Annotated in this window: 54 protein-coding genes (2 of these 54 only partly in view); 39 read left to right on the top strand and 15 right to left on the bottom strand. The window is 63.6% G+C overall.

Annotated elements, in window-relative coordinates; all coding sequences use genetic code 11:
* A protein-coding gene (locus tag GEV02_RS25345; RefSeq protein ID WP_152840707.1) for a DUF885 domain-containing protein crosses the window boundary here: on the bottom strand, positions 1-1,254 show its 5' portion. 573 nt of this gene lie to the left of the window's left edge; only the first 1,254 of its 1,827 coding nucleotides appear in the window; its start codon is at positions 1,252-1,254; its stop codon lies off the left edge, out of view.
* A 144-nt stretch (positions 1,255-1,398) separates the two neighbouring features.
* Here GEV02_RS25345 and GEV02_RS25340 point away from each other — a divergent pair, with 144 nt between their 5' ends.
* The gene (locus tag GEV02_RS25340) at positions 1,399-2,727 is read left to right on the top strand and encodes an MFS transporter (RefSeq protein WP_152840706.1); all 1,329 of its coding nucleotides are present in this window, start codon (positions 1,399-1,401) and stop codon (positions 2,725-2,727) included.
* Position 2,728: 1 nt separating this feature from the next.
* On the opposite strand, the gene GEV02_RS25335 is transcribed toward GEV02_RS25340, so the two are convergent.
* The 5 genes from GEV02_RS25335 to GEV02_RS25315 form a co-directional block, all read right to left on the bottom strand.
* On the bottom strand, positions 2,729-3,889 hold the full coding sequence (locus GEV02_RS25335) for an acyltransferase family protein (protein ID WP_152840705.1): 1,161 nt from the start codon (positions 3,887-3,889) through the stop codon (positions 2,729-2,731).
* 2 nt (positions 3,890-3,891) lie between these two features.
* On the bottom strand, positions 3,892-4,929 hold the full coding sequence (locus GEV02_RS25330; protein WP_152840704.1) for a hypothetical protein: 1,038 nt from the start codon (positions 4,927-4,929) through the stop codon (positions 3,892-3,894).
* Positions 4,908-5,159 carry a hypothetical protein gene (locus tag GEV02_RS25325; protein WP_152840703.1) on the bottom strand — a complete coding sequence of 84 codons (252 nt, stop codon included), beginning with the start codon at positions 5,157-5,159 and terminating at the stop codon, positions 4,908-4,910. The genes GEV02_RS25330 and GEV02_RS25325 overlap by 22 nt, the downstream gene beginning before the upstream one ends.
* Before the next feature lie 65 nt (positions 5,160-5,224).
* A complete protein-coding gene (locus tag GEV02_RS25320; RefSeq protein WP_152840702.1) occupies positions 5,225-5,992 on the bottom strand; it encodes a LytR/AlgR family response regulator transcription factor in 768 nt (255 codons plus the stop codon).
* Positions 5,989-7,119 carry a sensor histidine kinase gene (locus tag GEV02_RS25315; RefSeq protein ID WP_152840701.1) on the bottom strand — a complete coding sequence of 377 codons (1,131 nt, stop codon included), beginning with the start codon at positions 7,117-7,119 and terminating at the stop codon, positions 5,989-5,991. Before GEV02_RS25315 ends, GEV02_RS25320 begins: the two co-directional genes overlap by 4 nt.
* Positions 7,120-7,347: 228 nt before the next feature.
* Between GEV02_RS25315 and ychF the strand changes: the two genes are divergently transcribed.
* From ychF to GEV02_RS25260, 11 genes are all read left to right on the top strand, one after another.
* Positions 7,348-8,439 carry a redox-regulated ATPase YchF gene (gene ychF / locus GEV02_RS25310; protein ID WP_008444460.1) on the top strand — a complete coding sequence of 364 codons (1,092 nt, stop codon included), beginning with the start codon at positions 7,348-7,350 and terminating at the stop codon, positions 8,437-8,439.
* A gap of 846 nt (positions 8,440-9,285) precedes the next feature.
* Complete coding sequence (locus GEV02_RS25305; RefSeq protein ID WP_152840700.1) at positions 9,286-9,828, top strand: hypothetical protein; 543 nt, start codon at positions 9,286-9,288, stop codon at positions 9,826-9,828.
* Positions 9,829-9,962: 134 nt separating this feature from the next.
* Positions 9,963-11,210 carry a M20/M25/M40 family metallo-hydrolase gene (locus tag GEV02_RS25300; RefSeq protein ID WP_174999334.1) on the top strand — a complete coding sequence of 416 codons (1,248 nt, stop codon included), beginning with the start codon at positions 9,963-9,965 and terminating at the stop codon, positions 11,208-11,210.
* Positions 11,211-11,297: 87 nt separating this feature from the next.
* Positions 11,298-11,954, top strand: coding sequence for a PEP-CTERM sorting domain-containing protein (locus GEV02_RS25295; RefSeq protein WP_152840698.1), 657 nt, complete (start codon positions 11,298-11,300; stop codon positions 11,952-11,954).
* Positions 11,955-12,083: 129 nt separating this feature from the next.
* Positions 12,084-12,812 carry a Crp/Fnr family transcriptional regulator gene (locus GEV02_RS25290; protein WP_152840697.1) on the top strand — a complete coding sequence of 243 codons (729 nt, stop codon included), beginning with the start codon at positions 12,084-12,086 and terminating at the stop codon, positions 12,810-12,812.
* Positions 12,809-14,524 carry a hybrid sensor histidine kinase/response regulator gene (locus GEV02_RS25285; protein ID WP_152840696.1) on the top strand — a complete coding sequence of 572 codons (1,716 nt, stop codon included), beginning with the start codon at positions 12,809-12,811 and terminating at the stop codon, positions 14,522-14,524. Before GEV02_RS25290 ends, GEV02_RS25285 begins: the two co-directional genes overlap by 4 nt.
* Entirely contained in the window at positions 14,521-15,333 is an 813-nt protein-coding gene (locus GEV02_RS25280) for a response regulator (RefSeq protein ID WP_152840695.1), read from the top strand. Before GEV02_RS25285 ends, GEV02_RS25280 begins: the two co-directional genes overlap by 4 nt.
* A gap of 65 nt (positions 15,334-15,398) precedes the next feature.
* Entirely contained in the window at positions 15,399-16,202 is an 804-nt protein-coding gene (locus tag GEV02_RS25275; protein ID WP_174999332.1) for a type 2 periplasmic-binding domain-containing protein, read from the top strand.
* Positions 16,203-16,318: 116 nt separating this feature from the next.
* On the top strand, positions 16,319-17,938 hold the full coding sequence (locus GEV02_RS25270; RefSeq protein ID WP_152840693.1) for an NYN domain-containing protein: 1,620 nt from the start codon (positions 16,319-16,321) through the stop codon (positions 17,936-17,938).
* Between the two features lie 111 nt (positions 17,939-18,049).
* The gene (locus GEV02_RS25265) at positions 18,050-18,901 is read left to right on the top strand and encodes an MOSC domain-containing protein (protein ID WP_152840692.1); all 852 of its coding nucleotides are present in this window, start codon (positions 18,050-18,052) and stop codon (positions 18,899-18,901) included.
* An 80-nt stretch (positions 18,902-18,981) separates the two neighbouring features.
* A complete protein-coding gene (locus tag GEV02_RS25260) occupies positions 18,982-20,160 on the top strand; it encodes a GGDEF domain-containing protein (protein WP_152840691.1) in 1,179 nt (392 codons plus the stop codon).
* A gap of 87 nt (positions 20,161-20,247) precedes the next feature.
* On the opposite strand, the gene GEV02_RS25255 is transcribed toward GEV02_RS25260, so the two are convergent.
* On the bottom strand, positions 20,248-22,230 hold the full coding sequence (locus GEV02_RS25255; RefSeq protein ID WP_152840690.1) for a monovalent cation:proton antiporter family protein: 1,983 nt from the start codon (positions 22,228-22,230) through the stop codon (positions 20,248-20,250).
* Between the two features lie 127 nt (positions 22,231-22,357).
* Here GEV02_RS25255 and GEV02_RS25250 point away from each other — a divergent pair, with 127 nt between their 5' ends.
* From GEV02_RS25250 to GEV02_RS25210, 9 genes are all read left to right on the top strand, one after another.
* Positions 22,358-23,356, top strand: a complete 999-nt coding sequence (locus tag GEV02_RS25250) for a KpsF/GutQ family sugar-phosphate isomerase (RefSeq protein WP_152840689.1) — start codon at positions 22,358-22,360, stop codon at positions 23,354-23,356.
* Positions 23,356-23,886 (top strand): KdsC family phosphatase, encoded by a 531-nt coding sequence (locus GEV02_RS25245; protein WP_152840688.1) that lies wholly within the window; start codon positions 23,356-23,358, stop codon positions 23,884-23,886. The genes GEV02_RS25250 and GEV02_RS25245 overlap by 1 nt, the downstream gene beginning before the upstream one ends.
* Before the next feature lie 11 nt (positions 23,887-23,897).
* Entirely contained in the window at positions 23,898-24,491 is a 594-nt protein-coding gene (gene lptC / locus GEV02_RS25240; RefSeq protein ID WP_152840687.1) for an LPS export ABC transporter periplasmic protein LptC, read from the top strand.
* A 28-nt stretch (positions 24,492-24,519) separates the two neighbouring features.
* On the top strand, positions 24,520-25,095 hold the full coding sequence (lptA, locus tag GEV02_RS25235) for a lipopolysaccharide transport periplasmic protein LptA (RefSeq protein ID WP_152840686.1): 576 nt from the start codon (positions 24,520-24,522) through the stop codon (positions 25,093-25,095).
* A gap of 2 nt (positions 25,096-25,097) precedes the next feature.
* On the top strand, positions 25,098-25,850 hold the full coding sequence (gene lptB, locus GEV02_RS25230; protein ID WP_008444484.1) for an LPS export ABC transporter ATP-binding protein: 753 nt from the start codon (positions 25,098-25,100) through the stop codon (positions 25,848-25,850).
* Positions 25,851-25,855: 5 nt separating this feature from the next.
* Positions 25,856-27,334 carry an RNA polymerase factor sigma-54 gene (locus GEV02_RS25225; protein ID WP_152809524.1) on the top strand — a complete coding sequence of 493 codons (1,479 nt, stop codon included), beginning with the start codon at positions 25,856-25,858 and terminating at the stop codon, positions 27,332-27,334.
* A 78-nt stretch (positions 27,335-27,412) separates the two neighbouring features.
* The gene (gene hpf / locus GEV02_RS25220) at positions 27,413-27,772 is read left to right on the top strand and encodes a ribosome hibernation-promoting factor, HPF/YfiA family (RefSeq protein ID WP_070271983.1); all 360 of its coding nucleotides are present in this window, start codon (positions 27,413-27,415) and stop codon (positions 27,770-27,772) included.
* A 109-nt stretch (positions 27,773-27,881) separates the two neighbouring features.
* Positions 27,882-28,817, top strand: coding sequence for an alginate lyase family protein (locus GEV02_RS25215; RefSeq protein WP_152840685.1), 936 nt, complete (start codon positions 27,882-27,884; stop codon positions 28,815-28,817).
* A gap of 32 nt (positions 28,818-28,849) precedes the next feature.
* On the top strand, positions 28,850-29,935 hold the full coding sequence (locus tag GEV02_RS25210) for an enoyl-CoA hydratase/isomerase family protein (RefSeq protein ID WP_152840684.1): 1,086 nt from the start codon (positions 28,850-28,852) through the stop codon (positions 29,933-29,935).
* Between the two features lie 43 nt (positions 29,936-29,978).
* On the opposite strand, the gene rapZ is transcribed toward GEV02_RS25210, so the two are convergent.
* Positions 29,979-30,842 (bottom strand): RNase adapter RapZ, encoded by an 864-nt coding sequence (gene rapZ, locus GEV02_RS25205; RefSeq protein ID WP_152840683.1) that lies wholly within the window; start codon positions 30,840-30,842, stop codon positions 29,979-29,981.
* A 152-nt stretch (positions 30,843-30,994) separates the two neighbouring features.
* Here rapZ and GEV02_RS25200 point away from each other — a divergent pair, with 152 nt between their 5' ends.
* The 4 genes from GEV02_RS25200 to GEV02_RS25185 are packed head-to-tail and all read left to right on the top strand — an operon-like array spanning position 30,995 to position 35,092.
* Complete coding sequence (locus GEV02_RS25200; RefSeq protein ID WP_174999330.1) at positions 30,995-32,947, top strand: TonB-dependent receptor domain-containing protein; 1,953 nt, start codon at positions 30,995-30,997, stop codon at positions 32,945-32,947.
* Positions 32,948-32,950: 3 nt separating this feature from the next.
* Positions 32,951-33,214, top strand: coding sequence for a hypothetical protein (locus GEV02_RS25195; RefSeq protein WP_152840681.1), 264 nt, complete (start codon positions 32,951-32,953; stop codon positions 33,212-33,214).
* Complete coding sequence (locus GEV02_RS25190; protein WP_152840680.1) at positions 33,207-33,491, top strand: hypothetical protein; 285 nt, start codon at positions 33,207-33,209, stop codon at positions 33,489-33,491. Before GEV02_RS25195 ends, GEV02_RS25190 begins: the two co-directional genes overlap by 8 nt.
* A complete protein-coding gene (locus tag GEV02_RS25185) occupies positions 33,488-35,092 on the top strand; it encodes a PepSY-associated TM helix domain-containing protein (RefSeq protein ID WP_152840679.1) in 1,605 nt (534 codons plus the stop codon). Before GEV02_RS25190 ends, GEV02_RS25185 begins: the two co-directional genes overlap by 4 nt.
* A 95-nt stretch (positions 35,093-35,187) precedes the next feature.
* Here GEV02_RS25185 and hprK read toward each other — a convergent pair whose 3' ends face one another.
* The 4 genes from hprK to ilvA all read right to left on the bottom strand — a co-directional run bounded on the left by hprK (position 35,188) and on the right by ilvA (position 39,449).
* Positions 35,188-36,123, bottom strand: a complete 936-nt coding sequence (gene hprK / locus GEV02_RS25180; RefSeq protein ID WP_008444515.1) for an HPr(Ser) kinase/phosphatase — start codon at positions 36,121-36,123, stop codon at positions 35,188-35,190.
* Positions 36,124-36,189: 66 nt separating this feature from the next.
* On the bottom strand, positions 36,190-36,672 hold the full coding sequence (locus GEV02_RS25175; protein WP_070271991.1) for a PTS sugar transporter subunit IIA: 483 nt from the start codon (positions 36,670-36,672) through the stop codon (positions 36,190-36,192).
* A gap of 339 nt (positions 36,673-37,011) precedes the next feature.
* Entirely contained in the window at positions 37,012-37,851 is an 840-nt protein-coding gene (queF, locus tag GEV02_RS25170) for an NADPH-dependent 7-cyano-7-deazaguanine reductase QueF (protein WP_152840678.1), read from the bottom strand.
* Between the two features lie 62 nt (positions 37,852-37,913).
* The gene (ilvA, locus tag GEV02_RS25165; RefSeq protein ID WP_152840677.1) at positions 37,914-39,449 is read right to left on the bottom strand and encodes a threonine ammonia-lyase, biosynthetic; all 1,536 of its coding nucleotides are present in this window, start codon (positions 39,447-39,449) and stop codon (positions 37,914-37,916) included.
* Positions 39,450-39,721: 272 nt separating this feature from the next.
* Between ilvA and GEV02_RS25160 the strand changes: the two genes are divergently transcribed.
* From GEV02_RS25160 to GEV02_RS25145, 4 genes are all read left to right on the top strand, one after another.
* The gene (locus tag GEV02_RS25160; RefSeq protein WP_152840676.1) at positions 39,722-40,213 is read left to right on the top strand and encodes a YqaA family protein; all 492 of its coding nucleotides are present in this window, start codon (positions 39,722-39,724) and stop codon (positions 40,211-40,213) included.
* A 222-nt stretch (positions 40,214-40,435) separates the two neighbouring features.
* Positions 40,436-44,443, top strand: a complete 4,008-nt coding sequence (locus GEV02_RS25155) for a DUF3683 domain-containing protein (RefSeq protein WP_152840675.1) — start codon at positions 40,436-40,438, stop codon at positions 44,441-44,443.
* Entirely contained in the window at positions 44,443-44,871 is a 429-nt protein-coding gene (locus tag GEV02_RS25150) for an HIT family protein (RefSeq protein ID WP_152840674.1), read from the top strand. The genes GEV02_RS25155 and GEV02_RS25150 overlap by 1 nt, the downstream gene beginning before the upstream one ends.
* Positions 44,872-44,874: 3 nt before the next feature.
* Positions 44,875-45,300 (top strand): gamma-butyrobetaine hydroxylase-like domain-containing protein, encoded by a 426-nt coding sequence (locus tag GEV02_RS25145; protein WP_070360626.1) that lies wholly within the window; start codon positions 44,875-44,877, stop codon positions 45,298-45,300.
* A 3-nt stretch (positions 45,301-45,303) separates the two neighbouring features.
* Here GEV02_RS25145 and GEV02_RS25140 read toward each other — a convergent pair whose 3' ends face one another.
* Together GEV02_RS25140 and GEV02_RS25135 are read right to left on the bottom strand one after the other, a co-directional pair.
* Positions 45,304-45,591: a hypothetical protein gene (locus GEV02_RS25140; RefSeq protein ID WP_152840673.1), complete on the bottom strand. Its 288-nt coding sequence runs from the start codon at positions 45,589-45,591 to the stop codon at positions 45,304-45,306.
* Positions 45,578-46,066 carry a PIN domain-containing protein gene (locus GEV02_RS25135; RefSeq protein ID WP_152840672.1) on the bottom strand — a complete coding sequence of 163 codons (489 nt, stop codon included), beginning with the start codon at positions 46,064-46,066 and terminating at the stop codon, positions 45,578-45,580. The genes GEV02_RS25140 and GEV02_RS25135 overlap by 14 nt, the downstream gene beginning before the upstream one ends.
* A gap of 131 nt (positions 46,067-46,197) precedes the next feature.
* On the opposite strand from GEV02_RS25135, the gene GEV02_RS25130 reads away from it, so the two are divergent.
* The 6 genes from GEV02_RS25130 (at position 46,198) to GEV02_RS25105 (ending at position 52,082) form a co-directional block, all read left to right on the top strand.
* On the top strand, positions 46,198-47,496 hold the full coding sequence (locus GEV02_RS25130; RefSeq protein WP_152840671.1) for an alpha/beta hydrolase family protein: 1,299 nt from the start codon (positions 46,198-46,200) through the stop codon (positions 47,494-47,496).
* Between the two features lie 40 nt (positions 47,497-47,536).
* On the top strand, positions 47,537-48,271 hold the full coding sequence (gene ubiE, locus GEV02_RS25125; protein WP_008444534.1) for a bifunctional demethylmenaquinone methyltransferase/2-methoxy-6-polyprenyl-1,4-benzoquinol methylase UbiE: 735 nt from the start codon (positions 47,537-47,539) through the stop codon (positions 48,269-48,271).
* Between the two features lie 23 nt (positions 48,272-48,294).
* Positions 48,295-49,212 (top strand): Tim44 domain-containing protein, encoded by a 918-nt coding sequence (locus GEV02_RS25120; protein WP_152840670.1) that lies wholly within the window; start codon positions 48,295-48,297, stop codon positions 49,210-49,212.
* A gap of 91 nt (positions 49,213-49,303) precedes the next feature.
* On the top strand, positions 49,304-49,918 hold the full coding sequence (locus tag GEV02_RS25115) for a ubiquinone biosynthesis accessory factor UbiJ (RefSeq protein WP_152840669.1): 615 nt from the start codon (positions 49,304-49,306) through the stop codon (positions 49,916-49,918).
* A complete protein-coding gene (gene ubiB / locus GEV02_RS25110) occupies positions 49,915-51,483 on the top strand; it encodes a ubiquinone biosynthesis regulatory protein kinase UbiB (RefSeq protein WP_152840668.1) in 1,569 nt (522 codons plus the stop codon). Before GEV02_RS25115 ends, ubiB begins: the two co-directional genes overlap by 4 nt.
* A 2-nt stretch (positions 51,484-51,485) precedes the next feature.
* Positions 51,486-52,082, top strand: coding sequence for a methyltransferase domain-containing protein (locus GEV02_RS25105; RefSeq protein WP_152840667.1), 597 nt, complete (start codon positions 51,486-51,488; stop codon positions 52,080-52,082).
* A 13-nt stretch (positions 52,083-52,095) separates the two neighbouring features.
* On the opposite strand, the gene GEV02_RS25100 is transcribed toward GEV02_RS25105, so the two are convergent.
* Positions 52,096-52,308 (bottom strand): hypothetical protein, encoded by a 213-nt coding sequence (locus GEV02_RS25100; RefSeq protein ID WP_152840666.1) that lies wholly within the window; start codon positions 52,306-52,308, stop codon positions 52,096-52,098.
* Between the two features lie 251 nt (positions 52,309-52,559).
* On the opposite strand from GEV02_RS25100, the gene GEV02_RS25095 reads away from it, so the two are divergent.
* The 4 genes from GEV02_RS25095 to nudB form a co-directional block, all read left to right on the top strand.
* Positions 52,560-52,853: an FmdB family zinc ribbon protein gene (locus tag GEV02_RS25095; protein WP_152840665.1), complete on the top strand. Its 294-nt coding sequence runs from the start codon at positions 52,560-52,562 to the stop codon at positions 52,851-52,853.
* Between the two features lie 47 nt (positions 52,854-52,900).
* Positions 52,901-53,521 (top strand): DUF502 domain-containing protein, encoded by a 621-nt coding sequence (locus GEV02_RS25090; protein WP_152840664.1) that lies wholly within the window; start codon positions 52,901-52,903, stop codon positions 53,519-53,521.
* Between the two features lie 63 nt (positions 53,522-53,584).
* Complete coding sequence (aspS, locus tag GEV02_RS25085; protein WP_174999338.1) at positions 53,585-55,384, top strand: aspartate--tRNA ligase; 1,800 nt, start codon at positions 53,585-53,587, stop codon at positions 55,382-55,384.
* A gap of 45 nt (positions 55,385-55,429) precedes the next feature.
* A protein-coding gene (gene nudB, locus GEV02_RS25080; RefSeq protein ID WP_152840663.1) for a dihydroneopterin triphosphate diphosphatase crosses the window boundary here: on the top strand, positions 55,430-55,632 show its beginning. 256 nt of this gene lie beyond the right edge of the window; 203 of the gene's 459 nt are visible here — the first part of the coding sequence; the start codon lies at positions 55,430-55,432; the stop codon falls past the right edge of the window.

The raw sequence follows: 55,632 nt of genomic DNA, 5'->3' as shown, positions 1-55,632 counted from the left end.
GTTGACCACCGGCCAGAACACGCCCGGATGCGAACCATCGGCCGCCGACGGCGTGTAGTGGTCGGACGCGGTGGCGCGCGTCAGCTCCGGCTCCAGATGCAGCTCCAGCTTGGCTTTCGGGACCAGGCTGAAGTAGGTCGGCAACTTGGTTTGCACGGTCGCGTAGATGTCGCGGTAAGCGTCCAGCACCTGCTCGTCGGTGCTGAAGATTTTGAACTTGTCCTGCGCCGCCACCCACTGCGGCAATTGCTTCTCAGGACCGTCGTAGCCCAGCTTGGGACCGAGCGCGGCCAGCTGCTGCTGGATGCGCGCCACTTCCTTCAAACCCAGCGCGTGCACCGCGTCCGGCGTCAGCGGCAGGTTGGTGCTGTCTTTGATGCGCGCGGCGTACCAGGCGGCGCCGTTCGGCAGCGCGCTCCAGCCGGTGCTGGCGCGGCTGGCCGGCAGGTATTCATTTTCCAGGAAGCTCACCAGACGGTTCAGCGCCGGCGCGATTTTCGTATCGACCGTCTTCAGGTAGGCGGCGGTCAGCTTCTGCTTGTCGGCGGCGGAGAAGCCGGCCGGGAAACGCGTCACCGGCGAGTAGTAGATGCTCGCTTCCGGCGTAGCGCTGCGCAGGTTCTGGAACTGCGGCAGCATCGCCACCGTGATCGCCTTCGGCTGCACGATGCCGCTGCGCATGCCCAGCTTCATGTTGGCGATGGCCTGGTCTATCCATGCCGGCAGCTGGTTCAGACGGCTAAGGTAAGCCTGGTATTGCTTGACCGTGCCCAGCGGCTGCGAACCGTTGCCGTCAGCGTAGTTGGCCAGCGTGCTGGGCACGTTGTCGAGCTGGTTCAGCGGCAGCAGGTGTTCCGGGAAGGACTCCAGCTGCATTGCGTTGTTCAGTTCGTAGGACAGCAGATCGTAGGTCAGCTGGTCCTGCTGGCCGAGCTGGTCGCGGTGCACCGTCATCAGCTGCTTCTGCATCTGGCGGTACAGCGTGAACTGCTGCGCGCGCACCTTGGGCGAAATGCTCAGGCCGAGCTGGTCATCGTAGCGGCCGTCGCCGTTGGCGGTGGCGAACAGCAACGGGTCGAACTTGCAGCGCGCCGTGTGGAAGGCGGCGGCCAGCTTCGCCAGCTGCTTCTGTGCCTGTCCGGCCTGCTGCGTGTGGGCCGGTTTTGCGGCGGCCTGCGCCGGTGGTGCTCCGATCAGCAAAGCGGCAATCAGGGCGGAAGTGGTCAGCGCGGCGAGCGGGCGGGCAGTTGGCATGGGTGTCCTCGAAGTTGAGATGATTTGCGCCCAGCAGTCTAGCATTTGTCGATCAGGTTTACTCATCGCGGGAAAAATTGCGTATTCTATGGTTGCCGCGAACCGGCACACCCATAAAAACGAGACAAAAAGCGAGACGAATATATGCACATAGAAGATAGCGCAACCGCAGTGGCCCCGAACGCCAGGAAGGAAGCCCACGCCGCACCGGCGCGCGCGCTCACCCGGCAGGATTACAAGACCCTGTCATTGTCGGCCCTGGGCGGCGCCCTGGAGTTCTACGACTTCGTTATTTTTGTGTTCTTCACCGCCGTGCTCGGCAAGCTGTTCTTCCCGCCATCGATGCCGGACTGGCTGCGGGTCTTGCAGACCTTCGGTATCTTCGCCGCCGGCTATGTGGTGCGTCCGCTGGGCGGCATCGTCATGGCCCACTTCGGCGATCTGCTGGGGCGGAAAAAAATGTTCACCATGTCCATCCTGCTGATGGCCGTGCCGACCTTGCTGATGGGGATGCTGCCTACCTACGCCAGCATCGGCCTGGCCGCGCCTGTGCTGCTGTTGCTGCTGCGCGTGATGCAGGGCGCGGCGGTGGGCGGCGAAGTGCCGGGCGCGTGGGTGTTCGTATCGGAACACGTGCCGGCCCGCCACATCGGCTATGCCTGCGGCACGCTGACCGCCGGCCTGACCGCCGGCATCTTGCTGGGCTCGGTGGTCGCCACCGGCATCAACACCGCCTTCACGCCCGACCAGGTGGCCGACGGCGCCTGGCGCCTGCCGTTCCTGCTGGGCGGTATCTTCGGCCTGGGCGCGATGTATCTGCGCCGCTGGCTGCATGAAACGCCGGTGTTCGCCGAGCTGCAACAGCGCAAGGCGCTGGCCGCCGAAATGCCGCTCAAGGCCGTGCTGCGCAATCATCGCGGCCCGGTCGTGATCTCGATGCTGCTGACGTGGATGCTGTCGGCCGCCATCGTCGTGGTCATCCTGATGACGCCGACGCTGCTGCAAAAAATCTACGGCTTCGATCCGCATACCTCGCTGGTGGCCAACACCGTGGCGACGCTGTGCCTGTCGATCGGCTGCCTGGTGGCCGGCGTGCTGGCCGACCGCATCGGCGCGCGCAGCACCTTGTTCGGCGGCGCCTTGCTGCTGGCGGTCTGCACCTACATCTTCTACACCACCATCAAGGTCCGTCCCGATTTGCTGCTGCCTTTGTACGCGCTGGTCGGCTTCAGCGTCGGCGTGGTCGGCGCCGTGCCTTGCGTGCTGGTCAAGGCCTTCCCGGCGCAGGTGCGGTTCTCGGGGCTGTCCTTCTCGTACAACCTGTCGTACGCGATCTTCGGCGGCCTGACGCCGGTGGTGGTGGCGTTGATGCTGAAGAATAATCCGCTGGCGCCAGCCTACTATGTCATCGCCATCAGCGTGGTCGGCATGATTACGGCGCTGTTCGTCAAAGACCAGACCGACACCGTCTGAGTCAGATAGCGACCGGCTGTTCGTTAGCGCGCTGCCGGTCGCGCAGCAGCAGGAAGGGCCGTTCCAACGCCACGTGCAACAGCCACGCGGCGGCCCAGGACACGACGCCGTAGATCGCCAGGAACAGCAGGCTGGCCATTGCCGGCGCAGTCTGCTGCAAGCTGGCCGACAGCGCCCGGCACAGCTGCATGGCCGGTTCGATCAGCGGGTAGTGCACCAGATACAGCGCATACGACAGCCTGGCGATGTAACGCAACGGCCGCGCCGCGCCGAACGCCGCATGTTGGCGATTGACGGCCAGGCCGCAGCGCACCAGCAGCGCAAACAGGCAGGACGACAGCGCGATGATCCTGCAGACCGCCTGCCAGTCCCCATGCCCCTGCCAATCGCGCCACATGAGCAGCACCAGCGGCAGCGCGGCCAGCGCCAGGAACAGCGGACGCGGCGCCTTGCGCGTGCTGGATGCGCTGTGCTGCACGGCGACCAGCACGCCGGCCAGGATGCCCAGCGCGGCATGGTGGAAGGGCGCGCGCACCGACCAGAAGAAGGTCGCGTAATCGCCCGGCGCAACGCCCGCCGCATCGGCCTGCATCGACCAGCACAGCAGCACCATGGCCGCCGCCAGCAGCACGCAGGCGATGCCGGTACGCAGCCGCAGCAGCAGGAACAGCAGCAACGGCGCGGTCAGATAAAACTTCTCCTCCACCGCCAGCGACCACAGCGTGACGATCACGTCCGAGCCGAGATAATCCTGCATGAACAGCAGATGGGTGATGAAGGACAGGCTGGTGAACGCGGCGCCCGGCTGCCACGGCGCGCTCAGCCAGCACAGCAGGATGACGCCCCAGTACAGCGGCAGCGTGCGGAACGCGCGCCGCCGGTAGAAGTCCAGCACGGCGGCGCGGCTGAACGGCGGCGCCTGCGGACCGGCGAAATGCGTGCCGATCAAAAATCCGCTCAGCACAAAGAACAGGTCCACACCCAGCCAGCCATTGAGCGACAGCACCGCCAGCGGGCCGCCGGGCACGATGCCGAAAGCGCTCTGCGACGCCACCGCCCAATGCCGCGCCAGCACCAGCAGGATCGCCACCGCGCGCAGCGCATCGAGCACCGGATAGCGCCCGGGATTGCCGGCCAGTCCCTTGCGCTCGGAGACGGGCATGGTCAGCCTATCTTCAATGCGCTCTGCACATCGCGCTTGCGCAGCTTCCAGATGATCGAGTCGACGATGTAGTGATGGAAGTTGATGCCCTGGTAGGCGATGACGACCAGCGGCACCACGGTGTAGTTGGCCAGGTAGGCGTTGGTGGCGTCGATGGAACGGTACACCACGCTGGCCAGCGCCACGCAGGCCATCAGGTAGAGCGGCCATCGGCCTTCCTGGCTGAGCCAGGACAGCGCCAGTTGCTGCCGGTTGACGCCGCCCTTGAACTGGTTGGAATTGAACAGCCAGACAAAGGCGATGTACTGCGCGTTGTGCCACACGTTGATGACCAGCCAGCCGTTCGTGATGTCGCGGATCGCCACGTACGACACCAGATAAATCAGGTAATGCGAACACAGATAGGCAAAATGCAGCAGCCCCAGCGTGCCCGCGCGCAGCGCCCGCAGTTGCGCCGCCAGCCACCACGCCAGACAGGCGCCGGCCGTCGCCAGCGTGGCCTGGGCCAGCCACTGTGGCACCGGCAGCTTCCACACCTCGATGCCCAGGAAGGTCGATTCCGGGCGCGCACTCATCATCAGGAAGGCCGCCACCGGCACCAGGTAAAAGGTGAGGCGGTTGAACAGCGCATTGCCGGCCTGGACGCTGCGCGTCTTCATGCCGTAGGCCTTGTTGATGCCCTCGCTCTGGCGCGTGTAGTGATACCACTGCCAATGCATGTACAGCGTGGCGACCGCCGCCACCCCGCCCCAGCGTATCAGCAGGTAGACGCAGGCGAACACCACCACCGGCAAGGGCAGCAGCAGGGCCCAGTGCTGGCGGGCCGACTTCATGTCGAACAGCAGCCGGGTGTAGGTGGAAATGACATGGTGATAGCCTAGCAGGGCCAGGTCCAGCGTGAGCATCAGCACCAGGTATTGCGGATGGCCCAGCGCCAGCGCGCCCATGGTCAGGGCCAGCAAAGGTATGCCCAGCACGAACAGGCGATCGAATCGCCTGCTGCGCATGTAGATCGGGGCTATCTCGGCGATTGCGGACATGGCGTGGACTCCGGCGGGTGGCACTGACTGTATGATAGTGCTACGCGGCAATAAGTCCACCATTCCTTTTCGGAGTGTTGCGCCGGCTTACTTTGCGCGGCGGCTGCGTTCGGCCGCCTGTGCTTGCGCCAGGCCGGCGGGATCGTCGAAGGCAGCAGCAGGGGATCGGTGGCCGCGAACAGCGGGCAGTTCAGCATCAGCATCGACAACAGCGTAACGGTTTTTTTCATGGCGAGGTCCTGTGGGATCGGTAGGCACGCAACGATCCCACCGCCCCTGTGCCGGCGGCAGCGGCCTACATCGCCCGGAACAAATGGACGTAGGCGCGGCTGACCCGCAACTCGCGGGCGTGGCCCTTGATGCGCAGGAACAGGCGGCTGCTTTCGTCGCGCCGGGTGCCGGCCAGGTAATCCAGGTTGACCAGCGTGGAACGGTGCACCTGCCAGAATTGTTCGGGGTCGAGCTGTTCGGACAGTTCGGAGATCGTGGTGCGGATCAGGTGCTCGCCGCCGGTGGACTGCACCACCGTGTACTTGTCGTCGGCATGGAAGAACAGCACGTCGCTGACGGCGATCTGGTGCACATACTCGCCCTGGCCGGCGCGCACGAAGCGCAGCCGCGACGGCGCCGCCGGCCCGCGCGTCAACTGCTGCAGGGCTTGCGACAGGCGCGCATCGGGCTGGGCGTCGCGGCCGGCCGCCTGCAGGGCCAGCGCGGCCCTCACGCGCTCTATCGTCAACGCCAGACGATCGGTCTTCAAGGGCTTGAGCAGGTAGTCGAGCGCGCAATGGTCGAAGGCTTGCACCGCATAGGTGTCGAAGGCGGTGACGAACACCACGCGGGTGTTGCCCTCGATGCCTTGCGCCACCTCCAGGCCGCTCAGGCCCGGCATCTGGATGTCGAGGAAGGCCAGGTCCGGCTCCAGCGCTTCGATGAGCGCGGCCGCCTCCACGCCGTTGCGGGCGAGGTGCACGATCTCCAGTTCCGGCCACAGCAGTTCCAGCTGCTCCTTAAGATAGAGCGCCAGGTGTGGCTCGTCGTCGGCGATCAGGGCGCGCGTCATGCGGGCGTCCGGTAGGGGAGGGACAGCGCGGCCTGCGTGCCCACCGTCTGCGGCGTCAGCGTCAGCGTGGCCTTGCCGCCGTAGCGGGTGCGCAGCCGCTCGCGGATATTGGGCAGGGCCATGCCATTGCCGCGCTGGCGCGGACGGCGCGGGCTGTCGAGGCCGAGGCCGTCGTCGTCGACGCAGATGTCTAGCTGACCGTCGACCACGCGCGCGCGGATGCGGACGCGGCCGCCTTCGATCTTCGGTTCCAGTCCATGTTCGATGGCGTTTTCCACCAGCGGTTGCAGCAGCAGGGTGGGCAGGGTCGCCGCCAGCGCATCGTCGCTGGCGTCGATCTCGAAGCGCAGCCGGTCTTCCATGCGGATCTGCAGCAGGGTCAGATAGCTGCGCACCATCGCCAGCTCGGCCGCCAGCGTGCTGTCGGTGTGGCGCAGCTGGCCCAGGCTGGCGCGCAGATAGTCGGTGAAGTTTTCCAGCATCAGCCGGGCGCGCGGCGTGTCGCGGTCGAGCAGGCTTTGAACATTGGCCAGCGTATTGAACAGGAAGTGCGGCTCGATCTGGGCCTGGAGCAGGCGCAGCTGGGCTTCCATCGCCTGATGCAGCAGCCGGTCCTGCTTGACCCGCAAGCGCCACCAGAACCAGTTGGCCGCCGCGACCACCAGCAGGAAGGCGAGGAATTCGGTCTTGGCCACGCTGTGGCCCATGAAGCTGGTCCAGCCATTCCAGTCGGTGAGCCAGGTGTACATGCTCAGGCTGAGCGCGGCGCCCAGCATGACGCCGCCGATCGCGATGGCGTTGATGACCAGCGCGGAGCGCCAGTCGGCCGCTTCGGACATGCGTTCGATGCTGGCGGCGGGCAGCAGCTTCTCGACGGCGCGGGTGATCGCCAGCATGCTGTAGGCGACGCACAGGCAGCTGAACAGGTTGAACAGCAGCGAGGCGCGCCACCAGCCGTGATCGCTCACGCGGCCGGTGAGCAGGCCGTTAATCAGCATCATGCCTAGGCCGATCGGCAGCGCCAGGGCGGCGCCGACCGCCAGTTGCGCCCAGAGCGGCTCCTGGCGGTGCTTTTTAAGCTGCCAGAACGAGCGCCAGGCCAGGTGGAAAGGGGAGCTGGTATTCATGGCGGCCATTGTATCCGGGAAGAATTGCCGGGCAGGGCGGAATGCGATGGATCGACAGGAATGCCGACGGAATGCAAGTTCATCAAGTCTGTTTTTTTGAAGAGTCGCTGCGAGGGAGGTACAATTGACCCTTGAACGCTTTAAAAAGCACGAATTTCCAGAAAACGCCCCTCGGCGGCCGTTTTTCACCAGCCGCTTGCCGGCGAAATTGATAATTAAAGGTTTTTCATGAGTCTCCAATGCGGCATCGTCGGCCTGCCTAACGTCGGCAAGTCCACCCTCTTCAACGCCCTGACCAAGGCTGGCATCCCGGCCGAGAACTATCCGTTCTGCACCATCGAACCTAACGTCGGCGTGGTCGAAGTGCCGGACCCGCGCATGGGCGCGCTGGCCGACATCGTCAAACCGGAACGCATGGTCAACGCCATCGTCGAGTTCGTCGACATCGCCGGCCTGGTGGCGGGCGCGTCGCAGGGCGAGGGCCTGGGCAACCAGTTCCTGTCGCACATCCGCGAAACCGACGCCATCGTCAACGTCGTGCGCTGCTTCGAAGATGACAACGTCATCCACGTGGCCGGCAAGGTCAGCCCGCTGGACGACATCGAAGTGATCCAGACCGAGCTGGCGCTGGCCGACCTGGGTACCGTGGAAAAAGCCATCCACCGCGAAAACAAGAAAGCCCGTTCCGGCGACAAGGACGCCGCCAAGCTGCTGGCCATCATGGAGCGCATCGTGCCGCACCTGAACGAAGCCAAGCCGGTGCGCGCCATGGGCCTGGACGCCGACGAAATGGCCTTGATCAAGCCGCTGTGCCTGATCACCGCCAAGCCGGCCATGTACGTGGCCAACGTGTCCGACACCGGCTTCAAGAACAACCCGCTGCTGGACCAGCTGACCGCCTACGCCGCCACCCAGAACGCGCCTATCGTCGCGATCTGCGCGTCGATCGAAGCGGAAATCGCCGACTTGGACGACGCCGACAAGACCGCCTTCCTGAGCGACATGGGCATGGAAGAGCCGGGCCTGGACCGTCTGATCCGCGCCGCCTACAAGCTGCTGGGTCTGCAGACCTACTTCACCGCCGGCGTCAAAGAAGTGCGCGCCTGGACCATCCACATCGGCGACACCGCACCGCAAGCTGCCGGCGTGATCCACACCGACTTCGAACGCGGCTTCATCCGCGCGCAAACCATCGCCTATGACGACTACATCCAGTACAAGGGTGAGGGCGGCGCCAAGGAAGCGGGCAAGATGCGCGCCGAGGGCAAGGAATACGTGGTCAAGGATGGCGACGTGTTGAATTTCCTGTTCAACGTCTAAGCTGAAATCACCGAAGAAGCCCCGCAATTGCGGGGCTTTTTTGTTTTTTGTCGTGTCAAGTTGTATCCTTACAGCCCCTCATGAAATACGTTTGAGGCAACAGAGGCAACGGAATCGGCTGAATCAAAGTGAATCACGTACGAGTACTCGGTGTTATAAACAAACATGAATCTACCAACGACAGAACGTCCATAGACCGCACGAGTCTTGTCCGAATATTGGTGCTTTATGCCAAAGCGATTTAGCTCCGATTCCACGGCCAATCTGGTCTTCCCAATAGTTGCTGCCGAACGAACGGTACTCTCAAGTTCCCGGACCTTGGTCCGCGACTCATATCTCGCGTAATACTCGCAGCTAGCAAGAGACGTTACCGTAACAGCTATAACAACAAAAAAATTCTTAAGGGACATGATTCACCTCGGCCCCGAACCTGCCGCCTGAATGACAGCAGTTCCATTGTTGATGACGAATGGGCATGGCCAATGTCCGGTCAGGCACTTAATTGCAGCGGATGCATATGCGTTGCTATTTACTCCAACAATATCTGTCATGTTTTTCCGTGTAAATCGTTTATATCGTTAAACAGGCTCCGATACTACTTTCCTCGATCAGTTACTGTCCCCCGCTCAGCACCTTTTACCAAAACAAACATGGCGTCTATACCGCCGCTATGATAGCAGCGCTCCCACTGTCCGCCTACGGTCGATCTTGTTCGGAAGCGTACACTTGCACGCGGCCTGGCAACAGTGAAACCCCCGCAGTATCAACGACTTAGCAAGTGGCACAGCGCTTGCTGCGAGAGTGGCGATCCTCGTTCGATCATCCACACTCACAGGAGCCTGAACCATGACCATGTATCGCCTCTTCACCCGCATGTGCACCATCCTCGCCGTCAGCTGCGGCATGCTGTCCTCTGCCCTGGCCGCCGATAGCCGCGGCCCGGCGACGCCGGAAGAAATCGCGCGCGTCGTCCAGATCGCCGCCGCGTCGGACAAAGACCCCCTCGCCACGATGGCGTCGGCCGATGGCCGCTGGTTCCAGAAATGGTCGGACGATGTGCCCGACTACAGTTTCGGCCCCGACCAGGGCGCGTTCTGGCTGATGAACGGCGCCGCCAAGGGCGACGTGAAACGCGCCGCCATCTTCCAGCACATGGTGAGCACGGCGGCTTACCAGGTCCAGCACCAGATCCACGATCCGCAAAAGAACAAGGACGATTTCGAAGCCAAGACCGTCGCCGGCCTGGAAGGCGTGCTGCGCGCTTATGAAAGCCTGCTTGCCGCCCGGCCTGAAAATCGCTCCGAGCAATTGGACGAAGCCATCGCCGCCCGCGATAAAGGCACGCTGCTCGCCTTCGTCCGCGCCCTGCCGCCGATGCCCAAGCGCTGAGGCCGGCCATGCCCTTGCGACGACATATCCTGACAGCGGCGCTGCTGCTGGGCGCAGGCCTTGCGCACGCTCAGTCTCCATCCGCTTCCGCAGAAAACCGGCTGATCGATGAGATCGGCCAACGGTCCCGCTTGATGTCCAATCTGGAAGAGATTTGCGACGACGTCGGCCCGCGCCTGACCGGCTCGGCCCAGTTGCGCGCCGCCCAACAATGGGCCGTGCAGCGGCTGGCCAGCTATGGCGCTGCGAACGCGCATCTGGAGGGCTATGACATGGGCCGCCCCTGGCTGCGCGGCATCGCTCGTGCGCGTCTGCTCAACGCCAGCGGCATGCAGCTTGATGTCGTGCAGAAGGCCTGGACCTCCGGCACCGCAGGCGTGGTCAAGGGCGATGTCGCGGTGTTGGACGTGAAGACCTGGGACGACTTCAAGACCGCATCGGCCGCGCTGAAAGGCAAGATCGTGCTGCTGGAATCGGTGCCCAAGGCCACGCCGGAACAGCGCAAGAACCTGCCGCGCTATCTGGCCGAATCCAGAAAGACCATCGACGATGCGCGCTTCGCCGGCGTGCTGTTCGTCTCGACCAAGAGCAACAGCCTGCAGGAAATGTGGGGCGGTCCGAACTCACTGTTCGACCGCAACGCCGGCATCATCTCCAGCGAGCATGCGAATGTGCTCAAGCGTCTGCTGGCGCGCGGCCGTGCCCCGCGCGTGGCGATGGAACTGGGCGGCCGTTTCGGCGCCAAGCCCATCACCGCCTACAACGTGGTGGCGGACTTCCCGGGGACGGATCCATCCGGCGAAATGGTCGTGCTCGGCGCGCATCTCGACTCGTGGGACCTGGGCTCCGGCGCCACCGATAACGGCGCCGGCGTCGTCACGATGATGGAGATCGTGCGCGCGCTACGCGCCCAGAACCTGCAGCCGAAACGCACACTGCGCGTGGTGCTGTTCTCGGGCGAGGAGCAGGGTCTGTTGGGCAGCAAGGCCTACGTCGCCGCGCATGCGGACGAGCTGTCGAAAATCCAGGCGGTGCTGGTGCAGGACAGCGGCGCCGGCCGCATCACCGGCTTCCTCGACATGAAGCAGGAGGCCTGGTACGCAAGCTTGCAAGGCGCGCTCGCGCCGACCAAGCCGCTGGGCGCCATCGATATCGTCTACGGCCTGGCCGGCGGTTCGGATTTCGAACCGTTCGCCGCCAAGGGCATTCCCACCTTCCCGCCGATACAGGATCTGCGCGACTACCGCACCCACACCCAGCACAGCCAGGCCGACTCGATCGATCACATCGTTGAAGCCGACCTGAAGCAGGCGACGCAGGTGATGGCGGTGCTGGCATGGGGGCTGCTCAATAGCGAGCGCTTGCCGCGCGCGGCGCCTTAGCAGCACGTCAGGCGCTGAGATGTTGAAATGATAATTCATGATATAGTGCCCACGTTTCCTTTTTGACACCAATCCAAGACAGCCAACATGAAAAAATCATTCCTCGTCCTGAGCGCTGTGCTGGCGCTGGGCGGCACCGCGCACGCGGCCGATTACACGCTGGATTTTGACTACAAGCTGAACTGCACCGCCAATGGCAGCGGTTACGGCCCCCGTCAGGACTGCTCCAATGGCAATGGCAGCATCGCGCAATCCTATGGCGATGTCGCCGGCGTCGTTGACGTGCAATACGCCGCACCCTACACCGGCCACGGCACGCTCAACTGGTGGGATGCCGGCTACAACACCCTGCATGGCGTACTGTACGCCGGCGCCAGCGATGCCCATTCGGCCGCGCGCATCGATTTCGTTCCGCAAGCAGGCCAGGTGGTGAGCCTGTCGCGCTTCGACCTCGGCACCTATGGCGGCGTGGCGCACACCACGTCCGTGACGGTGTCGGCGATCGGCGGCCCGGTGCTGTTCAGCTTTGACGGCATCATCCCGACCGGCAATTCGGCGACGACGCTGTTCGCCAACGTGTCCTCGGCCAGCGGCCTGAGCATCCTGTGGCATGACAGCGCCTACAACGTCGGCATCGACAATATCCATTTCTCGGTGAGCTCCGTGCCGGAACCGTCGTCGTACGCGATGCTGGCCGGTGGCTTGCTGCTGCTCGGCGCGATCGCGCGCCGTCGCCGCGCCTGACCCTGCGCGGGCGGCGTGCCGATCCGGTACGCCGCCTTGCAATCTGGAGAAGTGTGTTACTGTGTCTGACGGCCATCGTTTGCCGTCTTCGCCGCCCGCCTAGTTGACGACTGGAACAAGGAATGTTTCATGCGTCTCAACAACCCCAATCAAAACCATTTGCTGGCCGCGCTGCTGGACGCCGAGTTCGACCGTCTGTCGCCGTATCTGGAGCCGATCATGATGCGGCTGGGCGATGTGCTCTACGAATCGGGCGGCAAGCTTAATCACGTCTATTTCCCGACCTCGGCCATCGTCTCGCTGCACTATGTGCTGGAGAACGGCAGCTCGTCCGAGATCGCCGGCGTCGGCAATGAGGGCATCCTCGGCATCTCGCTTTTCATGGGCGGCAACACCACGCCGAGCCGCGCCGTGGTGCAGACCGCCGGCCATGGCTACCGCCTCAAGTCGCAAATCCTGCTCGACGAGTTCAACCGCGCCGGGCCGGTGATGCGCCTGCTGCTGCGCTACACGCAGGCGCTGATCACGCAGATGTCGCAGACGGCGATCTGCAACCGCCATCACACGCTGGAACAGCAGCTGTGCCGCTGGCTGCTGCTGACGCTGGACCGCCTGCCCACCAGCGAACTGACCATGACCCAGGAACTGATCGCCACCATGCTGGGCGTGCGGCGCGAAGGGGTGACGGTGGCGGCCGGCCGCTTGCAGGCCAAGGGCTACATCAGCAACCGGCGCGGCCATATCTCGGTGCTGGACCGGGTCGGGCTGGAGGGCGATGTCTGTGAATGCTATGAAGTCGTCAAAAAAGAATTCGCGCGCCTGATGTCAGACGTACGCCAACGTCAGGAATCGCAATGAAAACCCATCCACTCCCCGACAGCCCCTTGCTCAAGGCCGATGCGCTGCAACTGGCGATCCACAACAGCGCCAACTTCTCCAGCATCGCCACCGACGCGCAGGGCGTGATCCAGATCTTCAACGTCGGCGCCGAGCGCATGCTGGGCTACAGCGCGGCCGAGGTGGTGAACCGCATCACGCCGGCCGGCATTTCCGATGCACAGGAAGTCGTCGCCCGCGCCGCCGCGCTCAGCGAAGAGCTGGGAACGACCATCCGGCCCGGCTTTGACGCGCTGGTGTTCAAGGCTTCACGCGGCATCGAAGACATCTACGAGCTGACCTATATCCGCAAGGATGGCAGCCGCTTTCCGGCCATCGTCTCGGTCAGCGCGCTGCGCGATGCCGAGGAAAAAATCATCGGCTATCTGCTGATGGGCACGGACAATACGGCGCGCAAGCAGGTGGAGCGCGAGCAGGCGGTGCTGGACAAGCGCCTGCGCGAGCAGCAGCTGGCGCTGCAGGAAACCAATGTGGAGCTGGAAGCGGCGCGCGCGGTGGCCGAAAAAGCCAATCGCGCCAAGTCGGATTTCCTGTCGGGCATGAGCCACGAACTGCGCACGCCGCTCAATGCGGTGCTGGGTTTTGCGCAGCTGCTGGCGTCGGACAAGCCGCCGCCGAGCGCGGCGCAGCAGCGCTCGCTGGATCAGATCCTCAAGGGCGGCTGGTATCTGCTGCAACTGATTAACGAGATCCTCGACCTGGCCATGATTGAATCGGGCAAGGTGACGATGTCGCAGGAGTCGATGGGCCTGTCCGAGGTCTTGCGCGATTGCCAGGCCTTGATCGGGCCGCAGGCGGAAAAGCGCGGCATCCGCCTGTTCTTCGCCTCGCTGAGCGAACCGTTCTTCGTGCATGCCGACCGCACGCGCGTCAAGCAGGTGATGATTAACCTGCTGTCCAACGCCATCAAGTACAACCGCCACGGCGGCAAGGTGACGGTCGAGTGCGCGGCGGGCCGGGCCGGCATGGTGCGCATCAGCGTGACCGATACCGGCACCGGCCTGAGCAGCGAACAGATGGAGCAATTGTTCCAGCCGTTCAACCGCCTGGGCCAGGAAGACGGCGCGGAAGAGGGCACCGGCATCGGCCTGGTGGTGACCAAGCAGCTGACCGAATTGATGGGCGGCGCCATCGGCGTCGAGAGCGAAGTCGGGGTCGGCACGACGTTCTGGATCGAGCTGACCGCCAGCAGCGAGCCGGTGCTGGAAGCCGCAGCCTTCGATGCGCCGTTGGCGCTGGGCGCCGGCAACGGCGCGGCGCTGAAGACGCTGCTGTACATCGAGGACAACCCCGCCAATCTGAGCCTGGTGGAGCAGTTGATACAGCGCCGCAGCGATCTCAAGCTGCTGACCGCCATCGACGGCCATACCGGCATGCAGCTGGCGCGCGCCTACCAGCCCGATGTGATTTTGATGGACATAAACTTGCCGGGCGTGAGCGGCTTCGGCTGCCTCAAGATCTTGCAGGACGACGCCACCACCGCGCACATCCCGGTGATGGCGCTGTCGGCCAACGCCATGCCGCGCGACATAGAAAAAGGTGTGGAAGCAGGATTCCTGCGCTATCTCACCAAGCCGATCAACGTGGTTGAATTCATGAGCGCCCTGGATTTTGCACTTGAGTTCGCTGCCGAAGGCCGCAGCCCCAGCCAATCACCGGAGATCGCATCATGATCGAGCCCTCAGAAATACTGCACGCCGAGATCCTGATTGTCGACGACCAGGAAGCCAACGTCATGCTGCTGGAGCAGATGCTGGCCAACGCCGGCTACACCCGCGTCAGCAGCACGATGGACCCGTTTGCCGTCTGCGGCCTGCACCAGCAGCATCACTACGACCTGATCCTGCTGGACCTGCAAATGCCCGGCATGGATGGCTTCGCGGTGCTGGAAGCGCTCAAGGATATCGAGCCGGACGGCTATGTGCCGGTGCTGGTGGTCACGGCGCAGCCCAACCACAAGCTGCGCGCGCTGCAGGCCGGCGCCAAGGATTTCGTCGGCAAGCCGTTCGAGCTGGTCGAAGTGGAAACGCGCATCCGCAACCTGCTGGAAGTGCGGCTATTGCACCGCAAGCTGCAGCGCTACAACCAGCAGCTGGAGTACAAGGTGTTCGAACGCACGGCGCAATTGCGCGCCAGCGAGGCGCGCTTCCAGCGCTTCGCCGAACTGTCGACCGACTGGTACTGGGAGCAGGATGCCGACGGCAAGCTCACCAACTGGTCCGGCCCGGTGGCCGACATGGTGGGCATAGGCGGCAGCGACACCGGCGGCTGGGACGTGGCGGAGCACGCGCTGCTGGAATCGAATATCGCCGAACGCAAGGCCTTCCTGGACTTCGTCTATAGCCGGACCATCAACGGCGTGGTGCAATACCTGCAAGTGAGCGGCGAGCCGATGTTCGACGACACCGGCCGCTTCGCCGGCTATCGCGGCGTCGGCCGCGATGTGACCGAGATGGCCGCCATGTTCTCCAAGGCCGGCTAGACCGGACGCGCAGCCGTTGTCGCCAGGGCTGGCCCCGGCCGCAGCATGCTGCTAGTATGGTCGGCATGATAAAAATACGGACATGGGGACAGCTCGCCGGCCTGGCGCTGATGCTGCTTGGGCGCCTGGCGCCGGCGGCTGAGAGCGTGCCGTTGTACGTCTACTACTCCGACCCCACCTTCGCCGCCGGCTCGTCCGACAGCCTGACCGACAAGATGGCGGCCTGGCTGACGCAGCGCTCCAACGGCCGCTACCACTTCGTCGCCACCCAACTGCCGCGCCGCCGGCTGGAGTTGATGATGGAGCAGCCGGCCTGGCCGGGCGTGGTGGCCTGGGCCAATCCGCGCTGGTTCACCGCCTCGGCTGCGCGCCAGAGCTGGAGCCGCTACTACATGGTCGACGCCAACCTGGTGGCCTCGCTGCGCAGCGCGCCGCTGGACTACGTCGACGACAGCTCGTTGTACGGCCAGAACATCGGCACGGTGCAGGGCTACACCTACAAGAACCTGGAACCGCTGGTCAAGGAAGGCAAGCTGGCCCGCGACGACGCCGACACCGAAGCCCGCAACCTGCTCAAACTGCAGCAGCGCAGGGTGTCGGTGGCGTTCTTGCAAGCCAGTTCGCTGCCGCGCTTTCACCGGCGCTTCGCCGACCTCGACCAATGGCTGTACCTGTCGCCCAAGCCGCGCACGGTGTTCGAACGGGCCTTTTTTACTGCGCCGAACCAGCCGGAACTGCTGGATTTCCTCAACCGCCAAGTCGACGTGCTGATTGCCGACCGGCCGTGGCAGGAGACGTTCGGCACCTGCAAGCTGGTGCTGCCGCGCCAGTCCGGCGCCACCGACGCCCAACGCAAGCTGTGCCGCTAGTTGTCGCGTTCGTCGCGCACGGCCCGTTGTTGGGTATAATCGTCGGATTGCCGGATCGAACGACCGCCGCGTCTACCTTCCTCACCCGCCTCACTCCTCATTAGAAAATACTCTTCATGGCTTCTTCCAACGATAACGTCAGCATGGCGCTGTTCTGCGATTTTGAAAACGTGGCGCTCGGTGTGCGCGACGCCAATTACGACAAGTTCGACATCAAGCCGGTGCTGGAACGTCTGCTGCTCAAGGGCAGCATCGTGGTCAAGAAAGCGTATTGCGACTGGGATCGCTACAAGGGCTTCAAGGCGCCGATGCATGAGGCGAACTTCGAACTGATCGAAATCCCGCACGTGCGCCAGTCCGGCAAGAACTCGGCCGACATCCGCATGGTCGTCGATGCGCTGGACTTGTGCTACACCAAGTCGCACGTCGACACCTTCGTCATCATTTCCGGCGATTCCGATTTTTCGCCGCTGGTGTCCAAGCTGCGCGAGAACGCCAAGAAGGTGATCGGCGTCGGCGTCAAGCAGTCGACCTCGGACCTGCTGGTGGCCAACTGCGATGAATTCATTTTCTACGACGACCTGGTGCGCGAGAGCCGCCGCGCCAAGCGCGAAGCCAGCAACGAGACCAAGCCGGTCGTCAAGCGCTCGCCGGAAGAGGAACGCGCCCGCCGCGAAGAGATGGACAAGCGCCGCAACCAGGCGGTGGAAATCGCCGCCAATACCTTCGAGGCGCTGGTGTCCGAGCGCGGCGACAGCGGCAAGATCTGGGCGTCCGTGCTGAAAGAGGCGATCAAGCGCCGCAAGCCGGACTTCAGCGAGTCCTACTACGGCTTCCGCACCTTCGGCAATCTGATCGAGGAATGCAAGGCGCGCGGCCTGCTGGAATTCGGCCGTGACGAGAAATCCGGCGCCTATGTGTACCGTGGCACCGGCGTGCCGACGCCGGGCTTGCAGGTCGGCGAATCGTCGTCGGCCGACGGCGCGCAGGGCGATAGCCAGGACGGCGGCAAGCAGGAATCGCGCCGCAGCCGCGGCCGCGGCCGCACCGCCGCCGAGCGTTTCGCGGAACGCCAGGCCGAGCGTCTGGCCCAGCAGGCCCGCGCCGCGCACGCGAATGGCGAGGCGGACGATGCCGAGCCGGTAGTGCATCCCTATGTGGAGCCGGAACAGTTGGCCGGCCAGCCTGACGCGCCTGAAGCCGTCGCGCCGGATGCGGCGCCAGCCGCCGAGTCCGATCGTGGCCGAGGCCGTGGTCGCGGCAATCGCGGTGGCCGCAAGCAGGGCGAACGCCAGGGCCAGCAGGATGTTGCTGCCGAGGCGGTTGTCGTTGAAGTGCCGGTCGTCGTCAGCGAGCCGGTCGTGGCCGAGGAAGTTCCTGCCAAGAAGAAAAGCGGCCAGAAACCGCCTGCACGCAAGCTGAAGGAAGCGGCCAAGCCTAAGACGGAAGAAGTTGCAGCCAAGGGCGGCAAGGGCGCGAAAAATGCACGCGGCGGCAAGAGCGCTGCGGTGAAGGGTGAGCAGTCGCCGGCGGCGGCCGCACCGGCGCCGGCGCCTGCGCCGGTTGCGGCAGCAGTCGAAGCGGCTCCGGCCGTGCCGGCTCCAGTCGCATCGGCGGACGCGGCGCCAGCCGCCAAGCCTGCCAAGGCCAAGCCGGCAGCCAAGCCGGCCCGCAAGCCTGCGGCGGCGCGCGCTCCGCGTCCGGCCAAGGCGGCTGCGGCCAAGGCCGAGGAGTAATTCGGCTCGGAGGGAAGGGCGCCGTCGCCGGACGGCCCACGGCAAGCGGCTTTGCGCCGCTTGATCGTATAATGGCAATGTTTTTATCTGCCTAACGACCGGTGCCCAAGCATGCCCATCCTCTCCGATATCACGCTGTATCCGATCAAATCCTGCGGCGGCATGTCGCTGCAGGAAGCCACGCTGACCACCACCGGTCTGATGACCGAGCAGATCTACGACCGCGAATGGATGGTGGTCGACAGCGCAGGCGTCTGCCTGACCCAGCGCGAACATCCGCACATGGCGCTGATTATCCCCAGCATCAAGGGCAGCCGGCTGGAGCTGCGCGCGCCCGGCATGCTGTGCCTGGAAATCCCGCTCGACCTGCCCGATCCCTACCTCGCCCCCACGCTGACCACCCAGGTCTGGGACGACACCGTGCTGGCCTACGACTGCGATGAGCTGACCGCTGAATGGTTCAGCAAGGCCATCGGCGTGCCGTGCCGCCTGGCGCGCTTCCACGCCAAGGCCGAGCGCGCCGTCAGCCAGAAGTGGACCAATGGCGTGGCCGCCACCACCATGTTCTCCGACGGCTATCCGGTGCTGGTGGCCGGCGCCGCCTCGCTGGACGACCTGAACGACAAGCTGCGCCGCGCCGGCCGCGACGCCATCCCGATGAACCGCTTCCGTCCCAACCTCGTCATCGAAGGCATCGAAGCCTTCGAAGAGGACTACGCCGACACCTTCCAGTTCGGCGACGCCTTGCTCAAACCGGTCAAGCCGTGCCCGCGCTGCCCCATGCCGTCGGTCAACCAGGCCACCGGCGAATTCGGTCCCGACCCGCTGGACATCATGCAAAGCTACCGCGCCAAGCCGGAAGTGGACGGCGCCCTGTGTTTCGGTATGAACAGCATTTTGATCGCCGGCGAAGGCCAGCGCGTGCGCGTGGGGCAGGAAATCGTCGTCACATTGGCGTTTTAACGCAGTCAGGCATTCCCAAGTGCTAAAACTTGGCGTAATGTGGCATCTGGCATGAAACTAGCTGATGAGTAAGGGCATATATGACGCAAACTGCAACAGGCAAGTTCACGCCGCAGACCGATCACGCCGCGCGCGCGATCGATCTGGCGGCCGAAAACCAGGCCCTGCGTGCGCGCATGGCTTACCTGCTTGAGCAGGCCGAGCGCAACCATTCCATCATGACCCGCCACCAGGCGTTCGACCTGGACATCGTCAGCGCCGCCAATTTCCCCGAACTGATAGGCACCATCTTCCGCGTGCTGCCGGTGATCTCCGAGCTCGACAGCGTGACGCTGACGCTGATCGATGAAGACGCCGACATCCGCACCGTCATGGCCAAGCTGGACGTGGTGTTCGAGGATTTCCCCGAGCTGATCTTTGTCGAGACGATCGACGGCCTGGGCTTCGACCTGGGCCAGCGCAACGCCTACACGCCGACGCCCAAGCCGATGCTGGGCATGTACGACGCCCATCGCCACGCGACGCCGTTCCCGCAGCCGCCGGCCGGCCTGCAGAGCGTGGCGCTGGTGCCGCTGCTGCGCAACAAGCGCATCATCGGCAGCCTGAACCTGGGCAGCTGCGACCCGACCCGCTTCACGCCCAGCCTGGGGACCGACTTCATCGAGCACATGGCGTCGATCATCGCCATCTGCCTGGAAAACGTCATCAGTAACGAGATGCTGAAGTACATCGGCCTGACTGATTCGCTGACCGGCGTGTACAACCGCCGCTATATCGACCGCCGCCTGCTGGAAGAGATAGCGCGGGCGCGGCGCCAGCAGTATCCGATTTCGTTCATGTACATCGATATCGACCACTTCAAGCGCGTCAACGACACTGTCGGCCACGGCGGCGGCGACGATGTGCTGCGCGAGGTGGCGAGCCGCATCAAGAACGAGCTGCGCACGTCGGATGCGCTGGCGCGTTTCGGCGGCGAAGAGTTTGTCGTGCTGCTGATCGACGCCAATCTGGAAAGCGCCGCCTTTGTGGCCGAGCGCATCCGCGCCAGCGTGGCGGGCAGCATGATTGCGCTGTCGCAGGAATTGCAGTTGTCGGTGACGGTGTCGATTGGCGTGGCGTGTTTGAATCCGGGCGAGGCCGAAGGCGATCCGGCGGCCGTCGCGCGCGCCTGGGTGGCGCACGCCGATACGCTGCTCTACGTGGCCAAGGAAACCGGCCGCAACCGCGTGGTCAGCCGCGATCCGGTAGAGCAGGCGTAAGAATGCGTCATTCCCGCGAAAGCGGGAATCCATACGACGCGTGCTATAAATGATCAGCATGGATTCCCGCCTGCGCGGGAATGACGGCTAACGCAGCAGCCGCTGCTCGGCGCGGTTGACGGCGTCGGCGGCGCCGCGCAGCACCACCACGTCGCCCGCTTCCAGCACCACGTCCGCCGCCACGTCCAGCCGCCCCTTGCCGCGCCGGATGCTGGTCACTTCCGCACCCGCGCCCGCCACATCGATCTCGCCCAAAGCCTTGCCCACGCCGGCCGCGCTGGCGCTCAGCGTGACCGAATGCAGCCGCTCCAGATCCGCCTCCTCGCCGGCGTCGCTGACGCCGTGGAAGTAGCCGCGCAGCGATGCATACCGTTCCTCGCGCGCGGTCTGCACGCGATGCACCACGCGCCGCAGCGGCACGCCCAGCATCACCAGCGCATGCGAGGCCAGCATCAGGCTGCCCTCCATCAGCTCCGGCACCACCTCCGCCGCGCCGGCCGATTTCAACAGGTCGAGGTCGGTGTCGTCGTAGGAACGGACGATCACCGGCAGCGTCGGCGCCAGCTCGTGCACCAGGTGCAGCACCTTCAGCGCCGACGGCGTGCTGGCGTAGGTGATGACCACCGCGCTGGCGCGGTAGATGCCGGCCGCGATCAGGCTTTCGCGCCGCGCGGCGTCGCCGTAGGATACGTGGCGGCCGGCGGTCTGCGCCTCCTGCACCCGCTCCGGATCCAGGTCCAGCGCGTGGTAGTCGATGTTTTCTTCGCCCAGCAAGGTCGCCAGGCTCTGGCCGCTGCGGCCGAAGCCGCACACGATCACGTGCTTGTTGGTCGACATGGTGCGGCTGGCGATCTTGGTCAGCGCCAGCGACTGCATCATCCACTCGTTGCTGGAGACCTTCATCACGATCTGGTCCGACTTGGAAATGATGAACGGCGCCACCAGCATCGACAGCACCATCGACGCCAGCACCACCTGGATGATGAACGGATCCATCAGATGGCTGCCGCCCGCCAGGTTCAGCAGCACGAAGCCGAACTCGCCCGCCTGCGCCAGCGCCAGGCCGGTGCGCATGGAGATGCCGTCCGAGGCGCCGAACAGCTTGGCCAGGCCGGCGATCAGCGCGAACTTCAGCAGCACCGGTCCCGCCAGCAGCACCAGCACCAGCCACCAGTGCGCCAGCACCAGCTGCACGTTGAGCAGCATGCCGATGGTGATGAAGAACAGCCCCAGCAGCACGTCGCGGAAGGGCTTGATGTCTTCCTCCACCTGGTGCTTGTATTCGGTTTCGGAAATCAGCATGCCGGCCACGAAGGCGCCCAGCGCGAGCGACAGGCCGGCGCGCTCGGTGATCCAGGCCGCGCCCAGCGTGATCAACAGCAGGTTCAGCATGAACAGTTCCTGCGAGCGCCGCTTGACCACGATGGTGAACCAGCCGCGCACCAGCTTCTGGCCGAAGAACAGCAGCAGGGCCAGCACGATCACCGCCTTGACGCCGGCCCAGGCCAGCGTCTCGACCAGCGCGTCCGGGCGCTGGCCCAGCGACGGGATCAGGATCAGCAGCGGCACCACGGCCAGATCCTGGAACAGCAGGATGCCGATGATCTTGCGGCCGTGTTCGCTCTCCAGCTCCAGCCGCTCCGTCAGCATTTTTGACACGATGGCGGTCGACGACATCGCCAGCGCGCCGCCCAGCGCGAACGAGGCTTGCCAGCTGATGTGGATCGAAGGGGGCAATTGGGTGGCGATGGTCCAGCCGAACAGCATGGTGGCGGCGATGGTCAGCACCACCTGCGCCATGCCCAGCCCGAACACGATGCTGCGCATGGCCATCAATTTGGGTAGCGAGAACTCCAGCCCGATGGAGAACATCAGGAACACCACGCCGAATTCGGCCAGCGAGTGGAACGCTTCGCTCGACTCGGCCAGCCCCAGCGCGTGGGGCCCGATCAGGATGCCGACCGCCAGATAGCCCAGCATGGGCGGCAGGTGCATCATGCGGAAAGCGACGACGCCCAGCACCGCGCTCCCCAATAACAACAATGTTAATTCCAAAGGTGAAAACGTCATATCAACATAGCCAGTAAATAATATTTCGTTGTTTGTCGACCGATGCGGGCGTTATGTTGTGACTGGCAAGTTTTTTGCTTTCTCAATTCGGCTATACTTGGGCATGAGTGTAACCCATGAAAAAACAATGCTGAAAGCTTTTGACGCAAATATGGCCGCGCATGCGTTGCGGCTGGCCCGCGACACCCTGCAGAACGAAGCAGAGGCGATCGCCTCCCTCAATGCCCGCCTGGACGCCGACGACAGCGTCGTGCAGGCCATCGCCCTGCTGCTGAACTGCAAGGGCCGCGTGGTCGTGTCCGGCATCGGCAAGTCCGGCCATATCGGCCGCAAGATCGCCGCCACGCTGGCCTCGACCGGCACGCCGGCGCTGTTCGTGCATCCGGCCGAAGCCGCCCACGGCGACCTCGGCATGGTGACGGCCGACGACGCCTTCATCGCCATCTCGTATTCCGGCGAAAGCGCCGAGCTGATGACCATCCTGCCGGTGGTCAAGCGCATGGGCAGCAAAGTCATCGCCATGACCGGCAAGCCGGGCTCCAGCCTGGCCGAGATCGCCGACGTGCACCTGAACGTGGCCGTGGCCAAGGAAGCCTGCCCGATGAACCTGGCGCCGACCACCTCGACCACCGTCACGCTGGCGCTGGGCGACGCCATCGCCGTCGCGCTGCTGGACTTGCGCGGCTTCAAGGAAGAAGATTTCGCCCGCTCGCATCCGGGCGGCGCGCTGGGCCGCCGTCTGCTGACCCACGTGCGCGACGTCATGCGCAGCGGCGACGCCGTGCCGCAAGTGACCGCCGACGTCAAGCTGACCGACGCGCTGCTGGAAATCACGCAAAAGGGCATGGGCATGACCGCCGTGGTCGACGCCGACGGCAAGCCGATCGGCGTGTTCACCGACGGCGACCTGCGCCGCATGATCGAGAAGGTCCAGGACTTCACCAAGGTCGTGATCCGCGACGTCATGCACGCCAATCCGCGCACCATCTCGCCGGAAAAGCTGGCGGTCGACGCCGTCGCCGTGATGGAGCAGTTCCGCATCAACCAGATGCTGGTGACGGACGCCGCCGGCAAGCTGGTCGGCGCGCTGCACATCCATGACCTGACCCGCGCCAAGGTGATCTGATGACCGATTTAACGTATGTGGAACGCGCCGCGCGCGTCAAGCTGATGATCTTCGACGTCGACGGCGTGCTGACCGACGGCAGCCTGCACTACGGCGCCGACGGCGAAGCGCTGAAGACCTTCAATGTGCACGACGGCCTGGGCATCAAGCTGCTGCAGGAGTCCGGCGTGCAGACCGCCATCATCAGCGCGCGCACCTCGCCGCAGGTGATTAAACGCGCTGCCGACCTCGGCATCGTCCACCTGCACCAGGGCGGCCACGATAAGCTGACGCCGTTCAACGCGCTGCTGGAAAAGACCGGCCTCACCGCCGAGCAGGTCGGCTTCATCGGCGACGACGTGGTCGACCTGCCGATCCTGACGCGCGTCGGTTTCGCCGTCGCCGTGCCGAACGGCCGCGCCGAAGTGCTGGAGCGCGCCCACCACACCACCGTCGCCCACGGCGGCCGCGGCGCGGTGCGCGAAGTGTGCGAGCTGCTGCTGCACGCGCAAAACACCTACCAGCGCGTCATGGCGCAATTCCTGGTGTGACGGAGAGCGGCATGCGTAAAAGAACAGCCCACCGCTGGCAGCTGACCATCATCATGGTGGTCGGCGTGTTTGTCGCCGTCGGCAGCTTCTGGCTGGTGCAGGTGGTCAACCAGGCCGGCCAGGAAGCGCAGGAAGACCAGCACCGCAACGAGCCGGACTACATCATCGACCGCTTCAGTCTGGTACGCATGAACAAGGCCGGCCAGCCGGCCTACATCATCTCCGGCGACAAGCTGACCCACCGCCCGATCGACGATTCGTCCGATATCGACAAGCCGTATGTGCACAGCCTGTCCGGCGACCAGCCGCCGATGAATATGCACGCCGATACCGCCCATGTCGACCAGGGCAATACGCGCGTCAAGCTCAGTGGTAATGTGGACGTGGTGCGCCCGGCCACGCCGCAGGCGCAGGCGCTGCACATGACCACGCCGACGCTGACCGTCTATCCGGACGAAGAACGCATGGAAACCGCCAGCCCGGTGGCGCTGGAGGTCGGCAAGGCCACCGCCACCGGCATCGGCATGAAGGCCAACAACGCCACCCGCCAGGTGCAACTGGGCGGACGCGGGCAGCTGGTGATGCCGCCGCGCGATGCCCGCTGAAGAACCAACGATGATGAATGGAATGACGATGAAGAAATTGATACTCTCGGCCACGATGCTGCTGCTGGCGGTGACCGCCGCGCAGGCTGAAAAAGCCGATGCCAACAAACCGACCACGATCAACTACGACGAGCTGCAGATCGACGACGTCAAGCAGATCAAGACGCTGATCGGCAATGTGGTGCTGACGCGCGGCACCTTGCTGATGAAGTCGCCGAAAGCGGTGATGACCACCGACCCGGAAGGCTATGACTTCGTCGTGCTGACCAGCACGGCCGGCACGCCCGCCACCTTCCGCCAGAAGCGCGACGGCGCCGGCGACCAGTGGGTCGAAGGCGAAGCCGAACGCATCGAGTACAGCAACAAGACCGACCTGGTCAAACTGTTCTCGAAGGCCAAGATCCGTCGCCTCGAAGGCGGCCGCCTCAGCGATGAAGTCGACGGCGAATTCATTTCCTACGACAGCCGCAAGGAACAGTTCGCGGTGAAGAACAGCGTCACCGGCGAGAGCAAGCCGGGCGCCGGCCGCGGCACCATGGTGATCCAGCCGACCATCCGTCCGGCCGCGCCTGCGGCCCCGACGCCACCGGCCACGGAGAAGTAAGCATGGAAGCATCCTGCGGTAGCACCCTGATCGTGCGCGGCCTGCAAAAGACTTACGGCAAGCGCCAGGTCGTGCATGACGTGTCCCTGCAAGTGGAATGCGGCGAAGTGGTGGGCCTGCTCGGCCCCAACGGCGCCGGCAAGACCACCTCGTTCTACATGATCGTCGGCCTGGTGCCGTCGGACGCCGGCAGCATCGATATCAGCGGCACCGATATCTCCTCGCTGCCCATCCACCGCCGCGCCTCGCTCGGCTTGTCCTACCTGCCGCAGGAAGCGTCGGTGTTCCGCAAGCTGACGGTGGAAGAAAATATCCGCGCCGTCCTCGAAATTCAGAAAGTGGACGGCAAGCCTTTATCCAAGGCTGCCATTGATGAACGGCTCAATACCCTGCTGGCCGATTTGCAGATCGAAAAGCTGCGCGAAAACCAGGCGCTGTCGCTGTCGGGCGGCGAACGCCGCCGCGTGGAAATCGCGCGCGCGCTGGCGACCAACCCGCGCTTCGTGCTGCTCGACGAACCATTCGCCGGGGTCGACCCGATTGCCGTGATTGAGATCCAGCGCATCGTGCGCTTCCTCAAGGAACGCGGCATCGGCGTCCTCATTACCGATCACAATGTGCGCGAGACGCTGGGCATCTGCGACCGTGCATATATCATCAACCAGGGCACGGTATTGGCTTCAGGCCGGCCAGACGACATCATCGCCAACGAATCGGTGCGTCGCGTGTATCTGGGTGAACACTTCCGCATGTAAAACCCATGAAACAGTCTTTGCAACTGCGCACGTCGCAGCACCTCGCGCTGACACCGCAATTGCAGCAGTCGATACGGCTGCTGCAACTGTCGACGCTGGAGCTGCACCAGGAACTGGAACAGCTGCTGACCGATAATCCGCTGCTGGAGCGCCTCGACGACCCGCTGGACCGCTCGCTGCGGCTGCTGTCGGACGGCGCCATCAGCCAGCAAGCCCCGGTCGGCGACGCACCGCCGGAAGGCCCGCCCAACGCGCAAGAGGCACCGGCAGCCGACGCCGACAACTACGACGGCCCGGCCGCCGATACCGAGAGCACCAGCAGCGACGCCGATGTCGACTGGAGCGACGCCGGCCGCAGCAAGGCGCCCGACGACGAGGACTCGCGTCCGCAACTGGAAGCCAGCCACTGCACGCTGCGCGAGCACCTGATGGAGCAGATGCGCGTGACGGTGCTGGAGATGCGCGACCGCGCGCTGGTCGAACTGATCATCGATGCGCTGGACGAAAACGGCTACCTCGAAGAACCGCTGGAAGAAATCCTGGCGCGCTTGCCGGAAGAGCTGGAGCTCGACCTGGACGAGCTGCGCACCGCGCTGTCGCTGCTGCAAAGCTTCGATCCGATGGGCGTGGGCGCGCGCAATGCGTCCGAGTGCCTGGCGTTGCAGATCAAGCGCCTGCCGGGCATCCCGATGGTCACGCGGCGCATGGCGCTGGCCATCGTGGAAAACCATCTGACCTGGTTTGCGCAACGCGATTTCAACAAACTGAAAAAGGCGCTGCTGTGCGACGACGAGGATTTGCGCGAGGCGCAAACCGTCATCCGCCAGTGCAATCCGCATCCCGGTTCGGCCTTCGCTTCGGACGTGTCCGACTACGTGGTGCCGGACGTGATCGTCAAGAAATCGCGCACCGGCTGGCAGGTCAGCCTGAACAACGACGTCATGCCGCGCCTGCGTGTCAACGCCATGTACGCCAACCTGCTCAAGCAGGGAAAAGGCGAGGGCGCGATGGGTGCGCAGCTGCAGGAAGCCAAGTGGCTGATCAAAAATATGCGCCAGCGTTTCGACACGATCCTGCGCGTCGCCCAGGCGATAGTAGAAAGACAAAAGAACTTTTTCTCGCACGGCGCGGTCGCCATGCGCCCCCTTGTGCTTCGCGAAATTGCTGATACACTGGGACTACACGAGAGCACTATTTCTCGTGTAACAACTCAAAAATATATGCTGACCCCGCATGGCATGTTTGAGTTGAAATATTTCTTTGGTAGCCATGTCGCCACCGAAGCGGGGGGGGAAGCAAGTTCGACGGCGATACGTGCACTCATCGTGCAATTGACAGGAGCAGAAGACCCGAAAAATCCTTTATCCGACAGTAAGATTGCGGACATGCTGGGAGAACAAGGCATGGTGATTGCGCGACGAACTGTTGCCAAATATCGCGAAGCGTTGAAAATCCCGCCAGTCAGTCTCCGCAAGTCTTTGTAGTTATTTTGGTTCCTGCGCGCCCGGCAGTAATGGGCTACGCACTAACCGTAAGAAGCGACATTATCTCTAGGAGTGTGTATGAATCTCACCATCAGTGGACATCATCTCGAAGTGACCTCGGCCATCCGTGAATATGTGCAGAACAAGCTTGAGCGCGTCACCCGCCACTTTGATCAAGTGATTGATATTGCTGTCATCCTGACTGTAGATAACCTTAAAGAGAAAGAGAAACGCCAGAAGGCTGAAATCAACCTGCGTCTGTCGGGCAAAACCGTCTACGTGGAAAGCCTGTCGCAAGACCTGTACGCCGCCATCGATACCTTGATCGACAAGCTGGATCGGCAGGTCATGAAGTACAAAGCCAAGGTCCAAGAGCACGGCCACGATGCGATCAAGCATCTCCCGGATAGCTACGAACCCGCTGCCGCCGCCCTATAACAACGGCCCCGGCACCACCAACTAAGGGCGCAGAGGCGCCCTTTTTTGCGCCCATCTGGTTTAAAGTAAACGTTTTACCTGGTTTAAATTATTCTCGGACGGGAGCGGCATGAAACGAACTAAACTGTTTACCGGATTACTGCTGGCGCTGGCCGTGCCGGCCGCCATGGCGTGCAGCGCGCCGCCGCCGGCGATGATGGACATCGACGCCAACGGCTACTACACGGATGCCCATCATTCCGTCATCGACCCGGTGCTGCGGGCGCGCAATATCGCCAACACCAAGCCCATCGACGATTTCCTGGCCCAGGTCGCCAAGAGCGCCAGCCAGGGCGACGCCGTTTGCGCGCTGGAGTGGCTGGGCAGCTGGGCCGGGCGGCGTGCGCTGACCGGCAAGCTCTCCAGCGAGCAAGCCTGGTATGTGCGCAAGTGGACGCTGGGCGGCATGGCGCTGAGCTACGCGCGCGTCAAGCCGGCCGCCAGCGCGGCGCAGCAGCAAGCCATCGAAGCCTGGTTCAAGACGCTGGCCGACGCCACCATGGCGCATTCCGACGCGCACAAGGGCACGCGCAACAACCACTACTACTGGGAGGGACTGGCGGTGACGGCGGTGGGCGGCGTGACCGGCGACGAGCGTTATCTGGACTGGGGCCGCAAGGTGTTCGAGCATGCGATGGGGCAGGTGGCGGCCGACGGTTCGCTGCCACCGGAAATGGAGCGCGGGGCCAAGGCGCTGCACTACCACGTGTTCGCCGCCGTGCCGCTGGTGATGAGCGCATCCATCCTGGACATCCGTTCGCCCAAGCTGGAGCAGCTGATGCGCTTCACCATCGCCGCCGCGCAAGATCCGTCGGCGATGGAGAAGGCCACCGGCTTCGCGCAGGAGCGGGCCAACGCCAGCGAAATGTCGTTCGCCATTATTTATGCCCGGCACGAGGGCAGGGCGGAGCTGATGCCGGCCAAGGCCAACTTCCAGCCGCGGCTGGGCGGCGACCTGAATCTGCCCAATCCGCTTGAGCATCTGGCGCCGCGCAAGTCGCAGTAGAATAGGGTTTTTTCCACGACCCCAAGCACCTCATGAGCGAATACGTCCACACCAGCGTCAGCAACGGAACCGGCTTCATCACACTGGACCGGCCCAAGGCCTTGAACTCCCTGTCGCTGGCGATGGTGCGCGATATCACGGCGGCGCTGATGGCGTGGCGCGACGACAGCGGCGTGGCCGCCGTCGTCATCCGCAGCAGCAGCGAGAAGGCCTTCTGCGCCGGCGGTGACATCCGCTTCTTCTACGACAACGGCCGCGCCACGCCGCAGGGCGGCAGCGCGCTGGTCGAGGATTTCTTCACCGAGGAATATGCGCTCAACCATCTGATCCATTTTTATCCGAAGCCGTATATCGCGCTGATGGACGGCGTGGTCATGGGCGGCGGCATGGGCGTGGCGCAGGGCGGCCCTGACTGCCGCGTACGCATCGTCACCGAGCGGACCAAGATGGCCATGCCGGAAGTGAATATCGGCCTGTTCCCGGATGTGGGCGGCAGCTATTTCCTGTCGCGCGCGCCGGGGCGCTTGGGCAGTTATCTGGGCGTTACCGGCGTCACCATCGGCGCGGCCGATGCGCTGTACGCCGGCCTGGCCGACCATTACGTGCCGGCCGCCGAGATGGCGGCCTTGTCGGCGCTGCTGGAATCGACGCCAGGCGCGGCGTTGAAGGACGCCATCGCGGCCTTCGCGGCGCCGTTCCGCGCTGCCGTGGGCGAGAGCCGGCTGGCGGCCGAGCGCAGCGCCATCGACCGCCACTTCGGCGCCGCCTCGGTGGCCGCCATTGTTGATACGCTGAAAACGGACGACAGCGCCTTCGCGCAAAAGACGCTGCAAGTGATGGCGACCCGTTCGCCGCTGATGATGTGCGTCACGCACGAGCTGGTCCGGCGCGGCGCCGCGCTGGATGTGGCGGCGTGCCTGCGCCTGGAACGTACGCTGGTGCGCCACAATTTCGAGGATGGCGAAGTGATCGAAGGCGTGCGCGCGCTGGTCATCGACAAGGACAATGCGCCGCAATGGAAACCGTCATCGCTGGACGCGGTCGACGAGGCGATGGTGCAGCGCTTCTTCCAGCCGGTGTGGCCGGACTACGCCCACCCGCTGCGCCACCTGGACTGAGTGCACGCGCATCCTGCTGCGCGATCGGCGCGGGTAAGCTTGCTTAGGCCTGCTCGCGGTGGCGCAGGATGACGCGTTCGGATTTCTGGAAGTAGGCCGCCAGTTGTTCGGCCATGTAGACCGAGCGGTGCTGGCCGCCGGTGCAGCCGACCGCCACCGTCAGGTAGCTGCGGTTGTCGGTCTTGAAGGACGGCAGCCATTTTTCGATGAAGACGCGGATGTCGTTCATCAGGTCCAGCGCGCTCGGCTGGGCGTTGAGGAAATCGATCACCGGGCCGTCGCGGCCGGTCAGCGGGCGCAAGGTCAGATCGTAGTAGGGATTCGGCAGCGCCCGCACGTCGAACACGAAGTCCGCGTCCAGCGGCACGCCCAGCTTGAAGGCGAACGATTCGAAGAACAGGATCAGCGGCGCGCGCTCGATCGCCACCAGATCCTTGACCCACGCGCGCAGCTTGTTGGCGCTCAGCTCCGAGGTGTCGATCACGTGGCCCAGCTGCTCGATCGGCGACAGCCGCTCGCGCTCTTCCGAGATGCATTCGATCAGGGTGCGCCGCGCCGCCGGGTTCTGCCCCGGCCGCAATTCGTGCGACAGCGGATGGCTGCGCCGCGTTTCCGAAAAACGCGCCACCAGCGAATGCGTGTTCGAGGTCAAGAACATCACTTTGACATCGTGACCCTGCTTGCGCAGGCGCTCGACATCGGCCGGCAGCGTCGCCAGCGATGCGGCGCTGCGCGCATCGACCGCCACGGCCAGCGCTTCCAGCCCTTCCGCCACCAGGGTGTCCACCAGGCTGGCGAGCAGCGCGGGCGGCAGATTGTCGACGCAATAGTGCCCCGTGTCCTCCAGGACGTTCAGGGCGACGGATTTGCCGGAGCCGGAAATACCGGTAATGAGTACGATGCGCATAAGTCCCGATGATACCGCAGCCCGGCCAACCTTGCCGATAATGACCATCTTTTGTTTCGGCAATAATGCGAAAAAGATACCGAACACCTTGCCAATCTAAATAGAAATAATTATCATTTGCGTTCATTTTTTTTCAGAACGCAGGGATGGGAATGTCTTTTACAAAAAAAACGATGGTCGCCGCGATCGCCGGCGCATGTGGTTTTGGTCCGGCAATGGCCGCCGCCGCTGTGGATGCGCAGGATGCGGGGACGGTGGTGGTCAGCGCCACCCTGCGCGAACATAATCTGGCGTCGGCCCCGGCCTTTACCACCGTGCTGACGGCGGAAGATATCGCCAAGTCGCCGGTCAACAGCCTGGCCGACCTGCTGCGCGAAACCGTCGGCGTGAACAACCAGAGCGACGGCACCGGCCGCGACGAAATCCAGATCCGCGGCCTGCCCGGCAAATACACGCTGATGCTGGTCAACGGCCGCCGCCTGTCCTCCACCGGCGCGCTGTGGCGCGGCGGCGATTTCGACTTCAGCTCGATTCCGCTCAACAGCATCAAGCGCGTGGAAATCGTGCGCGGCCCGATGGCGGCGCTGTATGGCTCGGACGCCATCGGCGGCGTCATCAACATCATCACCAAGACCCCGACCAGGGACTGGAGCGGCGCCGTCACCGGCGAATACCGCACCATCGCCAGCGGCGACCAGGGCGACCAGTACCGCCTCGGCGCGTCGGTGGCGGGCGCCTTCAACGACGCCGTCAGCCTGTCGATTTCCGGCGAAGACTACGACCGCAAGCCCTGGTACAGCACCAGCGCTTCCGACCCGACCCGTCCGCCGCGCCTGGAAGAGAAGCGCGCGCAAAACCTGGTGTCCACGCTGACCTGGAAGCTGTCGGAAACCCAGAGCCTGGACTTCGACTTCGGCTACAACAAGGATGAGCGTCCGCTGGGCATGTTCTACTACAGCTACAACCCGCAATGGAACTACACCGCCAAGGACTTCCGCGCGCAGACCATCAAGCGCAGCACCTTCGGCGTGACGCACAAGGCGCTGTGGGGCTGGGGCAGCACCACCGCCTTCCTGAGCCAGGAAGAGACCCGCATCGACGACTTCAACAGCCGCTACAACAAGCCGCAGCAGCGCGTGCTGCGGGAGAAGAACACTTCGGCCAAGGTCTACGGCAGCACCGAGTTCGGCAATCACTCGCTGACCGCCGGCGTCGATCTGCGCCGCCAGGTCGTCAAGGATCCGCTGTCCTACCTGACCACCGGCCAGTCGACCACCGACCGTTCGGCGGTCTTCGTGGAAGATGAGATCGCGCTGACCAAGCAGCTGAGCCTGACCCTGGCCGGCCGCGAAGACCACACCGACTTCGGCAACCACTTCACGCCGAAGTCCTACCTGGTCTACCAGGCGACGCCGGAGTGGACCGTCAAGGGCGGCGTCAACAAGGCCTTCAAGGCGCCGGAGGCCTATCAGCTGGTCAAGGACTACAGCATCGTCAGCTGCGGCGGCGGTTGCTACCTGAACGGCAATCCCGACCTGAAGCCTGAAACCAGCATCAACTACGAGTTCGGCGTCGAGTTCCACCGCAAGGGTTTGAACGCCAGCGCGGCGGCCTTCAAGAACGATGTGAAGGAAATGATCGACTCGATCTACAGCAACAATCCGCCGTCGCGCAAGTGGCTCAACGTCGCCAAGGCCAAGACCAGCGGCATCGAGTTGCAGGCCGACGCCGTCATCACCCCGGCGCTGTCGATCAGCGGCAACTACACCCACCTGAACGCGAACTACACCGATCAATCCGGCAAGGAAGCCAAGCTGGATAACCGTCCGCGTCAGATGGCCAGCGTCAGCCTGAATTGGACCGCGACCGCGTGGCTGCAAGGCGCGCTGGCGGCGCACTACACCGGCGAGCAATCCTATGACGACGCCATGCTGCCGGCCTACACCCGCGTCGACGTGTCGGCATCGGCCAAGGCCAGCCGCAATATCACGCTGCGTTTCGGCGTGAAGAACCTGACCGACGTGAATCTGGAGAAGAAGAGCCAAAGCTTCCAGACGTTCGAGCTGGGCCGCAACTACTACGTCAGCGCAGCCTATGCGTTCTAAGCGATGCTGATCCCCCTGGTGGCGTTGTTGTTGACGCTGGCGGCGTGCGTGCTGCTGTACCTGAGCCACCGCCACCAGGGCTGGCTGCGCGCGCCCCTGCCGGCCTGGCCGGCGAGGGCGTCCGGCGCCGGCTTGCTGATGCTGGCGCTGGCCTGCGGCTTGCGCTACTACAGCCCGCTGACCGCCGTGTGCGCGTGGCTGATGGTGCAGATGCTGGCCTTCAGCACGCTGCCTTTCCTTTCTCTGTTGAAGCGCCGCGATGCATAACAAGATCGCCCCCGATTGGTGGAGCAAGACCTTTGCCGGCGCCGTGCTCGGCTTCTCGCTGGCGTTCGCGCTGGCCGGCCTGCTGGCGTGGTACGGCCCCGGCGGCATCGCCGCGCCGAACAAGACGCAGGCCGTGATGTGGAGCATCGCCGTGTTCTGGATGCCGGTGTTTGCCTTCGTCTATTTGTTCCGCACCGGCTTGCGCGCGGTGCTGTGGTTGTCGGCCGCCAACGTGGCGGCGTATGCCGCGCTGTTTCATGCGCGAGGCTTGATATGAAAATCCGTAGCGACATCTTGCGCGTCTACCAGTCGCTGCACACCTGGGTCGGCATCTGCGCGGGCATGCTGTTGTTCATCGGTTTCTTCGGCGGTGCGCTGACCATGTTCAAGCAGCCGCTGGACCGATGGATCAGCGCGCCGGCGCACGCGCTGCCGGCCATGCCTGCGGCGCAGACCGATGAACTGGTGCGCGAGCTGCTGTCGCAAAAGCCGGCGGCGCGGCAAGAGTTCACGCTGCATTTGCAGCGGCATGAAAACATCGCCGCGCCGGTCAGCTGGAGCGAAGGCGAGGGCGAGCGCAGCATCGATGTCTCGGCCACCCGCTGGCATGCGGCGCTGGACTCGTCCGGCAAACTGCTGGTGCAGGAGGACGTGCCGTCGCTGCTGGCGGAGATGATCGACATGCTGCACAGGACCGGCGGCATACCGGGACGGCTGGGCGACGAGTACATCGGCGCTTATCTGATGGGCGTCGCCGGCATCATGTATTTCCTGGCGCTGGTCTCGGGCGTGATCCTGCTGCTGCCGACGCTGGTGAAGGATTTCTTCGCGCTGCGGCCGGGCAAGAACCGCAAGCGCTTCTGGCTGGATGCGCACAACATCGTCGGCATCGCCAGCCTGCCGTACCACATCGTCATCAGCGTGACGGTGATCGTGTTCGCCTTTCACGACCAGCTTTACGGCGGTCTTTCCAAGGTCATCTACGGCGAGCAGCCGATGTTCGCGCCGCGCGCGGCCGACGCCGCGCCGCATCACATCGGCGATTTGCAGCCGGCCAGCGTGCTGGTGGCCGCCGTGCAGCGCGAGGCGCCCGGCTTCGAGGTGACGGAGCTGATGTACATGGGCCTGGAAACGCCGCGCCCGATGATACGGGCGGCGGTGGCCAGCCCGCGCTATCTGGTGCAGGGCGCCGAGACCGGCTATGTGATGATCCATCCCTACACCGCCAAGGTGGTCGACACCAGCATGTTGCCGAGCAAGGGCGATACGTGGAGCGATGTGGTGGCGCCGATGTTCGCGCTGCACTTCGGCAGCTACGGCGGCAGCTTGATGCGCTGGGTGTATTTCCTGTTCGGCGCCAGCGGCGCCTTCCTGTTCTACTCGGGCAATCTGCTGTGGGTGGAGAAGCGGCGCAAGAACCAGTTGCGCAACGGTCCCGTGCCGCGGCAGTTGGTCACCACGCGGGTAATGGCGGCGGCGACCGTGGGCGTGTGTCTGGGATCGATGGCCGGTGTCAGCTTCGCCATCGTCGCCGGCAAATGGTTGTTCGCGTCGGCGGAGAATATCAACTCGGCTTATCTGACGGTGTATTACTGCGTGTTCCTGGCGGCGCTGGCGTGGGCGTTCTGGCGCGGCGCATCGCGCGCGGCGGTGCACCTGTTGGCCTTGTGCGCGCTGGGCGCGTTGGCGATTCCGTTGACCTCGTTGATGGCGTTACTGCTGCCGTCGCTGGGATGGTGGGCGCATGGCAGCATGGCCGCCATCGGCGTCGATGTGACGGCGCTGGTGTTTGCGCTGCTGTTTGCGTATGCGGCGCGCTTAACTGCGCGCCGCGCCCGGCACGGGCCGGCGGACAGCGTGTGGGCCAAGCCAGCCTAGAAACCGTCGTTCCCGCGCAAGCGGGAACCCATGCTGAGCGTAATGGCTTATTCAGCATGGGCTCCCGCCTGCGCGGGAGCGACGACGGGGGCGGCTCAGTCGCCGCTCATCGCCTGTCGCTGGCGTTCCATAAACTCTTGCAGCGTATCGATGCCGCGCAGTTGCAGGATGGTGTTGCGTACGGCGGCCTCCAGCAGCACCGCGATGTTGCGGCCGGCCGCCACCGGGATCACCACCTTGCGGATCGGCAGGCCCAGCACATCCTCGGTCGGGAACTGGAACGGCAAGCGTTCCACTTCCTCGTCGGCGGCGCCGCGCCGCACCAGGTGCACGATCAGTTTCAAGCGCATCTTGCGGCGCACGGCGGTCTCGCCGAAGATGGCCTTGATGTCCAGCAGGCCCAGCCCGCGCACTTCCAGCAGATTCTGCAGCAGCGCCGGGCAGCGGCCTTCGATCATATTCGGCGCGATGCGCGAGAACTCCACCGCATCATCGGCCACCAGGCCGTGCGAACGCGAAATCAGTTCCAGGCCCAGCTCGCTCTTGCCCAGGCCGGAATCGCCGGTAATCAGCACACCCACGCCCAGCACGTCCATGAACACGCCGTGCATGATGATGCGCTGCGCCAGCTTCTTCGACAGGTAGACGCGCAAGAAGTCGATCACCTGCGCGGCCGGCAGCGGCGTGGAGAACAGCGGAATGTTTTTCTCGTCGCAGATGGCGAGGATGTCGGGCGGCGTTTCCAGGCCCTGCGCGATGATCAGCGCCGGCGGGCCGCCAGCGATCAGCTCGCCGATGACATGGGCGCGCGTCAGCGATTTCAAGCGCTGGTAGTAGTTGATTTCCTGGTGACCGAAGACCTGGATGCGGCCCGGGTGGATGGTGTTCAGGTGGCCGACCTGGTCGGCGGCCGAGGCGACGTCGCCGGAGATCAGGCGCTCGCCGCCGGGGAAGCCGGCGAACCAGCCTAGCTGCAAACTTTCGCGATTGTCGTCGTAGAGCCTTTGTATCGTCAGCGGAGTTTGCAGCATGGGTCGTCTTTGCAAGAGGATGAACTAAACCTTAGTTTAACCTATAGTTTGACGACCCCGGCTATCTCAACCTGCGGCCTGCAGGCTGGGCATCCAGTTGACGATGCGCGAGTGCACCGATTTCGGGTCCGCGTCCGTGCTCAGCGCGGTGCGGAAGGCGTCGTCGGAGAACATCTCGGCGATCTCGGACAGGATCTCCAGGTGCTGCTGGGTGACGTGGTCCGGAATCAGCAGGAAGAACAGCAGGTTGACCGGCTTGCCGTCCGGCGATTCGAACGGAATCGGTTCGGCCAGGCGGACAAACGCCGCCAGCGGCGATTTCAGGCTCTTCATGCCCTTGATGCGGCCGTGCGGCACGGCGACGCCGTGGCCCAGACCGGTCGAACCGAGGCGCTCGCGCGCGAACAGATTGTCCGAGACGGTGGAGCGGGCGATGCCGCAGTTGTTTTCGAAAATCAGGCCGGCTTGCTCGAAAGCGCGCTTCTTGCTGGACACTTCCAGATCCAGCTGCACGTTTTCAAGAGAGAGTATTTTGCTAAGGTTATTCATAACGCGACATAAAATGTTGCAACGCACAAAGGTGGCATGCGAGCAGAATTATAGGCTTGTTTCTGCGCCATGTAACAGTAAATCGCTCGCGCCTACCGTTGCGTTTATGTCGGCCAGCCGACGCGCGGGCTGGGCGGTATGTGCACCAAAGAAAGGAATCGCTATTTCTGAGTAGAAATCTCGGAAAACGCCGGTTTTTCGCCAGGGTCTGGGGCGAATTTCCGATTTTTGCGCGTTTTCGGGCCGCTGTGGCCGTATGACGCGCTGTTGCGGACAACCGCGCGTCATCTGCACATCATACGCCTGATTTTTCTGATTTGATTGGAAAAAGCACCAGATTTATTGACGTGCGCCACGCAGATTCGGCGGCCGCTTGGCGGTGCTGAAGTTGCTGCGCCAGGGGTTGATGTCGAGGCCGCCGCGGCGGGTGTAGCGGGCGTACACGGCTAATTGTTGAGGCTGGCACTGGCGCAGGATGTCGGTGAAGATGCGCTCCACGCACTGCTCGTGGAACTCATTGTGCTCGCGGAAACCGATCAGGTAGCGCAGCAGGCTTTCCTGGTCGATCTGCGGGCCGGCGTAATGGATTTGCACGCTGGCCCAGTCCGGCTGGCCCGTCACCAGGCAGTTCGATTTGAGCAGGTGCGACACCAGTTTTTCCTCGACCGGTTCCTCGTCCAGCGCCGCCTTCAGCAGTTCCGGCGCCGGGCTGTAGTGGTCGACCTCGATGTCCAGGCGGTCCAGCAGCAGGCCGTCCAGCTCGCCCATTTCCACCATGCCGAATTCTTCCGGCTGGGTCAGCGAGATGTGCACGGTGGCGCCGAAGCCGTTCGACAAATCCTGTTGCAGCAGGTTCTTCAGCGCGACCACGCTGTCGAGCCGGGTCTGGTTGAACGAGTTCAGGTAGAGCTTGAACGATTTCGATTCGATGATGTTGGGCGAATCGGCCGGCACGGTGATGCGGGCTATCGCCACCTGCGGCTTGCCGCGCGCGTTGAGCCACGAGATTTCGTAGGCGTTCCAGATATCGACACCGAAGAAGGGCAGGGTGCTGCCGCTGCCCAGGCCGATTTCATCGCGCTTGCCCTGGCGTGGAATCGGGAACAGCAGCTCCGGCGCGTAATCGGTGCGGTAGGCGGAGGTTTTCCCCAGCGGGGACAAGTCGACGGTGTTGGTCATGGTAGTCCAGGTGTTTCAGTGAAGGACGGCATGGTAGCGCAAACCATGCCGTCGTGCTGCGGTTAGCCCAGGAACAGCTTGTACACCGGGTTGGCGCTTTCATCCCAGTAGCGGTAGCCGAGGGTGGTCAGGAATTGCGCGAACTGGTCCATCTCGCCGGACGGCACCTGCAGGCCGATCAGGATACGGCCGACGTCGCCGCCCTGGCTGCGGTAGTGGCACAGCGAGATATTCCAGTTCGGCGCCATCGAATTGAGGAAGCGCATCAGCGCGCCCGGCCGTTCGGGGAATTCAAAACGATACAGCAACTCGTCCTTGGCCAGCGCGCTCTTGCCGCCCACCAGATGGCGGATGTGGGCCTTGGCCAGCTCGTCGTGGGTCAGGTCCAGCGTCTTGAAATCGTGCTGCTCGAAGGTGCGGGCCAGCACGCTCGATTCGCTGCGGTCGGCGATCTGCACGCCGCAGAACACATGGGCCTCGTCCTTGTCGCTGATGCGGTAGTTGAACTCGGTGACGTTGCGCGGGCCGACCAGCGCACAGAAGCGCTTGAAGCTGCCGCGCTGCTCCGGCAGCGTGACGGCGAACACCGCCTCGCGCGCTTCGCCCAGCTCGGCGCGCTCGGCAACAAAGCGCAGACGGTCGAAGTTCATATTGGCGCCGCTGGCGACGGTGATCAGCGTTTCATTCTTGATCGGATCCTTGGTCAGCGCCGCGCGCTCGACATAGGCCTTGGCGCCGGCGATGGCCAGCGCGCCGGACGGCTCCAGGATGGAACGGGTGTCGCTGAACACATCCTTGATGGCCGCGCTGATGGCGTCGGTATCGACCAGGATGATGTCGTCCACGTACTGCTGCACCAGGCGGAAGGTTTCCTCGCCGGCCAGGCGCACCGCCGTGCCGTCGGCGAACAGGCCCACGTCCGACAGCGTGACGCGCTCGCCGGCCTTGACGCTGCGCGCCATCGCGTCGGAGTCCAGGCTTTGCACGCCGATGATCTTGATGTCCGGACGGATCTGTTTCACATACGCGGCGATGCCCGAGATCAGGCCGCCGCCGCCGATCGGCACGAAGATGGCGTGGATGGGGCCGGAATGCTGGCGCAGGATTTCCATGCCGATCGTGCCCTGGCCGGCGATCACGTCGGGATCGTCGAAAGGGTGGACGAAGGTCAGCTTCTGTTCCTGCTCCAGCAGCAGCGCGTGGTTGTAGGCATCGGTATAGGATTCGCCGTGCAGCACCACTTCGACATCGGCGCCGCCGCGCGCCTTGACCGCCTCGACCTTCACTTGCGGCGTGGTGGTCGGCATCACGATGACCGCGCGGCAGCCCATGCGGGCAGCGGACAGCGCCACGCCTTGCGCGTGGTTGCCGGCCGAGGCGCAGATCACGCCGCGCTTGCGCTGCGATTCGCTCAGGTGGGCCATCTTGTTGTACGCGCCACGAATCTTAAAGCTGAACACGCTCTGCATGTCCTCGCGCTTGAAATAAATGCGGTTCTCATAGCGCTGCGACAGGGTCGGCGCCAGTTCCAGCGGGGTTTCAGTGGCGACGTCGTAGACGCGCGCGGTCAGGATTTTCTTCAGATAGTCGATAGTCATGGTTTGCAAACATAGTAATTCCGGGGCTCAACCTGGGGTCAAGTCTGACATTCGGACACGGGCTGGTCCGTAGCAAGGCCTACGGACCAGCCCGTGTCCGAATGTCAGACTTGACCCCAGGGGTACTTTGCTTTTCAGTGCTAACTATCCGGCTTGTTACCGGGTGGAGCAGGGGCGCGGGCCGCGCGCGGATGGGTGCGTGGCCGGACTGTTCAATCATGCGGTGTGCGACTCATTATAATGGACACCTTTCCTCCCGCTCAAAGAAACCGATGATCGACTCTGCAATCACCTGGCTGCTGCACATTTTGGCCGCGCCGGAAGTGGGCCTGACCTCGGTCTTCATCATCAGCATCATCTCCGCCACGCTGCTGCCGCTGGGCTCGGAACCGGCGGTGTTCGCCGTCATCAAGGCCAATCCCGCCCTGTTCTGGAGCGTCATCGCCGTCGCCACCGTCGGCAACACGCTGGGCGGCGCGGTCGATTACTGGATGGGCTACCAGGCCAAGCAATCCTTCGCCAGGGAGCGCAAAAGCCGCTGGTTCCACTGGCTGGAGCGCTACGGCGCCAAGACCATGCTGCTGGCCTGGCTGCCCGGCATCGGCGATCCGCTGTGCACCCTGGGCGGCTGGCTCAAGCTGCCTTTCTGGCCCAGCATCGCCTACATGGCGGTCGGCAAACTGCTGCGCTACCTGACCATGACCTCGCTGTTGTTGTACGTGCCGGACGGCGCGTGGCACCGGCTCGGGCAATTGCTGAGCTAATTTGGCGCAATTTATCATATTGCCATTTGCAGTCGCACATAAATTTCGTTCAGTTTTATAGCGGGTATTTATCCGTTATTGCCAAGAAAAGCGGTATTTTGCAAATTTTTGGCGGGTTGTTGCATCCCGGATAGCCCCTCGGCCGCCTAAGGCTGTTCCGGCGTGGTGCGCCGCAATACGCTAGAATGGCCCTCCCGGGTTCAGTCTACAAGTCCATTTCACATGAATGCCCCTGCTCAAATTCAAGCTCTGCTGGCGGAAACGCCCCACGGTCCGGAGGCTGTCCGCCTGCGCGAAATTCCTTATAACTACACGTCGTTTTCCGATCGCGAGATCGTCATCCGGCTGCTGGGCGAGGAATCGTGGAGCTTGCTCGATGCGCTGCGCGGCGCCCGCCAGACCGGCCGTTCGGCCCGCATGCTGTACGAAGTGCTGGGCGATATCTGGGCAGTCCGCCGCAATCCGTACCTGCAGGACGACATGCTGGACAACCCGAAACGCCGCCAGGAATTGATCGATGCGCTGCATCATCGCCTGGCCGAAGTGGACAAGCGCCGCCTGACCGTCGACGACACCGGCGACGAAGCGGCGCGCGCACGCAGCACCAACGTCGCCAAGCTGCTGCGCGCGGCCGGCAAGGCGGTGGCTGACTTCGGCGAAGAATTCAAGCAAGTCTACGACCTGCGCAAGCGCACCAACAAGGTGCTGGGCCGCTACACCGACAAGCACAACATCTGCTTCGATGGCATGAAGCGCATCTCGCATGTGACCGATGCCACCGACTGGCGCGTCGAATATCCGTTCGTGGTGCTGACCCCGGACACCGAGGAGGAAATGGCCGGCCTGGTCAAGGGCTGTATCGAACTGGGATTGACCATCATCCCGCGCGGCGGCGGCACCGGCTACACCGGCGGCGCGATTCCGCTGACGCCGATGTCGGCCGTCATCAACACCGAGAAGCTGCTCAACATGGGCGCGGTGGAAATGAAGGTGCTGCCCGGCCTGGACCGCGACTACGCGACCATCTACACCGGCGCCGGCGTCATCACCAACAAGGTGTCCGAAGCGGCCGAGAAAGCCGGCTTCGTGTTCGCGGTCGATCCGACCTCGGCCCACGCTTCCTGCATCGGCGGCAATATCGCCATGAACGCGGGCGGCAAGAAGGCCGTGCTGTGGGGCACGGCGCTGGACAACCTGGCTTCGTGGCGCATGGTCGATCCGAACGGCGACTGGCTGGAAGTCACCCGTCTCGACCACAATCTGTCGAAGATCCACGATACGCCGCTGGCCCGCTTCAAGCTGGAGTGGACCCATCCAACCGCGCGCGGCGAGTCGAAAGGCGAGCCGTTCAAGACCGAGCTGCTGGAAATCGAAGGCCGCAAGTTCCGCAAGGAAGGCCTGGGCAAGGACGTGACCGACAAATTCCTGGCCGGCCTGCCGGGCATCCAGAAGGAAGGCTGCGACGGCCTGATCACCTCGGCCCGCTGGATTCTGCACAAGATGCCGAAGTTCGCCCGCACCGTCTGCCTGGAATTCTTCGGCCAGGCGCGCGACGCGATACCGTCGATCGTTGAAATCAAGGATTACCTGGACGGCCTGCCGGCCACCGGCGAGCAGTTCAGCACGCTGCGCCTGGCCGGTCTGGAGCACCTGGACGAGCGCTATCTGCGCGCGGTCGGCTACGCCACCAAGTCGAAACGCGGCGTGCTGCCGAAGATGGCGCTGTTCGGCGACATCGTCGGCGACGATGAAAACGCGGTCGCGCTGGCCGCGTCGGAAGTGGTGCGTATTGCCAATACCCGCGTGGGCGAAGGCTTTGTCGCCGTCAGCCCGGAAGCGCGAAAGAAATTCTGGTTGGACCGCGCCCGCACCGCCGCCATCGCCAAGCACACCAACGCCTTCAAGATCAACGAAGACGTGGTGATCCCGCTGAACCGCATGGGCGAGTACACCGACGGCATCGAGCGCATCAACATCGAACTGTCGATCAAGAACAAGCTGCAGCTGGCTGAGGAGCTGCAGCAGTTCTTCGCCGCCGGCAATCTGCCGATCGGCAAGAGCGACGACGCCGACGACGCCGTCGGCGATGCGGAAATGCTGGGCGACCGCGAGCAGCAGGCGCAAGCGCTGCTGACGCAAGTGCACGCGCGCTGGACCTTCCTGCTGGCCGAGCTGGACAAGCCGCTGACCGCCGTCACCGCGCAACTGGCCGAGCTGGGCCTGGAGCGTCTGCTGCCGGTGTTCGAAGAACGCCTGAAGACTCAACCGAACGCGACCTTGTTCGATGTGGTGCAGGACCGCACCATCCGCGTCACGTGGAAGCAGGAAATCCGCGCCCAGCTGCGCCAGATATTCAACGGCGCGGCCTACAAGCTGATCCTCGACGAAGCGACCGCCATCCACAAGCGCGTGCTGCGCGGCCGTGTGTTCGTGGCGCTGCACATGCACGCCGGCGACGGCAATGTGCATACCAACTTGCCGGTCAACTCGGATCACTACGAGATGCTGCAACTGGCGCACCAGGCCGTGGCGCGCATCATGACCCTGGCCCGTTCGCTCAATGGCGTGATCTCGGGCGAGCACGGCATCGGCATCACCAAGCTGGAGTTCCTGACCGAAGAAGAAATCGGACCGTTCCGCGACTACAAGCTGCGCGTCGATCCGGAAGGCCGCTTCAACAAGGGCAAGCTGCTGAACCTGGCCGGCATGGAAGCCGATCTGTCCAACGCTTACACGCCGTCGTTCGGCCTGATGGGCCACGAATCGCTGATTATGCAGCAAAGCGATATCGGCGAGATCGCCAACAGCGTCAAGGACTGCCTGCGTTGCGGCAAGTGCAAACCGGTGTGCTCGACCCACGTGCCGCGCGCCAACCTGCTGTACTCGCCGCGCGACAAGATCCTGGCGACCTCGTCGCTGATCGAAGCCTTCCTGTACGAAGAGCAGACCCGTCGCGGCATCTCGATCAAGCACTGGGAAGAATTCGAGGACGTGGCCGACCACTGCACGGTCTGCCATAAATGCGTCACGCCCTGTCCGGTCAACATCGACTTCGGCGACGTGTCGATGAACATGCGCAACCTGCTGCGCAAGATGGACAAGAAGAGCTTCAATCCCGGCAAGTCGGCGGCGATGTTCTTCCTCAACGCCACCGATCCGGCCACCATCAACGCCACCCGCGCGGCGATGGTGGGCATCGGTTACAAGGCTCAGCGCCTGGGCAACGATTTGCTGAAGAAATTCGCCAAGAAGCAGACCAAGGCGCCGCCGCCGACGGTGGGCAAGCCGAAGGTGCGCGAGCAGGTGATTCACTTCATCAACAAGAAAATGCCGGGCGGCCTGCCGAAGAAAACCGCGCGCGCCTTGCTGGATATCGAAGATGACAAGGTCATCCCTATCATCCGCAATCCCAAGGCCACCAATGCCGATACGGAAGCGGTGTTCTACTTCCCTGGCTGCGGTTCGGAGCGCCTGTTCTCGCAAGTGGGCCTGGCGACCCAGGCCATGCTGTGGGAAGTGGGCGTGCAGACCGTGCTGCCGCCGGGCTATCTGTGCTGCGGCTATCCGCAGCGCGGCGCCGGCGAGTACGACAAGGCCGAGAAGATGATGACCGATAACCGCGTGCTGTTCCACCGCATGGCGAACACGCTCAACTATCTGGACATCAAGACCGTGCTGGTCTCGTGCGGCACCTGCTACGACCAGTTGGCGACCTACGAGTTCGACAAGATCTTCCCGGGCTGCCGCATCATGGACATCCATGAGTATCTGATGGAAAAGCAGGTCCGGCTGGAAGGCGTGACCGGCACGCGCTATATGTACCACGAGCCTTGCCACACGCCGATGAAGCTGCAGGAAGCGACCAAGACCGTCAACACGCTGATCCAGACGCACGACAACGTTAAGATCGAGAAGAACGACCGCTGCTGCGGCGATTCGGGCACGCTGATGATCGCGCGTCCCGACATCTCGACGCAGGTGCGCTTCCGCAAGGAAGAGGAAGTCATCAAGGGCGCGGACAAGCTGCGCGCTGATGGATTTGAAGGCGAAGTCAAGATTCTGACCAGCTGCCCGGCCTGCCTGGGCGGCGTGTCGCGCTACGGCGAGGATGCGGGCACGACGGCCGACTACATCGTGGTCGAGATCGCCAAGCACCTGCTGGGCGAGAACTGGATGGCCGACTACGTCAAGCGCGCCAACGACGGCGGCATCGAGCGGGTGCTGGTGTAATGGCCTGCGATCTGTGCAAGCTGCTGGCAGCGCCGGGTGCGGCGCTGATCTGGGGCGATGACCGCTTGTCGGTGGTCGCCGTGGACGAGGCTGAGTACCCGGGCTTTACGCGCGTGGTGTGGAATGCCCACGTCAAGGAAATGACCGATCTGTCGCCGGCCGAACGCGGCCGCGTGATGGAGGTGGTGTGGGCGGTCGAGTCCGCTCAGCGCGCAGTGATGGCACCGGAAAAGATCAACCTGGCCAGCTTTGGTAATATGACGCCGCATGTGCACTGGCATGTGATTCCACGTTATGTGGATGATGCGCATTTCCCGAATCCGACCTGGGCTGTCGCACAGCGGGCGTCAGCGCCGGAAGTGCTGGCTGCGCGCCGCGCGCTGCTGCCGGCCCTGCACGCGGCGATTATCGAACGTTTGAAAGCATAAGCAATGAGCAAGCAACCTACTGGCCTGACCGTCCACAACAAGTCCAAAGTGCTGGACATCGAATTTGACGACGGCGCTTCGTTCTCGATTCCGTTCGAGCTGCTGCGCGTGTATTCGCCGTCGGCCGAGGTGAAGGGACATGGCGAAGGGCAGGAGGTGCTACAGGTGGGCAAGCGCGAAGTGGGCATCGCGGCGGTGGACCCGGTAGGCAACTACGCGGTGCAGCCGACCTTCACCGACGGCCACAACACGGGCTTGTACACCTGGGATTACCTGTACAAGCTGGGCAATGAAAAAGACGCCTTGTGGGCCAACTACATGGACCGCCTGCATGCATCCGGCTTCGAAGGCGACAGCGGCCGCGAAACCGGCGTCACGCTGACCGGGCCGGGTTCGAAGAACCATACCGGCTGCGGCCACAAGCACTAATGCTCAGTATGTGACGTCGTCACGATGGGCGAAGACGAAGATGGCGCGTAGTTTGGGTGGCATTCTCCTCAGCGCTTCCACATCGATGGACGGTGGTGAGGGCGGTGGGCATTCCTTGAATCGCACGACTGCTGGTTGCCAGTCTCTTAAAGGGGATGCCGCCAGTCGCTGTTCCTCTTCCCTCCTGTATCGTCTGATTTCGGCCAGCGTGGCTTCAAGCTCAGCCCTGGTCTTGTCATCCAGCTCGGGAATTTCCAGATCGGCAGGGATCTCTACGTCATAAATTTTCATAGCAGTTCTCCATGATTTCAAATGGTGTAACCAACTCCGGCAACGCGAATTTATCGCTGTACATCAGCAGCCGAATTAACGGCATATTTTTTGCATTTGCGATGTTTTTACAGTCCCATGTCAGGAGGATCTCGCAATGACTTATTGCTGCGCATGCTATATGTCGACCGGCCCCGAGGGCTCCTGCTTTTAGACCACCTCCCAATATTAAAAGTTCACCAGTATGTGCGACATGCGAGTTCGTTGGGCACTTCGCCAGATGCTGAATGGCCCGCATGCATCGCATCGCTCTGAGCGGATCGCGTTTCTTGATGTCATCCAAGACATATTCGGAAATGAAGGTCTTGTTTGGAACGCAGCGGGTGTGCCACCACAGCTGCGTCAACTGCTGGCACGCGCGCGTAATGGGATTGGGGCTCGGTGGGTCGGTCAGATGAAAAATGACGGAGGTATCGAGATAGATGGTTGGAGACATGATTGAACCTCTGATGGCTTCAGCCAGATTAGTCCGTCCAGTTGGCTGCGGCTTCGGCTAAATCAAGCGGATTTCATCAAGCTGTCACAGCGCCGTGGGATAGTTGGCGGTTTCGCTTGATGGGAGTTGGCATGAAGGATGTTTGCGGATGGATGGTGCTGGCGGCGGCCTTGATCGCCGCGCCTTTAAACGCTCAGGAATACTACGGCGATGCGCGGCCCGACGCGCCGGAGCTGGCGGCGCGTGGTCCGTCGCCGGTCGGCGTGCGCACGCTGGTGGCCGAGCACGCCGATCAGCTCGACATCCTGCGCTACAGCGACGCCACGCCCAACCCGCGCTACAGCCGCAAGCTGACGCTGGAAGTCTGGTACCCGGCCAAGCTCCAGCCCGGCCAAAAAGAATATACGGTTTATACCGATGTGCTCGGCTCCGGTCCCGGCGATCCAGCCCGCCCCAACACCCCGTTCGAGTTCAACGGTCGCGCCGCCCGCGATGCCGCGCCGCTGGCCCCGGCCGCCACCGCGCCGGCCGGCGGCTACCCGCTGGTGATCGTCTCGCACGGCTATCCCGGCTCGCGTCTGCAGATGAGCTACCTGACCGAAAACCTCGCCTCCAAAGGCTATATCGTGGTGGCCATCGACCATCCCGAATCGACCCGCGCAGACAAGGCCGGCTTCGCCAGCACGCTGCTCAACCGCGCGCAGGACGATCTGTTCGTGCTGCAAACCGTGGCCGCCTGGGCCAGGCCGGGCAGCGGCCATTTCCTGTCCGGCCTGGTCGATGCGGACAACACCGCACTGGTCGGCTATTCGATGGGTGGCTACGGCGTGCTCAACACCGTCGGCGCCGGCGTCGGCCCGGTGGCGGTCGCTTATGTCCCCGGCGGCAAGCTGGCCGTCAACCAGCAGGGCAATGCGCAATACGAGGCGCGGCGCGATCCGCGCATCAAGGCGGTGGTGGCGTTTGCTCCGTGGGGCGGCGCGCACCAGGTGTGGGAGCCGGCCGGCCTGGCCGGCGTGCGCACGCCGACGCTGTTCGTCAGCGGCGACCAGGATGACGTGGCCGGTTACCAGGACGGCGTGCTGCGCCTGTTCCAGGGCGCCATCCACGCCGACCGTTATTTGTTGACCTACATCGGCGGCCGCCACAACTCCGCGCCGAATCCGCCGTCGCCGGCCATGCTGGCCAACTTCGACGACTTCCAGTCCTATGCCGAGCCGGTGTGGGACAGCCGCCGCATCAACAACATCAACCAGCACTTCGTGACGGCCTTCCTGGGCATCCACCTCAAGCAGCAGCCGTTCCAGCCGTATCTGGACTTGCCGCCGCTGGGCGCGGACGGCACCATCAAGCCCGATCCGGGCCTGTGGAAGGGTTTTCGTCCGCGCACGGCGCTCGGACTGGGGTGGCGGCACCTGAATGCGCAGTAGCGTCTTGTATAATGCAGGCAAACTAACAGGCCTGCCTATCATGACCAATACCACTCACTTCGGTTACAAAACTGTCGCGGAAGACGATAAAGTCCGCGAAGTCGCTAAGGTTTTCCATTCTGTCGCCGCCAAGTACGACATCATGAACGACGTCATGTCGGCCGGTCTGCACCGCCTGTGGAAGACTTTTACCATCGCTAACGCCGCCGTGCGCCCCGGTTTCAAGTGCCTGGACATCGCCGGCGGCACCGGCGATCTGGCCAAGGTGTTCGCCAAGCAGGCCGGCCCGACCGGCGAGGTCTGGCTCACCGATATCAACGAGTCGATGCTGCGCGTCGGCCGCGACCGCCTCTTGAATCGCGGCCTGTTGACCCCCACATTGTTGTGCGACGCTGAAAAGCTGCCTTTCCCTGACAATTATTTCGACCGCGTCAGCGTGGCCTTCGGCCTGCGCAATATGACCCACAAGGACCAGGCGCTGGCGGAAATGCGCCGCGTGCTGAAGCCGGGCGGCAAGCTGCTGGTGCTGGAATTCTCGAAAGTGGCCGAGCCGCTGCAAAAACCTTACGATCTGTATTCGTTCAAGATCTTGCCGTGGATGGGCCAGAAGATCGCCGGCGACGCCGAAAGCTACCGCTATCTGGCCGAATCGATCCGCATGCACCCGGACCAGGAAACGCTGAAGACCATGATGGAAGAGGCGGGCCTGGAACGCGTAACGTATTACAACCTGACGGCAGGTGTGGCCGCTTTACACACCGGTATCAAACTGTAGTCAACTGTAGTGATAGGAACATCATGAACATCAAGAAAATCCTGATCGGCACCGTACTGGCCGTCTCCGCACTGTCGATGCTGGGCGAGGCCCTGGCCCGTCCGATGGGCGGCGGCCGTTCGATCGGACGTCAGTCGCAAAGCGTCAACCGCATGCCCCCGGCCGCCGCGCCTGCGCCTGCCGCGCCGCGCCAGGCCGCGCCAACGCCGGCCGCTCCGCCGGCCGCGATTCCACCTAAACCGGCCAGCCCGTGGAAGGGCATCCTGGGCGGCGCACTGCTGGGCCTGGGTATCGGCGCGCTGTTCTCGCACTTCGGTCTGAGCGGCGCGATGGGCGGCATGTTCGGTTCGCTGATTATGCTGGCGCTGCTGGCCGGCGCGGTGTTCTTCGTTATCCGCCTGATCCGCAGCCGCTCGCAGCCTGCCGCCGCGGCGCCGGCCGCGTTTGGCGGCAACAACGTCTACCCGATGCCGCCAGCCAGCGGCACGCCGGAAATCGGTTCGCGCCTGCAAGCTGAGCAGCAGTCTTATGCCCAGCCTGCTCCGGTCGCCCACACGCCTTGGGGCGTGCCGGCCGACTTCGACGCGCCATCCTTCCTGCGCGTGGCCAAGAGCAACTTCATCCGCCTGCAAGCGGCCTGGGACAAGGGCGATTCGGCCGACATCCGCGAATTCACCACCCCTGAAGTGTTTGCCGAGCTGAAGATGCAGATCACCGAGCGCGGCGCGCAAAAGGATTACACCGACGTCGTCACCATCGAAGCCGAGCTGCTGGGCATCGAAACCAGCGACAGCGATTACCTCGCCAGCGTCAAGTTCACCGGCACCATCAAGCCTGCGCCGGATGCGCTGGCCGAGCCGTTCAACGAGGTCTGGAACCTGTCCAAGCCTGTCTCCGGCGCCTCGGGCTGGCTGCTGGCCGGCATTCAACAGCTCGCGTAACGGCGAGGCAAGCTGGTAACTGGTAAGATTGCGAGACCGCCCGTATTTCCGGGCGGTTTTGTTTTGCGGTTTTTGTTTTCACGGTTAACGAATGACACCACCGAATTTCTCCGCTGCGGCGCCGGCCAGCGCCGCCATCAACCACCTGCTGGCGCAGGAGCCCTGGGCGCGCGCGGAACTGCAGCGCCACGCCGGCAAGATCGCCGCCATCGACACCGGCGCGCTGGTGCTGCGCCTGCGCGTGACGGCCGACGGCATGCTGGAAGCCGCGCCCGCCGAAGAGCCGGCCCGCGTGACCATCCGCGTCAAGCTGTCCGACCTGCCGCTGATCGCGCAAAACCGCGAGCGCGCGTTCTCCTACGTGCAGATCGAGGGCGACGCCGAGTTCGCCAACGCCATCTCCAACCTCAGCAAGTCGCTGCGCTGGGAAGCCGAGCACGACCTGGAAAAAGTGGTCGGCCCGATCGCCGCCGTGCGCATGGTGTCCGGCGCCCGCGCCGCGTTCGAGACGATCAAGACGGGCCATCAGAAGCTGGCCGAAAACGTCGCCGAATTCCTGCTCGATGAAAAGCCGGTGCTGATCCGCCCGCAAGTGGTGGAAGCCTTCTCGGCCGACGTGGTGCGCCTGCGCGACGATGTCGAGCGTGCGGCCAAGCGCCTGACCCGGCTGGAACAAAAACTGGCACAGAAACTGGATCCCAAATGATGTTGAAATTTTTACGCCTGCTGAAAATCCTGCGGGTATCGGTGCAGTACGGCCTCGATGAAATCGCCATCTCCGGCTTGAAAAAGCCGCGCATCACCAAGCTGATCGACACGGTGTTTTTCTGGCGCGACCTGTCGGCGCCGCGCGGCGTGCGCCTGCGCATGGCGCTGGAAGAGCTGGGCCCGATCTTCGTCAAGTTCGGCCAGGTGCTGTCGACCCGGCGCGACCTGATCCCGGCCGACCTGGTCGAGGAACTGTCGCGCCTGCAGGACCGCGTGCCGCCGTTCGATTCCGACCTGGCCATCGCGCAGATCCGCAAATCGCTGGGCGCGCATCCCGACCAGCTGTTCGCCAGCTTCGAGCGCACGCCGGTGGCGTCGGCCTCGATCGCGCAGGTGCACTTCGCCACGCTCAAGGATGGCAAGCAGGTGGCGGTCAAGGTGCTGCGTCCGGGCATGAAGAAATCCATCGACGAGGATGTCGCGCTGATGCACATCGCCGCCGAATGGATAGGCCGCGTCTGGGCCGACAGCAAGCGCCTGAAGCCGAAGGAAGTGGTCGCCGAGTTCGACAAGTATCTGCACGACGAGCTGGACCTGATGCGCGAGGCCGCCAACGCCAGCCAGCTGCGCCGCAACTTCGCCGATTCCCAGCTGCTGCTAGTGCCGGAGATGCACTGGGATTACTGCTCCAACAGCGTGATCGTGATGGAGCGCATGCACGGCATTCCGGTGTCGCAGATCGACCGCCTGGAAGCGGCCGGCGTGGACTTGAAAAAACTGTCCAGCGACGGCGTCGAGATCTTCTTCACGCAGGTGTTCCGCGACGGTTTCTTCCACGCCGATATGCATCCGGGGAACATCCTGGTGTCCATCGATCCGGCCACCTTCGGCCGCTATATCGCGCTCGATTTCGGCATCGTCGGCACGCTCAACGATTTCGACAAGGATTACCTGTCGCAGAACTTCCTGGCCTTCTTCCGCCGCGATTACAAGCGCGTGGCCGAGGCGCACATCGAGTCCGGCTGGGCGCCCAAGGAAACCCGCGTCGACGAGCTGGAGTCCGCCGTGCGCGCCTGCTGCGAACCGATCTTCGACCGGCCGCTGAAGGACATCTCCTTCGGCCAGATCCTGCTGCGCCTGTTCCAGACTTCGCGCCGCTTCAACGTCGAAGTGCAGCCGCAGCTGGTGCTGCTGCAAAAGACGCTGCTCAATATCGAAGGCCTGGGCCGCCAGCTCGATCCCGACCTGGACCTGTGGAAGACCGCCAAGCCTTATCTGGAAAACTGGATGGCCGAGCAGGTCGGCTGGCAGGGCATGTGGCAGCGCCTGAAGGCGGAAGCGCCGCGCTACACCCACATCCTGCCGCAACTGCCGCGCTTGCTGCACCGCGCGCTGGAGCAGCAGGGCGAGCGTCCGGCCGATAACGCCGAGCTCATCAAGGTGCTGATCGGCGAACAGCAGCGCACCAACCGCCTGCTGGGCTTTGTGGTGTACTTTGCCGGCGCCTTCGGCCTCGGCCTGGCGCTGTACCAGCTGTATTTGCGCTGGCAGCATCTGGTCTGACCATGGTCGATTTCGCACAGCGCGATCCGATGTCGCCGGCGTTCTGGGATGAGCGCTTCGAGCGCAACTTCACACCCTGGGACCGGGGCGGCGTGCCGCAGGCCTTGCGCGAGTTCGCCGCCGCCAGCGCGCCGCTGGCGACGCTGATCCCGGGTTGCGGCTCGGCCTACGAGCTGGCCTTGCTGGCCGACGCGGGCTGGGATGCGGTGGCCATCGATTTTTCGCCGGCCGCGGTGGCGGCGGGCAAGGCGGCGGTCGGCGCGCACGCGGCGCGCGTGGTGGAGGCGGATTTCTTCAGCTGGCAGCCGGCGCAGCCGCTGCAACTGATCTACGAACGGGCTTTCCTGTGCGCCTTGCCGCGCGCGATGCGGCCGCAGGTGGCGGCGCGCTGGGCGGCATTGCTGGCGCCGGGGGCGTTGTTGGCCGGTTATTTTTTCTTCGATGAGGCGGCCAAGGGGCCGCCGTTCGGCATCGCCCGCAGCGAGTTGCAGGCTTTGCTGGACGCGGACTTCGAGTGCATCGCCGACGACGCCGTCGGCGATTCGATTCCCGTGTTCGAGGGCAAGGAGCGGTGGATGGTGTGGCGCCGCCGGGGATGAGGCGCCGGAGGACTCAGTCCGGTGCGATCATCTGCAAGCCATGCCGCCTTTGTTTTTTGAAGCGACGGTTGTAGGCATGCAGGCCCACCAGCAGCGCCATGCAGGACAGCACGGCGCGGCTACGCAGCGGCTGGTCCGGTGTGGACGGCTGAAGGAAGGTGGATGCGGCGAAAGCGGGGGAGGCCAGGGTGAAGGCCAGGATGCCGGCATAAAAGTGTTTTTTCATTATGTTTCCCAATCATAGTTCGGTGGCGATGGTGCGTAGTCCGGGGCAACGTTAAGACGGCGATTCAGGGATTGGGAAATCGGCGTGTTTCAGGCCATATTTAATCATGTCCTGCGACAATTGACGAATAGATTTTGCGGATGAAATCGATTAATCGCGGCCCTCCGTCTGCTCTTGGCCACAGGAAACAGGCAAGCGCCCGGTAAAAAGCTTTATAATTCAGGGTTTTGATGATTTTTGCGGAGTAATAGATGCCGATCTACGCCTACCGCTGCGAGGCATGTGGTTTTGCCAAGGACGTCTTGCAGAAGATTTCCGACCCGCAGCTGACTGTTTGCCTGTCGTGCGGCAAAGAGACGTTTAAGAAACAACTGACCGCCGCTGGTTTCCAGTTGAAAGGTTCGGGCTGGTATGTGACCGATTTCCGTGGCGGTACGCCGCCGGCGACTGGCACCGCGACCGGACCGGCCGCGCCCGCCGCTTCGGCGGATACGCCGGCGCCGGCAGCTGCCCCTGCCGCCGGCAGCGGCACGAAGTCGGACTGAATTCGGACCGAAGCACCCCGCAGCACCACCCACTCGAAGAGTAATCGATGCGTAAATATTTCATTACCGGCTTGCTGATCCTGGTTCCCCTGGCGATTACCGCCTGGGTGCTGAACCTAGTCATCAGCACCATGGACCAGTCCCTGCTGTTCGTGCCGGAACGCTGGCAGCCGCGTACCCTGATCGGCTTCGACATTCCCGGCCTGGGCACGGTGCTGACGATCCTGATCGTGTTCCTGACCGGCCTGCTGACCAACAACCTGGTCGGCAACTACGTGGTCAAGCTGTGGGAAAAACTGCTGACCCGCATTCCGGTCGTCAGCTCGCTGTATTCCAGCGTCAAGCAGGTGTCGGATACGCTGTTCTCGTCGTCGGGCAATGCCTTCCGCAAGGCGGTGCTGATTCCCTACCCGCACCAGAACTCGTACACCATCGCCTTCCTGACCGGCACCCCCGGCGGCGATGTCAAGAATCATCTGGTGGGCGACTACGTCAGCGTCTACATCCCGACCACGCCGAATCCGACGTCGGGCTTTTTCCTGATGATGGCGCGCAAGGACGTGGTCGAGCTCGACATGTCCGTCGATGCGGCGCTGAAGTACATCGTCTCGATGGGTGTGGTGGCGCCGGAAGACGCGCCCAAGGCCATCGAGATCGCCAGCAAATAAAATAGATTAAAAAATAGATTAACTGAGTAACTTAACCTGAACCGAGAAATAAACATGTCCTCAATGCGTACTCACTACTGCGGCCTCACCACTGAAGCGCTGCTTGGCCAAACTGTCAGCCTGTGCGGCTGGGTACATCGTCGCCGCGACCACGGTGGCGTGATCTTCATCGACCTGCGCGACCGCGAAGGCCTGGTGCAGATCGTTTGCAATCCGGAGCAGGCGGAAGTATTCAAGGCGGCCGAAGCCGTGCGTAACGAGTTCTGCCTGCGCGTGACCGGCGTGGTCAAGGACCGCCTGGCCGGCACCGTCAACGCCAACCTGAAATCGGGCAAGATCGAAGTGGTCTGCTCCGAACTGGAAGTGCTGAACGCCTCCGTGGCCGTGCCATTCCAGCTGGATGACGACAACCTGTCCGAAACCACCCGCCTGACCCACCGCGTGCTGGACCTGCGTCGTCCACAGATGCAGAACAACCTGCGCCTGCGCTACAAGGTCACGATGGAAGTGCGCAAGTACCTCGACGACCTGGGCTTCATCGACATCGAAACCCCGATGCTGACCAAGTCGACCCCGGAAGGCGCGCGCGACTACCTGGTGCCGTCGCGTGTCAACGCCGGCAACTTCTTCGCGCTGCCGCAATCGCCGCAGCTGTTCAAGCAGCTGCTGATGGTCGCCAACTTCGACCGTTACTACCAGATCACCAAGTGCTTCCGCGACGAAGACCTGCGCGCCGACCGCCAGCCTGAATTCACCCAGATCGACTGCGAAACCTCGTTCCTGACCGAACAGGAAATCCGCGATCTGTTCGAAGACATGATCCGCAAGGTGTTCCGCAACACCATGAACGTCGAACTGCCTAACCCGTTCCCGGTGATGGACTTCGCCGAAGCCATGGGCAAATACGGTTCGGACAAGCCGGACATGCGCGTCAAGCTGTCGTTCACCGACCTGACCGAAGTGATGAAAGACGTCGACTTCAAGGTGTTCTCGGGCGCCGCCAACATGCCTAACGGCCGTGTGGTCGGCCTGCGCGTACCGAAGGGCGGCGACATGCCACGTTCGGAAATCGACGCCTACACCCAGTTCGTCGCCATCTATGGCGCGCGCGGCCTGGCTTACATCAAGGTCAACGAGAAGGCCAAGGGCCGCGACGGTCTGCAATCGCCTATCGTCAAGAACCTGCACGACGCCGCGCTGGCCAAGGTGCTGGAACTGACCGGCGCCGAAGACGGCGACCTGATCTTCTTCGGTGCGGACAAGGCCAAGGTGGTCAACGACGCCATCGGCGCGTTGCGCGTCAAGATCGGCCATTCGGAATTCGGCAAGAAAGCCGGCCTGTTCGACGACGTCTGGTCGCCGCTGTGGGTGGTGGACTTCCCGATGTTCGAATACGACGAAGAAGCCGACCGCTGGACCGCGACCCACCATCCATTCACGGCGCCGAAAGACGGCCATGAAGACATGCTGGAAACCAATCCGGGCGCCTGCATCGCCAAGGCCTACGACATGGTGCTGAACGGCTGGGAACTGGGCGGCGGTTCGATCCGTATCCACCGCGAAGAAGTGCAGTCGAAAGTGTTCCGCGCGCTGAAGATCGACGCCGACGAAGCCCGCCTGAAGTTCGGCTTCCTGCTGGACGCGCTGCAATACGGCGCGCCTCCGCACGGCGGCCTGGCCTTCGGCCTGGACCGTATCGTGACCTTGATGACCAAGTCCGATTCGATCCGCGACGTGATCGCCTTCCCGAAAACCCAGCGCGCCCAGTGCCTGCTGACCCAGGCACCGTCGGAAGTGGACGAGAAGCAGTTGAAAGAACTGCACATCCGTCTGCGCGCCGCCGAGCCGAAAGTGGCTGGCTGATAACGCAATGGAAAGGGCGCTTCGGCGCCTTTTCTTTTATCCGACATGAAGCCTTACAAGATCCCTGAGTCGGTGCTGGTGGTGATCCACACGGCCGACCTGCAAGTGCTGCTGATCGAGCGCGCCGACCGGCCCGGCTATTGGCAGTCCGTGACCGGCTCGCTGGACGCGCCCGACGAGCCGCTGATGGACACCGCACGCCGTGAGCTGTTCGAGGAAACCGGCATCGTCGCCGACGGCGAGCATAT

Origin of the sequence: Rugamonas aquatica (assembly GCF_009380215.1) — a bacterium.
Lineage (GTDB): Bacteria > Pseudomonadota > Gammaproteobacteria > Burkholderiales > Burkholderiaceae_D > Rugamonas > Rugamonas aquatica_B.
The sequence above is the reverse complement of the archived record's forward strand: the minus strand, read 5'-3'. Positions and strand labels throughout refer to the sequence as shown.

Excerpts from the sequence above, each read along its gene's own strand:
- GEV02_RS25215 (WP_152840685.1), top strand. The coding sequence starts at position 27,882 with ATGAAACGAACTAAACTGTTTACCGGATTACTGCTGGCGCTGGCCGTG.
- GEV02_RS25150 (WP_152840674.1), top strand. The coding sequence starts at position 44,443 with ATGGCCTGCGATCTGTGCAAGCTGCTGGCAGCGCCGGGTGCGGCGCTG.
- hpf (WP_070271983.1), top strand. The coding sequence starts at position 27,413 with ATGAATCTCACCATCAGTGGACATCATCTCGAAGTGACCTCGGCCATC.
- ubiB (WP_152840668.1), top strand. The coding sequence starts at position 49,915 with ATGATGTTGAAATTTTTACGCCTGCTGAAAATCCTGCGGGTATCGGTG.
- GEV02_RS25315 (WP_152840701.1), bottom strand. The coding sequence starts at position 7,119 with ATGAATACCAGCTCCCCTTTCCACCTGGCCTGGCGCTCGTTCTGGCAG.
- GEV02_RS25300 (WP_174999334.1), top strand. The coding sequence starts at position 9,963 with ATGTCCAATCTGGAAGAGATTTGCGACGACGTCGGCCCGCGCCTGACC.
- GEV02_RS25290 (WP_152840697.1), top strand. The coding sequence starts at position 12,084 with ATGCGTCTCAACAACCCCAATCAAAACCATTTGCTGGCCGCGCTGCTG.
- queF (WP_152840678.1), bottom strand. The coding sequence starts at position 37,851 with ATGACCAACACCGTCGACTTGTCCCCGCTGGGGAAAACCTCCGCCTAC.
- GEV02_RS25115 (WP_152840669.1), top strand. The coding sequence starts at position 49,304 with ATGACACCACCGAATTTCTCCGCTGCGGCGCCGGCCAGCGCCGCCATC.
- aspS (WP_174999338.1), top strand. The coding sequence starts at position 53,585 with ATGCGTACTCACTACTGCGGCCTCACCACTGAAGCGCTGCTTGGCCAA.
- GEV02_RS25245 (WP_152840688.1), top strand. The coding sequence starts at position 23,356 with ATGACCGATTTAACGTATGTGGAACGCGCCGCGCGCGTCAAGCTGATG.
- GEV02_RS25090 (WP_152840664.1), top strand. The coding sequence starts at position 52,901 with ATGCGTAAATATTTCATTACCGGCTTGCTGATCCTGGTTCCCCTGGCG.
- GEV02_RS25155 (WP_152840675.1), top strand. The coding sequence starts at position 40,436 with ATGAATGCCCCTGCTCAAATTCAAGCTCTGCTGGCGGAAACGCCCCAC.
- GEV02_RS25105 (WP_152840667.1), top strand. The coding sequence starts at position 51,486 with ATGGTCGATTTCGCACAGCGCGATCCGATGTCGCCGGCGTTCTGGGAT.
- GEV02_RS25255 (WP_152840690.1), bottom strand. The coding sequence starts at position 22,230 with ATGACGTTTTCACCTTTGGAATTAACATTGTTGTTATTGGGGAGCGCG.
- GEV02_RS25130 (WP_152840671.1), top strand. The coding sequence starts at position 46,198 with ATGAAGGATGTTTGCGGATGGATGGTGCTGGCGGCGGCCTTGATCGCC.
- GEV02_RS25225 (WP_152809524.1), top strand. The coding sequence starts at position 25,856 with ATGAAACAGTCTTTGCAACTGCGCACGTCGCAGCACCTCGCGCTGACA.
- lptB (WP_008444484.1), top strand. The coding sequence starts at position 25,098 with ATGGAAGCATCCTGCGGTAGCACCCTGATCGTGCGCGGCCTGCAAAAG.
- GEV02_RS25265 (WP_152840692.1), top strand. The coding sequence starts at position 18,050 with ATGCCCATCCTCTCCGATATCACGCTGTATCCGATCAAATCCTGCGGC.
- GEV02_RS25175 (WP_070271991.1), bottom strand. The coding sequence starts at position 36,672 with ATGAATAACCTTAGCAAAATACTCTCTCTTGAAAACGTGCAGCTGGAT.
- GEV02_RS25250 (WP_152840689.1), top strand. The coding sequence starts at position 22,358 with ATGCTGAAAGCTTTTGACGCAAATATGGCCGCGCATGCGTTGCGGCTG.
- GEV02_RS25295 (WP_152840698.1), top strand. The coding sequence starts at position 11,298 with ATGAAAAAATCATTCCTCGTCCTGAGCGCTGTGCTGGCGCTGGGCGGC.
- GEV02_RS25330 (WP_152840704.1), bottom strand. The coding sequence starts at position 4,929 with ATGTCCGCAATCGCCGAGATAGCCCCGATCTACATGCGCAGCAGGCGA.
- ilvA (WP_152840677.1), bottom strand. The coding sequence starts at position 39,449 with ATGACTATCGACTATCTGAAGAAAATCCTGACCGCGCGCGTCTACGAC.
- GEV02_RS25140 (WP_152840673.1), bottom strand. The coding sequence starts at position 45,591 with ATGAAAATTTATGACGTAGAGATCCCTGCCGATCTGGAAATTCCCGAG.
- ubiE (WP_008444534.1), top strand. The coding sequence starts at position 47,537 with ATGACCAATACCACTCACTTCGGTTACAAAACTGTCGCGGAAGACGAT.
- rapZ (WP_152840683.1), bottom strand. The coding sequence starts at position 30,842 with ATGCGCATCGTACTCATTACCGGTATTTCCGGCTCCGGCAAATCCGTC.
- GEV02_RS25275 (WP_174999332.1), top strand. The coding sequence starts at position 15,399 with ATGATAAAAATACGGACATGGGGACAGCTCGCCGGCCTGGCGCTGATG.
- GEV02_RS25200 (WP_174999330.1), top strand. The coding sequence starts at position 30,995 with ATGTCTTTTACAAAAAAAACGATGGTCGCCGCGATCGCCGGCGCATGT.
- lptA (WP_152840686.1), top strand. The coding sequence starts at position 24,520 with ATGAAGAAATTGATACTCTCGGCCACGATGCTGCTGCTGGCGGTGACC.
- hprK (WP_008444515.1), bottom strand. The coding sequence starts at position 36,123 with ATGCTGCAAACTCCGCTGACGATACAAAGGCTCTACGACGACAATCGC.
- GEV02_RS25100 (WP_152840666.1), bottom strand. The coding sequence starts at position 52,308 with ATGAAAAAACACTTTTATGCCGGCATCCTGGCCTTCACCCTGGCCTCC.
- GEV02_RS25320 (WP_152840702.1), bottom strand. The coding sequence starts at position 5,992 with ATGACGCGCGCCCTGATCGCCGACGACGAGCCACACCTGGCGCTCTAT.
- GEV02_RS25305 (WP_152840700.1), top strand. The coding sequence starts at position 9,286 with ATGACCATGTATCGCCTCTTCACCCGCATGTGCACCATCCTCGCCGTC.
- GEV02_RS25195 (WP_152840681.1), top strand. The coding sequence starts at position 32,951 with ATGCTGATCCCCCTGGTGGCGTTGTTGTTGACGCTGGCGGCGTGCGTG.
- GEV02_RS25190 (WP_152840680.1), top strand. The coding sequence starts at position 33,207 with ATGCATAACAAGATCGCCCCCGATTGGTGGAGCAAGACCTTTGCCGGC.
- GEV02_RS25270 (WP_152840693.1), top strand. The coding sequence starts at position 16,319 with ATGGCTTCTTCCAACGATAACGTCAGCATGGCGCTGTTCTGCGATTTT.
- GEV02_RS25280 (WP_152840695.1), top strand. The coding sequence starts at position 14,521 with ATGATCGAGCCCTCAGAAATACTGCACGCCGAGATCCTGATTGTCGAC.
- GEV02_RS25185 (WP_152840679.1), top strand. The coding sequence starts at position 33,488 with ATGAAAATCCGTAGCGACATCTTGCGCGTCTACCAGTCGCTGCACACC.
- GEV02_RS25210 (WP_152840684.1), top strand. The coding sequence starts at position 28,850 with ATGAGCGAATACGTCCACACCAGCGTCAGCAACGGAACCGGCTTCATC.
- ychF (WP_008444460.1), top strand. The coding sequence starts at position 7,348 with ATGAGTCTCCAATGCGGCATCGTCGGCCTGCCTAACGTCGGCAAGTCC.
- GEV02_RS25260 (WP_152840691.1), top strand. The coding sequence starts at position 18,982 with ATGACGCAAACTGCAACAGGCAAGTTCACGCCGCAGACCGATCACGCC.
- lptC (WP_152840687.1), top strand. The coding sequence starts at position 23,898 with ATGCGTAAAAGAACAGCCCACCGCTGGCAGCTGACCATCATCATGGTG.
- GEV02_RS25095 (WP_152840665.1), top strand. The coding sequence starts at position 52,560 with ATGCCGATCTACGCCTACCGCTGCGAGGCATGTGGTTTTGCCAAGGAC.
- GEV02_RS25325 (WP_152840703.1), bottom strand. The coding sequence starts at position 5,159 with ATGAAAAAAACCGTTACGCTGTTGTCGATGCTGATGCTGAACTGCCCG.
- GEV02_RS25135 (WP_152840672.1), bottom strand. The coding sequence starts at position 46,066 with ATGTCTCCAACCATCTATCTCGATACCTCCGTCATTTTTCATCTGACC.
- GEV02_RS25120 (WP_152840670.1), top strand. The coding sequence starts at position 48,295 with ATGAACATCAAGAAAATCCTGATCGGCACCGTACTGGCCGTCTCCGCA.
- GEV02_RS25285 (WP_152840696.1), top strand. The coding sequence starts at position 12,809 with ATGAAAACCCATCCACTCCCCGACAGCCCCTTGCTCAAGGCCGATGCG.
- GEV02_RS25160 (WP_152840676.1), top strand. The coding sequence starts at position 39,722 with ATGATCGACTCTGCAATCACCTGGCTGCTGCACATTTTGGCCGCGCCG.
- GEV02_RS25145 (WP_070360626.1), top strand. The coding sequence starts at position 44,875 with ATGAGCAAGCAACCTACTGGCCTGACCGTCCACAACAAGTCCAAAGTG.
- GEV02_RS25340 (WP_152840706.1), top strand. The coding sequence starts at position 1,399 with ATGCACATAGAAGATAGCGCAACCGCAGTGGCCCCGAACGCCAGGAAG.
- GEV02_RS25335 (WP_152840705.1), bottom strand. The coding sequence starts at position 3,889 with ATGCCCGTCTCCGAGCGCAAGGGACTGGCCGGCAATCCCGGGCGCTAT.